Source organism: Pseudomonas sp. FG98 (assembly GCF_057808595.1).
Genome location: NZ_JBMDIJ010000058.1, coordinates 1 through 41,490, shown reverse-complemented (window position 1 = coordinate 41,490; position 41,490 = coordinate 1). Strand labels below are relative to the sequence as shown.

The following is a 41,490-nucleotide window of genomic DNA, read 5'->3' as shown; positions in this document are numbered from 1 at the left end:
GGTCCTTTGCCTGGCCCGGATCCAGCGGCCGACCAGGATCCTTGTGGGAGTCGGCATTGCCGACGATGAGGCCGGCAACTTCGACATCGATCTTGCTGGCCTCATCGCTGGCAACGCCAGCTCCCACAGGTCTTTTGCCTGACCCGGATCTTGCGGCCGACCGGGATCTGATTGCCAGCGATGAGGCCCTCGAAATCTAGCGCCTCATGCAGCGCTGATAACGCTCATCCACCCGCCTGGCAAACCACGCCGTGGTCAGTTGCCGGGTGATCTTCGGGCTTTCCAGCCTGATCCCCGGCAGCACCTCCCGCGCCACCCGCTTGCCGGCCATCTGGTCGGCCAGGGCGAACACCTGCTGGTACAGGCGGGTTTCCTCGAATTCATCACCATCGCCCTTCTCCAACTGACTGCGAATCGTCGGATTGCGCATGCCGAAACGCTCGCCAAGACGCCGCGCGGCTTTTTCCGTGCTCCCCGGCAGCAGCGAACCATGGGCGATCAGGTCGCCATCCAGGGCCAGTTCCACCCCGCTCACCCGGCTCAAGGCCGCCTGGAACGCCGCGTTGCGACTGGCGTACCAGCCTGCGTTGAAATCGGCGAAGCGGTATAGCGGGCTGGGGTAATCGGCCGGATAGCCGAGCAGATGGGCGATGCCGAAATACATGCCACCGCGCCGGGTGAAGACTTCCTGGCGCAGCGTGCCGTCATGCCGGTAGGGGTAGTCGCGGGCATTGGCCTCGGCAAAGTCGATGCTGACCTGCATCGGCCCGCCGGTGCGCACCGGGTTGAAACCGCCAAGCAGCGTGCGCCCCAGCGGCAGCAAGCCGGTCAGTTCGTCGTACAGCCCGCTCAGCTCCCGCTCGCTGCGCACGGCGGCCAGGCGCTGGTTCCAGGTCTTGCCGTTGCCCGAGCGGGTGTCCAGCGCGACGTCGACCAGGGCCTTGGGCACGAAGGCCTTGGCGGCACGGCGGTCGATTTCGTCGCGGGCGATACGGCCGAGGTTGGGCACCTTGGGGTCGGCGGTGAAGGTGGACTCCTGCTCGGTCACCGCCAGCACCGCGCAGAGATTCGACTGGCTAGGGTCGAGCTTCTGTGCGCTGAAGGCCGTTTCGATATCCCGCGCCCAGCCCTGGCGGTCGTTGACCGAGGCTGGCAGCAACGCGGCGATCCGCGCCCGCACCTGTTCCGGCGGCTCTGTCTGCACGCCACGCTGGCCCATGCAACCGGCCAGCAGGACCAGCGCCGCCAGCGCCAGCCAGCGGGCTTTCAGGGCTGCTCCCCGACCAGGAAGGTCTTGCTGATATGGCGGAATTTCTCGTGCCCGGCGCTGCGCATCAGCTCGAACAGGACCATCTCGCGGGTAACGATCTGTGCCCCGGCGCCCTGCATGCGTGCCAGGCCTGCAGCCTTGCTGTCGGGGCTGCGGCTGTCACAGGCATCGGCGACGACGAACACCTGCTTGCCGCCCTCCAGCAGCTCCAGCACGGTCTGCAGCACGCAGACATGGGTTTCCATGCCGCAGACGATCACCTGCTCGCGGGCCAGCAAGGACGCCGGCAGGCATTCACCGGCAACGCAGGAGAAATGCAGTTTTTCCACGACTTGCGCACCCGGCGCCGCCTCCAGCAACTCGGTCACGGTATGCCCGAGGCCCTTGGGGTATTGCTCGGAAATCACTGTCGGGAGGCCCAGTTCGGCAGTGGCGGCCAGCAGCCAGCGGGTCCGCGCCAGGGTACCGGCGGGGTCGCTGACCGCGCCGATCAGTTTTTCCTGAACATCGATGACCAGCAGCGTGGCACGGGAAGCGTCGATCAACATCGGGCAGAGCTCCTTGCAGTCGGAAATGCCTCCGACTATGCGGCGCCGGCCCGCTTATGGCAACGGCCGGCGCGGGCGCGAGGCGTCAGGAGAAGTGCATGACGTAGCTCACCGCCAGGTGATCGGACGGCCCCGGCGCATCCACCACCCCGGGCGCGATCGGCCCGGTGCTGCCGTTGACCAGGGCGTAGTCGAGCATGCGCTGCGGTGCGGTGGCCGGATGGGTAGCGCCGCTGGCCGGGAGGATGCGCGCCAGGTCCTCGGGCGAAACCCAGTTGCCCGAACCGCTGGCCGGTGGTCGCGGATCGCGGTTGAAATCGCCGAGGACCACGTACGGCGTGTCGGTGTGCCAGCTGATCTCGCGGATCATCCGCGGCGCGTTGTAGCCACCGCCGGACAAGGCGTGGAAGTTGTACACCGTCACCTCCTGCGGGTTCACCGCCGCCCCCGTGCCACGTCGGCGCAAGCGCACGCCCAGGGCCGGGCGGGCCAGCGGCAACATGCCGGACTGCGGTACGCCGTCGGCGATGACCCGCACATCCCGCACATCCAGCTGGGCGTCGGCGCGTATCACCACCGCCAGGTTGACCCGCAGCCGCTGCACATCGAGAAAGTACACCTGGTACGCCTCCGGGCGGGTGGCGCTGCCGGCCTGCCACAGGTACTGCTCGACTTCCTGATGGCTGCCGAACTGGTCGGGCACGTCCATCCGCACCACCAGCTCGGCGGAACTTGGCGGCGCCCCCGCTTCCTGGATCACCACCACATCATTGAGCCGGGCCAGTTGCAGCAGGCGGGTGCGCCATTTGCTTTCGGCAGTGGCCGCAGTGCCCTGCATGTTCCAGGTGGCCAGGCGCAGTTCCAGCCCCACCGCGCCGGGGCGCGTGCGACCGATCTCGATGCGACGCGCGCCGTCCTGGCTGCGGATGCGCGCGTGATAGTAGTCACGCAGCCCGCCCTGCAACTGGACAAGCCCCTGCCATGGCCCCTGGCTGGCCCCGACCACGAACTGCAGCAGGCGCAACGGGTCGCCGGTGTCCAGGTCCAGCGGACCGCGTTCCGCCTGCAGGCCGTTCATTATCAGCACGTAGTGCAGGCGGTACAGCACCAGCAGCACGGCGAACACATCGCCCTGCCGCCCCCGGGCGATCAGGGCAAGGACCTCGTCGCTGTTGTACAGGCGCCGCAGCAGCAGGGTCAGGCGCTGGGCGAAGCGACACTGCTGGGCCTGGTTGGCGCTGCGCATGTATTGCCGGGAAATGACATAGGCCAGGTAGGAAGCGGTCGGCTGGGCATGGTCGGGGGAGGAGCCGAGCAGTTCGAGGATATCCAGCAGGATGACCTCGGTTTCGTTGAAGAACACCTCGTCGTCCAGCCCCTCGACCAGGTGGGTATCGATGTAGCGGCGTATCGTGTTATCGATCGGCATGGGCAGCATCCACCAAGGGTTATGAGGGCATGCCGCGGTAGAGCACGTGCAGGATACCGTCCTGCACCGCTGCGCCGGGGCTGTTGGTCGCGCCCAGCGCGGTACTGGTTACCCGGGGCCCGAGCACATTGCCGTCGTAGCCGTACTGATGGATGTCGTAGTGGGCACCGGCCGCCGGCGTATCCGCGCTCGCCTGGGTGAACAGCAGTTTCAGCAGGCCGTTGTGCACCGCCACAGCCGGCGAGCTGGGGTAGTCGTCGCGAAACAGCAATTGCGCCCGCGACCACTGGCGCACGCCATCGAACTTGAGCAGGTAGAAGCCGCCGTCGGCATCCTTGTAGACCAGGTGAAGCAGGCGCTGGTAGGCGATCGCCACCGGACTCAAGTGGCTGCGCAGCGGGTGCGCGCCGTCGCTCTTGACCAGGGTGGATCGAGTCCACTCCTTGAGGTCGAGGGTCGAGCGTTGCCAGATATTCACCGGGTTGTCGTGGACGTGATGGAACAGGTGCAGGCGCCCGTCCAGAACAGCCACGGCCGGGGTCATCTCCAGGAAGATATCCAGGGTGCGGTTGAGCACGAACAGCCCGGAAGGCTCATCCAGGGTGAGCAGGAGGGTGCTGCCCAGGGTGCTGGCATAGATCACGTGCAACTGGTCCTTGAACGTGAAAATGCACGGCGCCCAGCGCGGGGTGATCTCGCTGACGCTGGTCGGCTCGCTCCACAGGCCGGCGTTGGAGGCCTTGCGGATCACCTTGACCGTGCCCAGCTCGCGCAGGCCGTCGACATACACGCAGTACAGGCTGCCCTTGAAATGCGCCACCCGGCAGCACTCTTCGGTAGCCGCGGACGTGGGGTAGGAATGATCGAGAATGCCGTGAGGGCTCGAGGTGGTCCAGATCTTCTTCATCGGGTGAACTCCGCTGCGCAAGGGGAGCGCTACTACAGCAGCGACGCCGATCAGCGTCTGTCGCCACGCTCGCTGCGAGGCATGGGAGAACAGCCACCGCCACGGGGAAAACCGCGCGCTGGCGCTGGCGGTTTTCCATTGGAGTCTTGTCGCGCCGTGCGCTGTCTACACTGAGCCCACCCCTCTCACGAGCCACCGCCCATGAAACGCCTGGCCCTGCTGCTGTGTACCGCTCTTTTCGGCCTGTCCGCCCTGGCTGCGCCGCGCGCGCCCATCCATTTCGGCGAGATCACCTGGGAAAGCGGAAGCTTCACCACCGAAGTGCTGCGCCTGATCGTCGAGCACGGCTACGGCTATCCCACCGACACCCTGCCCGGCAGCACGGTAAGCATGGAGGTAGCCCTGGCGCGCAACGATATCCAGGTGATCGGCGAGGAATGGGCCGGCCGCAGCCCGGCCTGGATCAAGGCGGAGCAGGCCGGCGAGGTGCTGGCCCTTGGCGATACGGTGAAGAACGCCGACGAAGGCTGGTACGTGCCGGAATTCGTGATCAAGGGCGACCCGGCGCGGGGCCTTGCGCCACTGGCACCGGAGCTGCGCTCGGTCAGCGACCTGCAGCGCTACGCCAAGGTCTTCGCCGACCCCGAGGCGCCGGGCAAGGGCCGTTTCCTCAACAGCCCCAGCGGCTGGACCTCGGAAACCGTGAACAGCCAGAAGCTCAAGGCCTATGGCCTGGACGGCCTGTACAACAATTTCCGCAGCGGCTCGGGTGCGGCCCTGGACGCGGAAGTGACCTCGTCGATCCGCCGCGGCAAGCCGGTACTGTTCTACTACTGGTCACCCACCCCGTTGATGGGCCGCTTCAAGCTGGTGCGCCTGGAAGAGCCAGCCTTCGATGCCCAGGCCTGGGCGACCCTGACCGACGCCAGCAACCCCGCACCCAAGGGCAGCCGCTCGTTGCCGGCGAAGCTGTCCATCGGCGTATCCAAGGCGTTCCATGAGCAGTATCCGGACCTGGTGAGCTTTTTCAGCAAGGTCGACCTGCCCATCGACACCCTCAACGCCGTGCTGGCGCGCATGAGCGAGGAGCGCCAGGACCCGGCCCTGGCGGCACGGGCGTTCCTCAAGGAGCACCCGCAGATCTGGCGCGACTGGCTGCCGGATGAGGTGCGCGCCAAGGTCACGACGTACCTGGCCGGGCACTGACTCAACCGGCAGCCGGGGTCAGGGCTGCGCCTGGCGCAAGCCTTCCTGGTGAGTCAGTTCCCTGACCAGGTTGGCTTCGTCCCGTTTGCGTTGTTCGATCAACGCCTGGATCCGCTCGCTGCTCTGCACCGGCGTGTCATCCGGATACAGGTCGACCAGGCCGAGCACCTTGCCCTCGAAGCGTTCACGGATGACCTGAAAGCGCTCGCCGTAGGCATCACGCAGATAGTCCAGCCAGAAATCGCGCTGCGCGGCATAGCCCAGCAGCCCCTGCCCGGCCTCGCCAACGCGAACCCGTGCCGCTGCGCTGTCCAGCTCGCCGGCATGCAGGTTGGCAGAGCCGGCATACAGCATCTGCTGCGGCGCCAGCGGCAGGTCCAGCTCGTTGGCCAGGTTCAGCCGATAGGCCAGGCGGACCTCCGCTTCATCGCGCCCCGCCGCCTCCACCCGGGCGATGTTGTCCAGTTCCTGCAAGCGGTAGAGGCGGCGCATCAGGCGATACAGGGTCGATCCACGCTGCGCGGCGTCCACCGCACGCAAGGCCTGATGGGTGAAGACCAACACTTCCATCTGGTTGAATTCGAGGCGGATACCGTCCGGACAGGTGTCGAACTCGCGCAACTGGCGCAACGGCTCCTCGGCCATGCCGTTGAGCACCAGGCGCAGCTCCGGGTCCTCGGCACTGGCGTCCAGTACCTGCCAGACCCGCTCGATCAGGTCGGGCCGGGTCAGGCCGTTGCGGTATTCGGCGGTATGCCGCAGGCGGCCGATCAGTCGCAGCAGGTCATCGGCATCGTCGCTCGCTTCGAGCTGGTGCCAGAGCTGACGGCGGGTGTCAGCGGCGGGGCCGGCGCGGTCGAGCCAGATATCCACGCGGATCAGCTCCGCTTCCGACGCACCACCGGAGCTGGCCCCGCCGGAACTGGACCAGTGGCTGCCACCCAGGCGATTGATATGCTCGGGCAAGTCGAGGCGAAAACTGTAGGGACGCGTCAGGCCCTCGGACAAGTGCGCGGACATCAGGGTTTCCTCGCTCAGCGGATTGCCTTCCAGGGCGATTTCGCAGGTACCGCTCAGGCTTTCGGCGTTTTCCAGCAGGTACGACGGCAGCGCAGAAAGGCGGTTGTGATTGAGGTTCAGGTGCTGGATGCGCTCCGGCAGCAAGGGATCGAGCCAGCTCGGCCAATGACCGATGTCCATGCGTTCCAGGGCCAGGCGACTGAACAGCAGGCGCCCGAAGGCCGAAACATCGCTGATCTCGCCCAGGCGGTTGCCGCTGAGATCCAGGGCGGCCAGGGCCGGCAGGCGCGCCAGCAGATCGATGCTGGCCTGGTCGACCAGCAGGTGCGCATCGACCACCGACAACTGCCGCAACTGGCCCAGATCTGCCAGCACCGGAGGCAAGCGATCGAGACGGAAGCCGCTGATACTCAGATGCTCCAGGCGTCCGAAGCGGCCGATCAAGCGCTCCAGCTGTTCCACGTTGCCTAGGGGCCGGATCAGTTCGAGGCGGTTGATGCGCTCGTAGAAAAACTCCGGCAAGGCATGGGGGAAATCCTCCAGACGGGTGTCCTCGAGCAACAGCGGTCGCGTGTTTGCTACCTCGCCCTGGCTCGTCCAGCTCTCCACCAGCGCGTTACCCAGCGAGCGGCGGGCGCTCAGCCGCTCCGCACTGACCTCCGAGGTACCGAGCCAACCGTCGATGGAGCCGGACAGCGCGTCGCGCTCGCGCATCATGGCCTGCACGGTGCTCTCCACTGCCGGCGGGATCTCCACGTCGAAGCGGAAACGCCGACCGCGCCAGGTACCGATACGAATGCCGATCAGCGCCTGCTGGGACAGCAGGTTGCCGCGCAGCGACACCCAGGTCGAGTGATCGGCGCTCGCCGGGTTGCGTTGCAGGTGTGGCGGCAGGCCGACCAGACGGTTGTCACGCAGCGATAGCGCATCGATACCCTCCAGCGCATCACTGTCCAGCCACTCCGGCCAGTGCTCCAGGCCAAGGCGATCGAGACCGAGAAAGTCCAGTTGCAGGCTTTCGCTGAGGCGCACCGGCAAGTGGCTCGGTCGATTGCCGCTCAGGTCCAGATGGCGCAGCTCGCTCAAGCGGCCCAGTTCGTCCAGCACCTCCTGGCCCAACGGCAGATGCAGGTTGAGCAGGCGCAGTTCGGCCAGGCGCGGATAGGCACCGACCACGACCCGTGGCAGGTCATGCACCGAGCGGTTCTCCAGGGCATCGATCTCCAGCGCGGTGACCCGGGGAAAGCGCCGTAGCATCTGCGCCAGCGGATCCTCCAGGCGCAATGCACCATCCTCGCCCGCAGTCATGGTTGCCGGCGGCAGCGACACCCCGGACAGCTCAAGCCCTTGCACACGCAGGCGGAAGAAATCGGGCAGTTCCCCGGGAAAGTCCTCCAGCGAAACCGCGAACAGGCGCAACGGCACCCCGGTGCGACCGATTTCCGGGAGCAGGTTGTCACGCCAGTGTTGCCACAGGGCCAGCTCGATCAATTGCCGATCGTTCGGTGCCGGCCCCTCGCCGGCGAGGCGTGGCGACATGTCGCCCAGCGGCAGCAGGTGTTGCAGTTGCTCGCGCTCGTCGAGCAGCAGCCCCAGGCGCAGGTCGATGGCTTCGTCGCCAAGATTGATGCCACGCAACTGCTGCAGCAGGTCGCGCGGGAACACATCCGGCAATTCCAGCAGGCGGATCTTGTCCAGCAGGGTGTTCTCCGCCGGCAGCGCCGCCAGTTGTCCGCGCCCGCTCAGCGGATAACCCGGCCGCCCGTTGGCCAGGCGCATGGGCGAGCGCGTGGCCGGGCGGACCGGCTGCATATGCAGGACCTTGCGCAACTCCGGCCGCGCCAGTGGACGGGCCAGGACCCGTTGACGCAAGCCCTGGCTGTCCTCGGCCACGCGCAAGCCGAGGGCGCTGCGTTGCGCCGAAGTCAGGGTCGCCAGTACCGCGCCGAACAGATCCACGGCATCGCCCTGGGGCTCCTCCGCCAGGCGATAGCCGTCGGCACTCTTGACCAGCACCCGTCGATGCACCGCCGGGGACGGGCCGATGCTATCGAGCAGCGGCCCGTCGGCGCGCAGGCCGCGGATCTCGATGCGGTACTGCTCGGCCCAGCCCGGCAGCCCGGCCAGGCTGTGCAGGATCAGCCGGGTACTGTCGTTGTTCGACAGCGGATCCAGGTACAGCCCTTCGTAGGCCCGCGCCAGGCGCACCGCCTGCAGATAGTGGCGGGCTTCCTCGGCAAGCCGCGGCGGCACCCGCTGCTGCTCCTCGAGCAGCGTCCGCTCCGCTGCACTGGCGTGCTCCAGCAGCTCCTCCGCCAGACGTCGGGGCAACCCGCCGAAGTCCCTTAGCAGCGGGACCAGGGCGGCCGCTGGCGGCGCCGGATCCTGGTAGAGCATGTCGAACAGGCGATTGAAGTGTTCAGGAGTCAGGGGCTCGCCTCGCGCCAGCAGCTCGCGGTGGATCCGATAGCGTTCCAGGCAGTCCATCAGCAAGGCTGGCGGGTGCTGTCCATCAGCCAGCGCCCGGCGCAGTTCGGCCTCGTGGCAGCCGCTGATCACCAGCAGCCGCTGTGCCTGGACTTCGTCAAGATCCCGGGCGGCTGCGCCCAAACGCTGGAACAATGCCACGCCTGCCCATTCCCGCGGCCGGTCCAGCTCATGCAGCCACACCCCCTCCCCCTGATAACGCAGGCCCGGCCGGTAGGCATCGGCCCGGCGAGGATGCTGGAGATAGTAGCCAGCCTCGGCGTCACCGCCCACCGCATGGATACGTCCGTCCAGGGGCAGCCAGCGCTTGCCCTGGTAGACGTAGAGACCTTGCGCATCGGGTTTCAGCTCGGCGGGCAGGAGCTGGTCGTGGGCGAATGGCTTGAGGTCCCGGGACCAGAAACGGATGCGGCCATCGGCCAGGCGCGCCGGATGCAGCAGGTCGGGCATTTCGCGCACTGCGATGCCCGGTGGCGCGCTTGCCGCGCCACCGAGGGCGGCAACCAGGGCGAGGTTCTCGACCACGTCGAACAGGTAGGTCCAGGCCTGCTCACGCTCATCCCGGGTCCATTCGCCAATGCCTTCGTAGACTTCGTGGGCCAACTGCGCGGCGCTGAACACCATCATCGCCGCGCCCACCACCGGCACCGCGAAGGCCAGGGTGTTCGCTATCAGCAGGGCATCCTGGGCGAAGTATTCGAGTTTCTCTTCGAGGCTCTTGTGATCCTCCTCGGCGGTCGGCACCGCGACAAACAAACCGTCGTCCTTGAGCCGCTCGAGCTTTCGCGCCAGCAGGCTGGCCTGCAACGGTCCCGCCAGCAGCGTCTCGTGGAAGGGCAGGCTGGCCTGGCGATCCAGCACTTCCTCGTACCAGCCACCGGGGTTCCAGACCTTGGGGTGAAAGGCCTGGCGCAGCTTGTCCAGGACCTCGGCGCGATGCCGCGCAGGAATGAAGCCCTGGAAGAAGGCCAGGTAGTCGTCCTGCAGCAACCGGTCGCGCAGGTGCCCGCACACCTCGATGAAGGAGTCGAACTCCTTGAGCGGTTGCTCGGGATCTCCCGGGATGTACAGCACCCGGCTGTCCGGCGCGCTGTCGACCGCACGCTCCCAGGCGAACACGACGATGCCGCTCAGTTCGACCTTCCACAGGCTCAGGCCGGCGCTTTCCAGGGCCACGCCGTCAAGGGTCGCCTGGCCCTCGCGCAGCAACGCCAGCATGGCCTGGTACAGCGGCTGGCCGATGTGCCCCTGCATGCGTGCCAGATGCAGGTGCAGCAGCAGCCCGGTCTGCTCGTGGCGTTCGAAAACCCGGCGGCGCTGCCGGGTAGACTCCCGGCCTGGCTCGTCACCTGCGGCGGCAGGATCGAAGTGCTGCTGGATCAACTCCTGGTAGCGGCGGCCGAGATCGAGCTGGCGACACAGCCCGGCGAAACGGTGCGGGGCGATCGCCAGGACCTCCCCTCCCCACAGCGGTTGTCCCGGGCTGGCCTTGAAGATCTGCGCCTTGGTCACCGGCAGGTCCATGCCCTCGGGCTCGCTTTCCCAGGCCTCGAAGTTCTGCAGGGCCACGCTCAGCAGTGGCCGGCAGGCCAGGCGGAAGGCCTTGAAGGTTTCCACTGCCCAGTCCCTCGATGCGCTGAGAAAGGAGTCGTCCGTGCGCATCCGTCGCGGATGGAACAACCAGGTCCGCCGTACATCCACCGCCTCGCCCAGATGGCTCTGCAGCAAGCTTATGAGCAAGGGCTCGGCAAAGCGCTCGGGATCGGGCAAGGCGCCCAGCCAGGCCTCGACCTGGGCTCCCAGGGCAACATGCTCGCGGTAATCGTCGTGCAGACGGGCGACCACTTCGGGCATCTCACGGGTCGCCGTGAGCACCCAGGGGAGTGCCGCCATGCCTTGTTCGTGGCCGACCCGGCGTGCTTCGCGGGTCGCCTCCAGCAGCCATTGCGGTGTGTGTTTGCTGATGGTGGCGTAGCCCTGCCGATGACGGCTCGCCGCCTCGTCCGTCGAAGTCGTGGAGCTTTCCGCTGTCGACATGTGAATCACCTGTTCTGGCTGATAAGGGCGCTCCAGCCTAGTCAGCGCAGGGGTGAGGTCGGGGGCACATAGATAACACCCCGCAGTTGCCCCTGCCGGCCTTGGCGCCGGCAAGGGCAAACCTGCCTACACGCCGGCCATCGCCTGCTCCAGGGTCAAGTGTTCGAGCAGGCTGCGCTCGTCGGCCTTGAACTTGTCCTCCAGGGCCCTGATACGGGGCGCCGACTGCTCCGCCGACTCATCGGGCCAGAGGTCGACGACCGCCAGCACCGACGCTTCATAGGCCTCCCTGAGTGCCTGGAAGCGCTCGCTGAAGGCCTCGCGCAGATAGGCACTCCAGAAGTCGCAATCGGCAGCGAAGCCGAGCAGGCCCTGTCCGCTTTCTTCCTGCTGCAAGCGCTGCAACGCCTGGTTCAGTTCGCCCGGGGCGATCTCCGCCTCGCTGCGGTAGAGCATGCTGCGCGGCGGTACCGGCAGTTCCAGTTGCTCGGCCCAGCGCAAGCGGTAGGCCAGGCGCACTTCCGCTTCGTCGCGAATGCCGGCGCGCTCGCGGGCAATGCGGTCGAGGGTCTGGGCACGGAACAGCCCGCGCATCAGGCGGAACAGCGTCGCGCCGCGATTCTCCGTGCCCACGTCGCGCAAGGCCTGGCGGGTATGCACCTGCAGCTCCATCTGGTTGAACTCCAGGCGAATCCCGTCAAGACAGGTGTCCTGGTAATGCAGTTGAATCAAGGGTTCCTCGGCCATGCCATTGAGGGTCAGGCGCAGGTCGGTGTCCTGGTCCGCCGCTGCCAGCACGGTCCAGACCCGCGTCACCAGCTCGGCGCGTCGGCTCGCCGTGCGGTAATCGGCGCTCTGGCGCAAACGCGAGACCAGCGCCAGCAGCGACCCGGCATCGCCGCGCGTGGCCATGCGCTGCCAGATCAGACGGTGCTGGGCATCCGCCTCGACATCCCCGGTCTGCCAATTGTCGAAAGGATCTTCGGGCGACTGGCTGGCCTCCTCCGGCGTGGTCTCCGAAGCCTCGGAGTCCGACGAGTGCGGCCGCGCCTCCATCGCCGCGATGTCTTCGGGCAAGGTCATGCTGAAGGAATAAGGACGGTTGGCATGCTGCGAGGTGAAGGCGCGGATCATGGTCTCGCGGCTCAGCGGGTTGTTGCGCAGCGAGATATCCGTCGCGCCGTTATCGACATAGTGGTTATCCAGAAGCATGCCGGGCAGTTCCGTGAGCCGATTGTCATCCAGGCCCAGCAGTTCGATGCCGTGGGGAATCAAGCTGTCGAGCCACGCCGGCCATACCGCTATGTGCATCTGCGCCAAACCGAGGTAATCGAGGAAGCGGCCCTGGAACTGAGAGACATCGGTGATTTCACCCAGGCGATTGCCATCGAGCTGCAACGACGTCAGCAACGGGATACGACCCAGGGCCTCCATGGCCGCCTGGTCGATGGTCATGCCCATGCGCACCAGCGCCACTTCGCGAAGATGAGCCAGACTCGCCAGGCTGGCGGGAACCTGCGTCAGGGCCGGACGCCCGGCCACCAGCGACAGCTCGGCGAGCAACGGGAAGCGCCCGAGGAAGTCTTCCAGGCTTGCCGTTGTCGCATCGAAACGGGTCATTTCCAGGCGCTGGACACGGGTCGCGAAGAACGCCGGCAACTGCTCGGGAAAATCCGCCAACACCACATCCTCGAGATGCAGCAGCGCCGTGCCGGAGAGGTACAGGTCCTCGCGCCAGAAATTCAGCAGCACCCTGGCCACCCTCTGCCGATAGCCGTGGCGCTCGGGCGTCAGCGGCGTGGTCGCGGTGCTGTCGTCGACCCACGCCTGCAAGGTCGCCTGCAACTGGCTGTGCTCCTCGACGAGCAGGCCCAGATCGGCTTCGACCGTGGCGGACAGGTTCAGGTCGAAGGCAAAGCGGCGGTGGACCTGTTCGGCGAGGCGCAGGTCGAGCAAGGCCTGGGTATTGAACTGGTTGCCCTGCAGCGCAACACGCATCGGCACGGCGAGCGGCTCGGCGTCGTCGAGGATATCCGGCGGCAGTTCGGCCAGGCAGTTGCCCACCAGCGATAGCTCGCCGATCCGGGCCAACGCCACGGTATCCAGCCACTGCGGCCACGCCGCCAGGCCCAGATATTCGAGGCCCAGGTAATCCAGGGTCAGGCCGTCCAGCGCGGGAATCGGCCAATCGAGCAGACGGCAGCCGCGCAGCTCCAGCCAGCGCAGGCGCGGCAACTGGGCCAGCGCACGCACATCCTGATAGCCGATCACCAGTCCGCCCAGTTCACGCACACCCACTTCGCGCAGGCCCAGCCCGCGCAGTTGCGGCCAGGTGCGGGCGATCATCTGCGGCAGTCCGATCTGCCACTCGCCGCTGAAGATATGCAACGCCGTGACATGCGTGAACCGCTCGGCCAGTGCCTGCAATTGCGGCTCGCGGATAAGGCGTTCGAAGGGCGCGCCGGCCCTCTGATTGACCTCGCTGAGCACCATCGAGACCACCCGCTGGCGGAAAAACTCCGGCAACTGCGCCGGCAGGTCCGCCAGGTGAACCCGCGCCAGATGCAACGGCGTTTCTGGCCGCCCGAGTTCGGGGAGCAGATTGCTGCGCCAGTGCTGCCACAAGGCAGCACCGATACGCTCGCGGCTGTGCTGGTGCGATTCGCCGAGGGTCTGGGTGGCCGAGTCCATGATCCAGCGATCCAGGGCTTCACCCAGTTGCAGCCTTTCGTCGAGCAGCCCGTCCAGGCGCGCAGCGATCGCCGTGCGCTCCAGGCCAGTCCGGTACAAGGCCTGGAGGACATCCTCGACATGCATATCGTCCAGCTCCAGCAGGCGCAGCTTGTCCAGCAACTCGTCCTCGGTGAAGAACGGCTGGCCTTGTCCGCTGAGGGGATAACCGATACGCCCGTCGGACAGACGCATGGGCGAACGGAATCCGGGCTTGAGCGCCGCCATGCCCAGCCATTGGCGCAACTGCTGACGGGGCGCCATGGGCTGTTCCTGCAGGGCCCGGCGCAGCGCGGCGGCATCTTCGAGGCCGAGTTGCGTGCGGGCTGCGGCCGGCAGCACGTCGAACAATGCCTGACAGAAGTCCTTGGGCAACTGGCCGCGCCAGACCAGAGCCAGTTCCTCGCCGCTTGCCGTGCCGATTGCGGTCAGCAGCGGCCCCTCCGGAGCAGCATCGTACAAGCCGATACGCAGACCCTCCGGCCAGCCTGGCAATGCCTCCAGGCCATGCAGCAGGACCCGGGCGCTGTCGAGGTTGGCCTCGACGTTCAGGTAAAGGCCTTCGCAGGCGCGGGCGATGCGTACCTGCTGCTGGTAGAGCCGGACCTCTTCGGCCAGGCGCAGCGGCACGCGCCCGCTGCCCAGCGCTTGAGCCTCCGCTGGCGTGGCCTCGGTGATGACTTCCTCGATGATCGCGTTAGGCAGGCTGGCGAACTGGCGCTGCACCACTTGCCCCGCCGCCGACAGCGGCGCCTGCATCCGCTCGTAGCCGAGGGCAAAGCCCTGCACCAGGGAAGGACCAGCAGGCTTCTCGCCCTCCTCGAAGGACAACTGCCGCAGCACATCCTCCAGGCTCAACCGGCGCAGGGTATCGCTCAACAGCGCCGGCGGCCGGCGGCTGTCCAGCAGGCTCTGGCGCAAATGCGCTTCGCTGACGCCGCTGATGCGCAGCGCACGCAGGGCCATGGCCTCGGAGATCTCCGCCTCAAAGGGGCCGAGGCGACTGAACAGCTGCATGCCGCGCCACTGCTCCGGTGTTTCCAGTTCGTGCCACCAGCCGCCATTGCCGTTGTGCCGGATCGATGGCTCGTAGGCGCCCGGCCGTGACGGGTGTTCGAGGACGTAGGCCGGCTGTTCGCCCAGCAGGGTGCGCACCGAGTAGTAACGCCCTTCCAGGCGCAACCAGTCGCGTCCCTCGTGGTGGTACAGGCCGTTGTCGCCCTGGCGCAGCCAGCTGGGCAGTTCGATGTCATAGGCGAAGGGCGTCAGGTCCGGTTTCCACAAGCGCACACTGCCGTCGCCCAGGGTCACCGGGCGCATGCTGCGCACCGCCACCGGCAGGTTGCCGGTAAAGCGCGCCTGGGCGCCGCCGACCACGCCAAGCGCAGCCATCAGCGCGAGGTTTTCCACAACGTCCATGAAGTAGTTCCAGGCTTGCTCGCGCTCGCCCTTGGCCAGGCTGTCGAAGCCCTCGTACACCTCGTAGCCGAGCAGCGCCGCATTGACCACCAGCATCACCTGGCCCAGCACCGGCACGGCGAACGCAGCGAAATTGAGGGCGTTGAAACCGATCTCGAGGAAGTAGCGCACCTTGTCCTCGACGGACTTGTGATCCTGCGTGGCGGTGGGAACCGCATGGAACAGGCTGTCATCCTTGAGCTGGGCAATCCTGCGGCGCAGCAGGGCGTCGAACAGCGACTCGCTGATGCGTGGCATGGCCAGGCGCAGGTCGGCCTGGGCGTCGAACTGCTCTTCATACCAGCCACCCGGATTCCACACCCGGGGATAGAGAATGCGCTGGATCCGGCGCATCAGCGTGGCGCGCTCGCGGGCCGGGATGAAGCCCATGAAGTAGGCGCGCCACGCCGGCTCCTTCAGGCGCAGCCGCAGCGAGTCCTGAAACACCGCCAGCGAATCGAACGCTTGCAAGGGCTGCTGCGGCTCCTCGGGCATGTACACCACCACGCGCTGGCCACGGGCAAACAGCACGATGCCCGACAGCTCCACCTCGCACAGGCTCAGGCTGCAGCCGCCGGAAGGGTCATGCTTTTCGCCGGCCTGCAGCAGGTCGTCGTATAGCGTCCGGTCGATCGTGCCCTGCAGGAAGGCCAGGTGTACGGTCAGGCGAAAACTCGATTGCTCGAACAGCTTGAAATGGGCCTGGCGGGCGCTGGCAGCGGCCTCGGCGCTTTCACCGCCGACGGGTGCCGGACGGAAGGCCGTGTCGATCAGTTGCTGGTAGCGACCGCCCAGATCCAGCGTGCGACATAGCAGGGCGAAGCGTTCCGGGAGCAGCGGCACGTCGTGGCTGGGATCGAGGATCTGCCCGGTGTCGCTGGTGAAGATCAGCGAGGTGCGGCGGCCATCCTGCATGCCACCCTCCTCGGCCTCGAACGCTTCGAAGTTCTGCAGGGCCGACAGCAGCAGCGACTGGGTGGCCATCTTCACGATCTGGAAGGCATTGGCTACCGGGTCGCCGCCATTGATCCGCGATTCATCGACACTCGCTCGCGCGGCATTGAACAGGAAGGTCCGGCGGACATCGAGGTCCAGGCCGAAGGTGTTTTTCAGCGCCTGGCGCAGCAGCGGTTCGGCAAAGGCTTCGGCGCTGGGCAATTGCTCGAGAAATTCCGACACGGCCTTGGCATGGGCCTGGTGACGCTGTTGCTCGGCCTGTAGCGCCTGGATCACCTCGGGGTACCTGGCGCTGCTGGCGGCCAGCCAGGGCAGCGCCGCTGGCAAGGCCGCGCGCAAGGCCTGGCGTTGCTCTGGCGTAGCCTGCAGCAGGTGCGGCGGCACGCGCTGGCTGACGGTCTGGTAGTGGATATCGGCTGTTTCGACTGCGGGGATAGCGGCCATGCTGGCGCCCTCTCGTCCTTGAATGGGGCGTTCAGGCTAATGAGCCGCGAGGGTGAAAAAAACGGGTCAGGGCTACCCGGTGCAAGCCCTGACCCGTACCTGGATGCGCCTCAGGGCCTGGCCAGCGACTGCTGGAAGGTCAGGCTTTCAAGCAGTGCCTGTTCATCGCCCTTGTACTTGTCCTCCAGCGCCTTGATCCGCGTTGCCATCTGCTCGGCGGCTTCTCCCGGGGACAGCTCGGTCGCCGCAAGCACCTCGGTTTCATAGGCATCCTTCAGCGTCTTGAAGCTCTCCGAGAAGGCGTCGCGCAAATACGCGACCCAGAAATCGCACTGCGCACCGAAGCGCCCCAGTGCCGGGCCGGCCTCCTCGCTCAACACCTTGTTCAACGCCCCGTTCAGCTCACCCTGGGACACATTGGCCACGCTGTGATACAGCATCGACCGTGGCGGCAGCGGCAACTCCAGTTGCGCCGCCCAACGCAAACGGTAGGCCAGGCGTACTTCCGCCTCGTCACGGGCCCTGACCTGATCGCGGGCCACCCGGTCCAGGGCGTTGACGCGGAACATCCCGCGCATCAGGCGAAACAGTGCCGGACCACGGTTGCTCTCGTCGATCTGGCGCAATGCCTGGCGGATGTAGACCTGCAACTCCATCTGGTTGAACTCCAGGCGGATACCGTCGGGGCAGGTCTCCTGGTTATGCAGTTGTTGCAGCGGCTCCTGGGCCATGCCGTTCAGCGCCTGGCGCAGTTCGACGTCCTGGTCTACCGCCAGCAGGACGTTCCAGACCCGCTCCACCAGCTCTGCGCGGCTGCCCAGGTTCCGGTAGTCGGCGCTGTGGCGCAGCCGCGCGATCAGTTCGAGCAGGGTCCCGGCATCGCCCGCCGCCAGCAACCGCTGATGCACCGCCAGGTTGCGCGCATCCTGCACGGCGTCGCCGGTGGTCCAGGGGTTGCCGACCTCCTCTTCCAGCCACTCGTCCTCCTCCGCCGAACCGCCCTCGGAATCCGAAGAGTGAGCCTCCGGCCACATCTCGAGGATGTCCTCGGGGAAGTCCATGGTGAAGCTGTAGGGGCGGTTGTAATGCTGGGAGGTATGCAGCTGGATCATGGTCTCCCTGGGCAGGGGATTGTTGTACAACGATATCTCCACTGCGCCGTCCGGTATGCGGTGGTTGTCGAGGAGATACTGCGGCAGCGCGGTCAGCTGGTTGTCGTCGAGGTTGAGCTGCTCGGTGCCGTTGGGCAGCATGGCGTCGAGCCATTCGGGCCAGGTGGAAATGCCCATCTGGGCCAGGCCGAGGAAACTCAGGTGACGCTGGTTGAAGCCGGACATATCGGTAATCGGGCCCAGGCGGTTGCCGTCGAGTTGCAGCGAGGCCAGGCGCGGAATCCGCGCCAGCACCGCCATGGCCGCCTGGTCGATGGTCAGTCCCATGCGCACCAGCGCCACTTCACGCAGTCCGGGCAGCTCGGTGAGGAACTCGGGCACGTTGGCCAGTACCGGCCGGCCATCCACCAGCGACAGCTCGATCAAGTGGGGGAACTGCCTGACGAAGCGCGACAGCGTGGCGCGGTTGCCGGCGAAACGGGTCAGGTCCAGGCGGGTCACCCGCTCGTGGAAGAACCTCGGCAGACGGCTGGGGAAATCACCCAGCGCCAGATCCTCCAGGCTCAGCATGGCCACGCCACCACCACGCAGGTCCTCGCGCCAGTAGGCCATCAGGATCTTGGCGATGCGCTGGCGATAAGCCGCGTGCTCCGCCCCTGGTACGGAAGATCCCTGCACCGGCTCCCGGGCCCAGACACGGAAGGCATCCTGCAACTGCCGGGCCTCGACGACACGACTGTCCAGTTCGGCCTCGATCGCCGGCGACGCGCCCAGGTCGAAGGTGAAGCGCCGGTGCAAGCGCTCGGCCAGATGGGCATCGAGCAGGGCCTGGTAGTGCAGGCGGTTGCCCAGCAGGATGATTTTGGTCGGGGTTTCCCCGGCCTCGGTGATATTCAGCAGGCTGGCCGGCACTTCGCTCAGGCGATTACCCAGCAACGACACCTCGCCGATACGCGCCAGCGCATCGTTGTGCAACCAGACGGGCCAGCTCTCCAGGCCGAGCCAGTCGAGGCCCAGGTACTCCAGGGTCATGCCGTCCAAAGCCGACTCGCCCATGTCCATGGTGTTCATCGCCCGCAGGTCGAGCCAGCGCAGTTCCGCCAGGCTAGCCAGGGTGCGCATGTCCTGGTGGGTGATGATCGTGCGCAACTCGCGCAGGCCCAACGCCCGCAGCCGCGGCCAGGCACGCACCAGCATCGGCGCTAGGCCGCGCCCCCACTCGCCACGGTGGATATCCAGCTTGCTCAGGTTGGGAAAGCGCCGCGCCAGTGCCTGCACGCGATGTTCATCGATGATCACCTGGTGCGGCGCTCCCTCCTGGTAGATCACGTCGTCCAGCAACAGCGAGTGCACCCGTTCGCGGAAGAACGCCGGCAACTGCTCGGGCAGGTCCGCCAGTTGCACCTGGAACAGGATCAAGCGCGACGCCGGCTGCCCCAGTTCGGGCAGGATGCTGCGCCGCCAGTGCTCCCACAGCGCCAGGCCAATGCGCTCGCGGCTGTGCTGGCGGCGCAGGCTGAGGTTTTCCCCGGCAGACTCCAGGGACCAGCGGTCCAGGCTTTGGCGCAGCGCCTGCATCTCGTCGAGCAGGCCATTCAGGCGCACATTGATCGCCGCCCGATCCAGGCCGCGGCGATAGAGGGCCGCCAGTACGTCTTCGACATGAACATCTTCCAGTTCGAGGATGCGCAGCTTGTCCAGCAGTTCGTCCTCGGTGAAGAAGGCCTGCCCATTGCCGCTGAGGGGCAGGCCGATGCGTCCGTCGGCGAGGCGCATGGGCGAGCGGAACGCCGGCTTGATCGCCGGCATGCCCAGCCACTCGCGCAGGCGCTGACGCGGGGCCAGGCGTTGCGCCTGCAGCTTGCGCCACAGGCTGGCGGCGTCGGCAAACTCGAGACGCTCGCGGTAGGCGCTGGGGATGTTGTCGAACAGCGCCTGGCAAAACTCCCCGGGCAACTGCCGATCCCAGATCACCCCGAGTTCCGGCTCCTCGCCTTCACCGATCCCCGCCAGCCGCGGTCCTTCGATCCAGCCGTCGTACAGGCCCATGCGCAATGACTTGGGCCAGTCCGGCAGGGTTTCGAGGGAGTGGAGCATCAGCCGCGCGCTGTCGAGGCTGATTTCGCGGTCCAGGTACAGGCCTTCGCAGGCCCGGGCAATGCGCACCTGCTGTTGGTAGAGGCGTGCTTCGTCAGCCAGGCGCAGGGGGATCCGGGTGGTTCGGGTCAGTTCATCGACCTCGGCCGCCGTGGCGGCGCCGACGATCTCTTCGACGATGACATTGGGCAAGCTGGCGAAGCTGCGTTGCAGCACCTGCCCTGGGCGCGACAGCGGCGCCTGTGCGGCCTGGTAGTCGGCGGCGAAGGTCTCGGGGCCGGAGGTACGTGCCAGGGCGAGGCGGCGCAGGGTATCGGTCAGCAGCGCCGGTGGGCGCTGGCGCTCGACCAGGGTCTGGCGCAATTCCGACTCGCGGATACCGCTGATGCGCAAGGCCTGTCGGGCCATATCCTCGGAAACGCTGGCTTCGAGCGGCCCTTGCCGGCGGAACAGTTCCTGGCCACGCCATTGCTCCGGGGTGTCCAGTTCGTGCAGCCAGCCGCCGTTGCCGTTGGGACGCACCGAGGGCTCATAGGCCCCGGCGCGGGTGGGATGCTCCAGACGATAGCCCTCCTCGCCGAGCAGGCTGCGCACCGAGTAGTGGTGACCGTCGAGGACCAGCCACTGGCGCCCCTGGAAGGCGTACAGGCCGTTGGCATCCGCCTGCAACCCGGCTGGCAGGCGGATTTCGTAGGCGAAAGGCGACAGGTCCGGCTTCCATAGACGCACGCTGCCATCCGCCAGGCTGACCGGGCGCATGCTGCGCACCGCCACGGGCAACTCCCCGGCGAAACGGTGTGCCGCAGCCCCCGCGGCGCCCAGCGCAGCGATGATCACCAGGTTTTCCGCGACATCCATGAAGTAGCCCCAGGCCTGCTCGCGCTCGCCCTTGGCCAGGCTGTCGAAGCCCTCGTAGGCCTCGTAGCCGAGCAGCGCCGCATTGACCGCCAGCATCACCTCGCCCAATCCCGGCACGACGAAGGCCGCTGCGTTGAGCAGGTTGAAACCGAGGCCGAGGAAGTAATCGATCTTGTCCTGGGTCGACTTGTGATCCTGCGCCGCCGTAGGCACCGCGTGAAACAGGCCATCATCCCTGAACACCTGCATGGCGCGCTGGAACAGCACGTTGAACAGCGGCGTGGCGAACGCCTGCTTGCTCAGGTGCAAGGCTGCGTTGGGGTCGAAGCGCTCGTCGTACCAGCCGCCCGGATTCCACACCTTGGGATAAAGGGTGCGCTGGATGCGCTGCAGCAGGTTCGCCTGCTCCCGGGCCGGGACGAAGCGCAGGAAGTAGCTGCGCCACGCGGGACGGGTCAGGCGCTCGCGCAGCGAGGCATGGAATGCCTGCAGGTGATCGAACACCTGCACGGGCTGTTCGGGTTCATCCGGCATGTAGACCACCAGACGGCCAGGACGGAAGAACAGCACGATGCCAGTCAGTTGCACCTCCCACAGGCTCAGCACGCTGCGCTCGAGATCACCACTGGCCCGGCCGTTCTTCGCTACTTCCAGCAGTTCTTCGTAGCAGGCCTGGTCGATGCACGATTGCAGACGGGCCAGGTGCAGGGCCAGGCGAAAATTCGATTGTTCGAGCAGTTTGAAGCGTGCCTGGCGATTGATCGCTGCGGCCTCTGCACTTTCTCCTGCGGCGGGTTCGGGCTGGAACAGTTGCTCGATCAGGCGCTGGTAACGGCCGCCCAGATCAAGGCTACGGCACAGCGCGGCAAAGCGTTCGGGCGCCAGGTCGAGGGTGCGGGTCGGTTGCGTGGCAAGCCCGCTATCGCTGACGAAGATGCTTGACGCACGGAGCTCGTCGCGCAGGCCGCCGTCCTGTGCCTCGAACGCCTCGAAGTTCTGCAGCGCACAAAGCAGCAGCGACTGGGTCCCGGCCTTTACCGCCTGGAAGGCCCTGACTGCGGGGTCGCTGGTAGTGATATGGGCTTCGGCAATGCGGGCGCGCACGGCGTTGAACAGAAATGTGTGGCGCACATCGAGGTCAAGGCCAAGGCTGTTCTTCAGGGCATCGCGCAGCAATGGCTCGGCAAAGGCCTCGGCGCTCGGCACCTCGGCGAGAAAACCGCTCACTGCGCGGGTATGGAACTGATGCCGGGCGTACTCGTCCTGAAGGGCCGCGAGCACCTCCGGCAAGTTGCTCCTGGCCGCCTCCAGCCAGGGCATCGGTGCCGGCAAGGCAGCGCGCAAGGCCTGGCGCTGCGGCGCCGGAGCGTCCAGGAAATGCCGAGGCACACGCTGGCTGACGGTCTGGTAGTGGATATCGGGTTCTGCGTTTTTTTCGACAGCGGGGATAGCGGCCATGGGCACGCCCTCTCGTCCTTGAATGGGGCGTTCAGGCTAATGAGGCCAGGCCGGGTTTTGAAAAGGGTTGGGGTTCCCGGTTGTCAGTCCGTGTGGAGCATCGCTGGCAAGCCAGCTCCCACAGGTTTTGTGTCAGGCCTGGACCATGCGACCGGCCCGGAACCCTGTGGGAGCCGGCTTGCCGGCGATGAGGCCAGCAGGAACAAGGATGTTGTCAGACCGGACGCCATCGCTGGCAAGCCAGCTCCCACAGTGACCGCGCCGGACGCAGATTCCATGCCCAGGAGCAACCCGATCAATCCCCAACCATGGAACGCTCCAGGGTCAGCCGTTCGAGCAGCACCCGCTCATCAAGCTTGAACTGCTCCTCCAGTGCCCGCACCCGCGCCGCCGATTGCTCGGGGGTGTCGTCGGGATAGGCATCGATGACCCCGAGCACCGCCGCCTCGTACCCGTCCTTGATCACCTTGAAGCGCTCGGCATAGGTCTCGCGCAGGTAAGCCACCCAGAAATCGCAATCCGCAGCGAAGCTCAGCAGCCCCGGCCCGGCTTCGTCCAGTTGCAACTGGGTGAAGGCCTGGTCCAGCTCACCCGGGGCGATGTCGGCCACCCGGCGGTACAGCATGCTGCGCGGTGGCAATGGCAGCTCCAGTTGCTCGGCCCAGCGCAGGCGGTAGGCCAGGCGCACTTCGGCCTCGTCACGCTGGCCGGCCCGTTCCCGGGCAATGCTGTCCAGGCGCTGCGAGCGAAACAGGCTGCGCATCAGGCGGAACAGCGCCGGCCCACGATTTTCCTCGGGGAGCGTGCGCAGGGCCCGACGGGTATTGACCAGCAGCTCCATCTGGTTGAACTCGAGCCGGATGCCATCGGCACAAGTGTCATGATCGTGGACCTGCTGCAACGGCTCCACCGCCATGCCATTCAGGGCCTGGCGCAGTTCGGCATCCTCGGCGGCAGCCTCGAGCACCACCCAGACCCGGTTCACCAGCTCAAGACGGGTACTCGCGGTACGGTAGTCGGCGCTATGGCGCAGGTACGCGACCAGCGCCATCAGCGAACTGGCCTCGGGATCGCTCGAGAGCCGGGCCCAGAGGCCTTCATGCCGGGCATCCTCCTCCACATCACCGGTTTCCCAGGTGACGGCCGGCTCTTCATCCGACATCAGGACCTCGTCGGTCTCCTCGGTGCCGTCGCTTTCGGAGTCCGAGGTGTGCTCCTCGCGCCCCATAGCGAGGATGTCCCTCGGCACATCCATGGTGAAGGTGTAGGGACGACCGAAATGCTGCGAGGTGTGGGCACGGATCAGCGTTTCCCGGGTCAGCGGATTGCCATGCAGCGAGATTTCCACCGCGCCGGTCTCGGAGCGGCGGTTTTCCAGGAGGAAATTCGGCAATTCGCTGAGCCGGTTATCGTCCAGCCCGAGCAGTTCCACACCATTGGGCAGCATCCGCTCCAGCCATGCCGGCCAGTGGGTGATGCCCATCCGCCCCAGTCCAAGGAAGCCGAGGAAGCGCTCGTCGAACATCGACACATCATTGATCTGGCCCAGCGCATTACCGTCCAGTTGCAGCGAAGACAGCGCCGGCATCCGGCCGAACGCTTCCATGGCTGCCTGGTCGATGGTCATGCCCATGCGCACCAGCGACAGGTCGCGCAGATGGACCAGACGGGTGAGAAACTCCGGCACCTGGGCCAACCCCGGCTGTCCGGTCGACAACGACAGTTCGAGCAATTGCGGGAACTGGCTGACGAAACGCTCCAGGGTCGGCAGTTGGGCATCGAAGCGGACCAGTTCCAGACGGCGAACCCGCGAGGCAAAGAACCCCGGCAGATTGCCCGGAAAATCGGCAAGGACCAGATCTTCCAGTTGCAGGCGCGCGGCCCCGGTAGTGCGCAGCGTGGTGCGCCAGTAATTCAGCAGCGCCGTGGTGATGCGCTGCCGATAGGCACTGTGCTCGGGCGCCAGGGGCATGGCCGCTTCGACCGGCTCGATCCACGCCTGCAAGGTTGCATGCAGCCTGACCCGCTCTTCCACGCGCTGGTTCAGCTCGTCATCGAGGGCCGGGGACAGGTCCAGGCCGAAGATATAGCGCCCGCGGAAGCGCTCGGAAAGGCGCATGTCGAGCAGCGCCTGGTAGGTGAAGTGATTGCCCTGCAAGGCAATGCGCATCGGCCTTCCCACGGGTATCGGGTCATCCAGGATCAGGCTCGGCATCTCGCTCAAGCGGTTGCCCACCATGGACAGCTCGCCGATCCGGTCCAATGCCAGGTTGTCCAGCCAGTGCGGCCAGACTTCAAGATCGAGCCAATCGAGGCCCAGGTAATCCAGGTGGAAGCCGTTGAGCGCGGTAATCGGCATGTTGTGCAAGCGGCTGCCGCGCAGTTCCAGCCAGCGCAGGCTGGGCAATTCAGTCAGCACATGGAGGTCCTGGTGACTGATCAGCCGGGCCTGCTCGCGCAGTCCGAGGGTGGTCAGCCGTGGCCAGGCGTCGGCGATCATCTGCGTCAGTCCCGCGCTCCATTCGCCGCTGCGGATATCCAGGGTGTTCAGGAGCGGAAACTCTTCGGCGAGCGCCTGCACCGCAGACTCGCCAATCAACCGCCCATACTGCGCACCTTCGCTGAGGATCACATCGTCCAGCAGCATCGCCCGGACCTGGTCGCGGAAGAAACCGGGCAGTTGCACCGGCAGGTCCGCCAACTGCACCTGGGACAACACCAGGGCCTGCCGCTCGCGCCCCAGCTCCGGGAACAGATTGCGCCGCCAGTGGTGCCACAGGGCGGCACCGATACGCTCGCGGCTGCGCTGGCGCGTCTCGCTGAGGTTTTCCCGGGAGGATTCCAGGTTCCAGTGATCCATCCGCGCGCGCAGTTGCAGCATCTCGTCGAGCAGCCGATCCAGACGGGCATTGATCGCCAGGCGATCCAGCCCGGCGCGGTAGAGCCCGCGCAGGACGTCCTCGACATACAGGTCGTCCAGTTCGAGCATACGCAGCTTGTCGAGCAACTCGTCCTCGGTGAAGAACGGGTTGCCGCGGCCACTGAGGGGATAGCCGAGGCGCCCGTCCGCTAGGCGCATGGGCGAGCGAAACGCGGGCTTGAGCGCCGGCATGCCGAGCCACTCGCGCAACTGGCGGCGCGTCGGCAACGGCTGCTCTTGCAGACTGCGCCAGAGCGCGGCGCCATCGTCCACCTTGAGTTGGGCCCGGGTCGCTGGCGCGAGGGCATCGAGCAGCGCCTGGCAAAAGGTACTGGGCGCCTGTCCGCGCCAGATCACCACGGCACCACCCTCGCCGCCCGCCAGCAGCCGTCCAGCGGACGAACCTTCGTACAAGCCGACCGCCTGCCCGGCCGGCCACTCGGGCAAGGCCTGCATCCCGTGCAGCAGCAGGCGCGCGCTGTCGAGGCCGGCAGCGCCTTCCAGGTACAGGCCTTCACAGGCGCGGGCGATGCGCACTTGCTGCAAATAGACCCGCGCCTCTTCGGCCAGGCGCTGCGGAACGCGGCCAGCCACGGCCATTTCGTCCAGTTCATGACTGTTCGCCGAGCCGAGGATTTCCTCGATGACCAGGTTCGGCAGACCGCCGAACTGACGCTTGAACCATTGTCCGGCGCCGGACAGGCGCGGCTGCTGATTGTCGTAGGCGGAGGCGAACGCCTCGCTCGATTCGCCGAGGCTTTCGGCCAGGGACAGGCGGCGCAGGGTGTCGGTCAGCAGTGCCGGCGGACGCCGGCTGTTGACCAGGGTATGGCGCAGCTCCGCCTCGCTGACACCACTGATACGCAGGGCGCGCAACGCCATGCTTTCGGAGATGGCCGCCTCGCGATGGCCCTGGCGCGCGAACAGCTGCATGCCACGCCATTGCTCGGGCGTGTCGGCTTCGTGCAGCCAGCCGCCATTGCCGTTGTGACGCACGCTCGGCTCGTAGGCCCATGGCCGCTCGGGGTGCTCCAGCACGTAGCCGTGCTCGCCGACCAGCAAGGTGCGCACCGAGTAGTAGCGCCCCTCCAGCTTCAGCCAGTCGCGTCCGCCATGGCTGTACAGGCCGTTGTCGCCGGGTTGCAGCCCGGCCGGCAGGTCGATGTCGTAGGCGAACGGCGCCAGGTCCGGCTTCCACAGGCGCACGCTGCCATCGCCAAGGGTCACCGGACGCATGCCGCGCACCGCCAGCGGCAGGTTGCCGGTGAAGCGCCGGGCTGCAGCACCCGCCGCGCCCATCGCCCCGATCAGCGCGAGGTTTTCCGCAACGTCGAGGAAATAGCCCCAGGCTTGTTCCCGCTCGTCACGGGCCAGGCTGTCGAAGCCTTCGTAGACCTCGTAGCCGAGCATCGCGGCATTGACCACCAGCATTACCTCGCCCAGCCCCGGCACCACGAAGGCGGCAAGGTTGAGCACGTTGAAGCCGACCCCGAGGAAATACTCGAGCTTGTCCTGCGCCGATTTGTGATCCTCCTCAGCGGTCGGCACCGCATGGAACAAGCCATCGTCCTTGAGCACCTGGATCCTGCGTTGCAACAGGGTCTCGAACAGCGGCGTGGAGAAGGCGCGCTTGCCTATTCGCAGCAGGGCATTGTCATTGGCTCGTTCCTCGTACCAGCCGCCCTCGTTCCAGACTTTCGGGTAGAGGGTGCGCTGGATGTGCTGCAGCAACCGCTCGCGCTGGCGCGCCGGAATGAATCGCTGGAAGTACTTGCGCCATGCCGGGTCCTGCAGGCGCTGGCGCAGCGAGCGGTGGAAGTCGCGCACGGAATGGAATTCCTCGAACGGCTGGCGCGGCTCGTCCGGCATGTACACCACCAGGCGCTCCAGCTCCGGCATATCGGCATGCTGGCGCAGGAACATGACGATGCCGTTCAGTTCCACATCCCACAGGCGCAGTACCGCCCGTTCGAGGGGCACTGCGGTCTTCTGGTTGTTGCCCAGCGCCAGCAGGTCCTGGTACATGTCCTCGCCAATCCACGACTGCAGCCAGGCCAGGTGCAGGTTGAGGCGAAAGCTCGACTGGTCGAACAGCTTGAACCAGGCCTGGCGATGGGCCGCTGCCGAGTCGACGCTTTCACCCGCCCCGGGCTGGGGCTTGAACGTCGCCTCGATCAGGCGCTGGTAGCGACCTCCAAGGTCCAGCTCGCGGCACAGGGCGGCGAACCGCTCGGGCACGAGGTCGATATCACGGCCGGGCTGCGCCGCCGATCCGCTCTCGCTGATGAACACCTGGGACGGCCTGCGCTCGTCCCGCAAGCCATCCGGCGCGGCCTCGAAGGCTTCGAAGTTCTGCAGGGCAGCCTGCAACAGCGACTGGGTCGCCACCTTCACGATCTGGAACGCCCACACCACCGGGTCACCCTCGCCGATATGCGCTTCTGCCGCCCTGGCGCGCACGGCGTTGAACAGAAAGGTGTGGCGCACATCCAGATCCATACCGAAGGTACTTTTCAGCGCCGCGCGCAACAGCGGCTCGGCGAAGGCCTCGGCATCGGGCAACTGCGCAAGAAAGCCCTGCACCGTCCGCCCCAGTTGCAGATGGCGCTGGTGCTCGTCGCGCAGGGTCTGCAGCGCATCGGGCAGGTTGACGCTGGCATCGGCCAGCCAGGGAATCCGTGTCGGCGCCGTGGCGCGCAGGGCCGCGCGTTCCTCCGCGCTGGCGTCCACCAGCCATTGCGGCACGCGCTGGCTGACGGTCTGGTAGTGCACATCCACTTCATCGGTGGCGGTCGTTGCTGCTTCCTGTATCTCGGCCATGCCGAATACCTCTCGTCCATGAATCGGGCATTCAGGCTAAAGGCGGGCTGGTCCATTAAAAATGGCAAATTACTCATCGAAAAAGCGCGATTTCGATCAGAACTTCAAACCTGAAAAAGTCCTATCTACCACCCCGCCGGGAAAATTCCGCGCCACCACGACCGCGGGTCGGCTGCTACGAACGGACGACGAATTGTCCCGGCGAATCTGCCGACAGGCGTTTCCGATCTGCACGGGATGTATTATCGTGAGCCCCTTGCGCGCGAAGCGCGGCCTGTACCGCACAGGCATTTGCCAAATCGATCGAGGGTGTCATGAGTAACGAAATCAACTGGGACAAGCTGGGCTTCGACTACATCAAGACCGACAAGCGCTACCTGTCCGTATGGCGCAACGGCGAGTGGGACGCGGGCACCCTGACCGAAGACAACGTCCTGCACATCAGCGAAGGCTCCACTGCCCTGCACTACGGCCAGCAATGCTTCGAAGGCCTCAAGGCCTATCGCTGCAAGGACGGCTCGATCAACCTGTTCCGCCCCGACCAGAACGCCGCGCGCATGGCCCGCAGCTGCGCCCGCCTGCTGATGCCGCAAGTACCGACCGAAGCCTTCGTCGAAGCCTGCAAGCAAGTGGTCAAGGCCAACGAGCGCTTCGTTCCGCCGTACGGCAAGGGAGCCCTGTACCTGCGTCCGTTCGTGATCGGCACGGGTGACAACATCGGCGTGCGCACCGCGCCGGAGTTCATCTTCTCGGTCTTCGCCATCCCTGTCGGCTCGTACTTCAAGGGCGGCATGACCCCGCACAACTTCATCATCTCCGACTTCGACCGCGCCGCACCGCAAGGCACCGGCGCCGCCAAGGTCGGCGGCAACTACGCGGCCAGCCTGATGCCAGGCTACGACGCCAAGAAAGCCGGCTTCGCCGACGCCATCTACCTCGACCCGCTGACCCACAGCAAGATCGAGGAAGTGGGTTCGGCCAACTTCTTCGGCATCACCGCCGACAACGAATTCATCACCCCGAAATCCGCTTCCGTGCTGCCGGGCATCACCCGCCTGTCGCTGATGGAACTGGCCGCCTCGCGCCTGGGCCTGACGGTCATCGAGGGCGACGTACTGATCGACGAGATCGGCAAGTTCAAGGAAGCCGGCGCCTGCGGCACCGCCGCGGTGATCACCCCGATCGGCGGCATCCAGTACAACGGCAAGCTGCACGTGTTCCACAGCGAAACCGAAGTCGGCCCGGTCACCAAGAAGCTCTACGCCGAACTGACCGGCATCCAGAGCGGTGACGTCGAGGCTCCGGCGGCTTTTTTGCAAGATGAATTTCCTTTAATCAGGGGCTTGCCTATTCTTTGGCACAATCCAGTTTCCACACGCCGCCCAGGTAAAAGCATGCCCCGCGTACTGACTATCGAAGACGATGCCGTCACCGGCCAGGAAATCGTCGCCGAACTTTCCAGCCACGGCCTCGAGGTCGATTGGGTCGACAACGGCCGCGAAGGCCTGGCCCGCGCCATCGCCGGCGGCTACGACCTGATCACCGTCGACCGCATGCTGCCCGAGGTCGATGGCCTGACCATCGTCACCACCCTGCGCAACCTGAAGATCGCCACGCCGATCCTGATGATCAGCGCCCTGTCGGATGTCGACGAACGGGTCCGCGGCCTGCGCGCCGGTGGCGACGACTACCTGACCAAGCCGTTCGCCTCGGACGAGATGGCCGCCCGGGTCGAGGTGCTGCTGCGCCGCAACAGCGTGCCGATGACCCAGACCCGCCTGACGGTCGCCGACCTCGAGCTGGACCTGATCAGCCACGAGGCACGCCGCGGCGAGCAATCCCTGAACCTGTTGCCGACCGAGTACAAGCTGCTGGAATTCCTCATGCGCCATTCCGGCCAGGTGATCACCCGGATGATGATTTTCGAGGAGGTCTGGGGCTATCACTTCGATCCGGGCACCAACCTGATCGATGTGCATATCGGCCGCCTGCGCAAGAAGATCGACGCGCCCGGCCAGACGCCGCTGATTCGCACCGTGCGAGGCTCCGGCTATGCCATTGCCGAACCCGCATAAAGGCTGGAGCTCGTCCACCAGCCGCCTGCTGGCGCTGTACAGTTTTCTCTTTGTGGCCTGGAGCAGCATCCTGATGGGGGTGCTGTACTTCGAGGTGTCCAGCTACCTGAACAAGCTCACCCGCCACTCGCTGCTGCAACGCCAGCACCTGTTTTCCCATATGAGCGGCAAGCAGCTGGACGATGCCTTGATCGCCAGCCAGGCCTTCGAGGACCGCAGTTTCGACGCCTACGGCCTGTTCGATGCGCAGTTCAATCCGCTGGGTGGGCAGATCCGCCAGATGCCGCCAGGGCTAGGCCTGGATGGACGTGTGCATGAGCTAAGCCGCTGCCTCGACGCCGACGATCCGCGCATGCCGGCGGACAGCTGCGATGGCGTGGCGCTGAAGGTCCCCGATGGTCGCTGGCTGGTGCTGGTACGGGACAACGGCTCGCTGTTCGTGGTCACCCGGATCATTCTCCATGCCCTGCTCTGGGGCCTGTCGCTGACCATCATTCCCGGGATCGCCGGTTGGTACTGGCTACGGCGCAGACCGCTGAAGCGCATCCGGGCGATCCAGGCCACTGCCGAGCAGATCGTCGCCGGCGACCTGACCCGGCGCCTGCCGCTGTCGCAGCGACGTGACGAACTGGACATGCTTGCCGCCATCGTCAACGCCATGCTCGACCGCATCGAGCGGCTGATGCATGAGGTCAAGGGCGTCTGCGACAACATTGCCCACGACCTGCGCACCCCGCTCACCCGCCTGCGCGCCCAGCTTTATCGCATTCGCCAGCAGGCCGGCGACGATGCGCCGCAGGCCGAGGCGATGGAACAGGCGATCGCCGAGACCGACACCCTGATGGCGCGTTTCCGCGGCCTGTTGCGTATCAGCGAACTGGAGGATCGCCAGCGTCGGGCGGGCTTCGTCGAGCTGGCACCCAGGGCGTTGCTCGAAGAGCTGCACGATTTCTACCTGCCACTGGCCGAAGACGGCGAAATAGCCCTGGGCCTGAACATGAGCGAGCCACTGCCCGCCCTGTTCGGCGACCATGAACTGCTGTTCGAAGCCCTGGCCAACCTGATGGGCAATGCCATCAAGTTCACTCCGGCGGGCGGCCGGGTGCGGATCAGCGCCCGCAGTGATGACGACGGGGTGCATATCGCGGTGGAAGACAGTGGACCGGGGATTCCGGCGGAGGAACGCGAGACGGTATTGAAGCGCTTCTATCGCAGCGAGGAAGGCCACAAGCATGCCGGGTTCGGGCTGGGACTATCGATCGTCGCGGCGATCGTCGACCTGCATGGGTTCGGGCTTGAGGTGGGGGAAAGCGAGCTGGGTGGGGCTCGTCTGGTGATGCACTGCCGGGGGCAGGTGTAAAAGGCTGATGGCCTCATCGCTGGCAATGCCAGCTCCCACAGGTACCGCGTACACCGCAGAACCTTGTGGGAGCCGGCGTTGCCGGCGATGAGGCCATCACTGGCAACACAAGACTTCAGTCAGCCAAGCGCCAGGTGGTCTCGCCCTTCTTGTCTTCCAGCACCACGCCCATGGCCGCGATCTGGTCGCGAATCCGGTCGGATTCGGCCCAGTTCTTCTCGGCCCGCGCCTGCAGGCGCGCCTGGATCAGCGCTTCGACTTCAGCCGCATCGACCTTGCCTTCGGCACCGGCACGGAGGAACTCATCGGCCTCCAGCTGCAGTACACCGAGCAGACCACCCAGCTCGCGCAGACGCCCGGCCAGGCCCGCTGCCGCTTGTGCATCGCTGTCGCGCAGGCGGTTGATCTCGCGTACCAGGTCGAACAGCACGGCACAGGCTTCCGGAGTACCGAAGTCGTCGTTCATCGCCGCGGCAAAGCGCTCGACGAATTCCTCGCCACCCTGCGGCGCCACCAGCGGCAGGCCACGCAAGGCGTGGTAGAAGCGCTCCAGCGCGCCTTTCGAATCGCGCAGGCTGTCTTCGGAGTAGTTGATGGCGCTGCGGTAGTGGCTGGATACCAGCAGGTAGCGCACCACCTCCGGGTGATACTTGTCGAGCACGTCGCGGATAGTGAAGAAGTTGTTCAGCGACTTCGACATCTTCTCGCCGTTGATACGGATCATCCCGCAGTGCATCCACGAATTGGCGTACTGCTTGCCGGTCGCGGCCTCGCTCTGGGCGATCTCGTTCTCGTGATGCGGGAACTCCAGGTCGCTACCGCCACCGTGGATGTCGAAGCTCTCGCCCAGGCAGCAGGTGGACATCACCGAGCACTCGATGTGCCAGCCCGGACGGCCTGGCCCCCACGGCGACTCCCAGCTCGGCTCGCCCGGCTTGACGCCTTTCCACAGGACGAAGTCCAGTGGGTCCTGCTTGGCCTCGTCGACCTCGATCCGCGCACCGATGCGCAGGTCTTCGATCTTCTTGCGCGACAGCTTGCCGTAGCCGACGAACTTGCCGACCCGGTAGTACACGTCGCCGTTGCCCGGTGCGTAGGCGTAGCCCTTGTCGATCAGGGTCTGGATCATCGCGTGCATGCCGGGGATATGGTCGGTGGCACGCGGTTCCAGGTCCGGCGGCAGGATGTTCAGGCGGCGCTCGTCCTCGTGCATCGCGTCGATCATCCGCGCGGTGAGGGCGTCGAAGGTCTCGCCGTTCTCGTTGGCCCGGTTGATGATCTTGTCATCGATGTCGGTGATGTTGCGCACGTAGGTCAGGTCGTAGCCGCTGTAACGCAGCCAGCGGGTGACCAGGTCGAAGGCGACCATGCTGCGGCCGTGGCCGAGGTGGCAGAAGTCGTACACGGTCATGCCGCACACGTACATGCGCACCTTGTTGCCTTCCAGCGGCTTGAATACTTCCTTGGTCTTGCTCAGCGTGTTGTAGATGGTAAGCACGAAATTTCCTCAGCTGCCCCAGGAGTCACGCAGGGACACGGTGCGGTTGAATACCGGTTGGCCTGGACGGGAATCTTTCAGGTCGGCGCAGAAGTAGCCTTCGCGTTCGAACTGGAAGCGGTCTTCAGGCTGGGCGTTGCCCAGCGACGGCTCGGCACGACAACCGGTGAGCACCTGCAGCGAATCAGGGTTGATGTTGTCGAGGAAGCTGCCGCCCTCTTCGGCCTTCTCCGGATTGGCGGCGCGGAACAGACGGTCGTACAGGCGCACTTCGCACTCGACGCTGCCCTCGGCCGGGACCCAGTGGATCACGCCCTTGACCTTGCGGCCTTCCGGGTTCTTGCCCAGGGTGTCCGGGTCGTACGAGCAGCGCAGCTCGACGATGTTGCCTTCGGCATCCTTGATCGCCTCGTCGGCACGGATCACGTAGCTGCCGCGCAGGCGTACTTCACCAGCCGGTTCCAGGCGCTTGTAGCCCTTCGGTGGCTCTTCCATGAAGTCGTCGCGATCGATGTACAGCTCGCGGGCGAACGGCAGGACGCGCACGCCCATGTCTTCCTTCGGATGGCGCGGCAGTTCGAGCTGCTCGACCTGGCCTTCCGGGTAGTTGGTGATGACCACCTTCAGCGGACGCAGCACGCACATGGCGCGCGGTGCGGTGCGGTCGAGGTCGTCACGGATGCTGAACTCGAGCATGGACATGTCGACCACGCCGTCGGAACGGTTGGTGCCGATCATTTCGCAGAAGTTGCGGATCGACGCCGGGGTGTAGCCGCGGCGGCGGAAGCCGGACAGGGTCGACATGCGCGGATCGTCCCAGCCGGTGACGTGCTGCTCGTCGACCAGTTGCTTGAGCTTGCGCTTGCTGGTGATGGTGTAGTTCAGGTTGAGGCGGCTGAACTCGTACTGGCGCGGTTTGCACGGCACCGGCAGGTTGTCGAGGAACCACTCGTACAGCGGACGATGGCCTTCGAACTCCAGGGTGCAGATCGAGTGGGTGATGCCCTCGATGGCGTCCGACTGACCGTGGGTGAAGTCGTAGTTCGGGTAGATGCACCACTTGTCACCGGTCTGGTGGTGGTGGGCATGGCGGATGCGGTAGAGGATCGGGTCGCGCAGGTTCATGTTCGGCGAAGCCATGTCGATCTTCGCCCGCAGGACGCGCTCGCCGTCCTTGAACTCGCCGGCTTTCATGCGTGCGAACAGGTCGAGGTTCTCTTCGACGCTACGCTCGCGGAACGGGCTGTTCTTGCCCGGCTCGGTCAGGTTGCCGCGGTACTCCTTGGCTTGTTCCGGGGTCAGGTCGCAGACGTAGGCGTTGCCCGACTTGATCAGGTCGACGGCCCAGGCGTGCAACTGGTCGAAGTATTCCGAGGCATAGCGCACCGGACCGGTCCACTCGAAGCCCAGCCACTTGACGTCTTCCTGGATGGCGTCGATGTACTCCTGGTCCTCTTTGGCCGGGTTGGTGTCATCGAAGCGCAGGTGGCAGGCACCGCCGAATTCCTTGGCCAGGCCGAAGTTCACGCAGATCGACTTGGCATGGCCGATATGCAGGTAACCGTTGGGCTCTGGGGGGAAACGGGTGACGATGCTGCTGTGCTTGCCCGCATCCAGGTCGGCCTGCACGATCGGGCGCAGGAAATTCACGGGAACGGCGGGCGCGCCTTTGGCGGCATTGGGAGCGGTGTCGGTGGGCTTGCTCATAGGATCCTTGGAAGTCCGGTCTGCGGCGCGGGTAGGCCGCGTGAAACAAAGCGCTTATCATAGCCGAAGCCGTCGCGCCGCCGACAGCACCGCACCGACAAACCGGCGCTAATATGCGTGGCGTACGGAAAAAAATCCCTGCGATAAACGTATCGCCGTTGCCGAAGCGGGCGTCAGGGTCAAATACGTGCGACGCACACCTTCTTTCCCACATGCCTTGAGAGAGCGAATTCCAGCATGGCCAAAGTCAAACTGAGCACCAACCACGGTGACATCGTCCTGCAACTGGACGCCGAAAAAGCCCCGCAGACCGTGGAAAACTTCGTCCAGTACGTCAAGGACGGCCACTACGACGGCACCATCTTCCACCGCGTGATCAAGGGTTTCATGATCCAGGGCGGCGGCTTCGACACCAACATGAGCCAGAAGAAGACCCGCGCCAGCATCCAGAACGAAGCTGACAACGGCCTGCCGAACAAGAAGTACTCGATCGCCATGGCCCGTACCATGGAGCCGCATTCGGCTTCGGCGCAATTCTTCATCAACGGCACCGACAACGGCTTCCTCAACCACAGCGGCAAGAACGTGCAGGGCTGGGGCTACGCGGTGTTCGGCGAAGTGACCGAAGGCCAGGAAGTGGTCGATGCCATCGAGAAGGTCGCCACCGGCTCCAAGGCTGGCCACCAGGACGTACCGAAGGACGACGTGATCATCGAGAAAGCCGAGATCATTGAGTGATACTGCTGATCTCCGATCTGCACCTGCAAGAAGAACGCCCGGACATTACCCGGGCGTTTCTTGATCTGCTGGCGACCCGCGCCCGGGATGCACAGGCCCTGTACATCCTCGGCGACTTCTTCGAAGCCTGGATCGGCGACGACGGCATGACGCCGTTCCAGCAGTCGATCTGCCGGGCCCTGCGCGAACTCAGCGACGGCGGCACCCGGGTGTTCCTGATGCACGGCAACCGCGACTTCCTTATCGGCCAGGCGTTCTGCAAGGCCGCCGGCTGCACCCTGCTCAAGGACCCGAGCGTGGTCGAGATGGGTGGCGAAGCGGTGCTGCTGATGCACGGCGACAGCCTGTGCACCCGCGACGAAGCCTATATGAAGCTGCGCCGCTACCTGCGCAATCCGCTGAGCCTGTGGATCCTCCGCCATCTGCCGCTGGCGACCCGGCGCAAGCTGGCGCGCAAGCTGCGCAGCGAAAGCAAGGCGCAGACGCGCATGAAGGCCAACGACATCATCGACGTCACCGCCGAGGAAGTCCCACGGCTGATGCAGCGCCATGGCGTTCGCACCCTGGTCCACGGCCACACCCACCGGCCGGCCATCCACAAGCTCAGCCTCGAAGACGGCAGTGCCGGGCGGCGCATCGTGCTGGGGGATTGGGACAAGCAAGGCTGGGCGTTGCAGGTGGATGAACAGGGTTTCCAGTTGAGCCCGTTCGAATTCGCCTGATTCCTGGCAGTACTCCCCTGCATAAGCATGCACTTCTCCTCTGCGGGAGATTCTCTGGTGGCCGGCAAGCAGATTGATGCTGTGGCTGCTGGCCTCATCGTCGGCAAGCCGACTCCCACAGGGTTCCGGGTCAGCCAAAGTATTTGTGCTCGGCGCGGTTCCTGTGGGAGCTGGCTTGCCAGCGATGACCGACCAGACGACATCATTGCCCTTGCCGGCATCCCTGTGACACTTCCGTGAATAGCCAATCACCTACATAACGAATGGTTTCTATCCGACAGACGCCAGCTTTGCCAATGATATCGTATGGCCATTATGTGAACTGGATCACAGATGAACAACACGAACATGGATGCCGGAAACCATTGAAATAGACGGGGCGTAGTCCGAAAAGCCAGACGAGTAGGAACTTTTATATGGAGATAAAACGCATGAGCTCTCAACAAGTTGGTGGCTGGACTCCTCTGCACGCACTCAGCCCTCAAGAGGAACAGATCTTCGCTGCGGCCACCGAGCGACTGATCGGCGCCGAATACCAACCACTGGAAGTCCGCTCCCAGGTCGTCAACGGCACCAACTACCAGTACGTGGCCAACCAGTCCATCCCGGGCTTCAGCGCTATCCGTCGCGTGCTCGTGGAGATCTACGCACCAATCAGCGGCGAACCGATCATCACCGGTATCAAGCCACTGCTGCTCGATTAAGTGACGCCGCCCCCGGACGCATGGATCGCGCGCCCGGGGGTTCCCGCCTTCCTCTCAATGCCCGCCCGAAGCCGGCCCCGCCTTCGCCGCAAACGGCGGTTTGGCCAGCCACACCAGCAAGATCAACCCCGCGAACACCCAGCCCATCAGCGTGAAGTAATCCACCGTCGACATCATGTACGCCTGGCTGCTGAGCATCTGCTCCAGTTGCCGGTACGACGCGCCCCCTGCCCCACCCAATTGATGCAGCGCCTCACGGGTCGCCGGATCGTAGGTGCTGATGCTTTCGCTGAGATAGGCGTGATGCTGGTCGGCCCGGCGAATCCAGATCCAGGTGGTCAGCGACGCCGCGAAGCTGCCGCCCAGGGTACGCAGGAAGGTCGCCAGCCCGGAGCCATCGGCAATCTGATGGGGCGGCAGGTCCGAGAGCAGGATGCTCAGGGTCGGCATGAAGAACAGCGCCACGCCAATGCCCATGAACAACTGCACCATCGCCACATGCTGGAAGTCCACCTCATGGGTGAAGCCGGCGCGCATGAAGCAGCTCAGGCCGATCGCCAGGAACGCCAGCCCGGCCAGCAGGCGCAGGTCGAAGCGGTGCGCGTACTTGCCGACGAAAGGCGACATCAACACCGGCAACAAGCCGATCGGCGCCACCGCCAGGCCGGCCCAGGTCGCCGTGTAGCCCATCTGCGTCTGCAGCCATTGCGGCAGGATCAGGTTGATGCCGAAGAAACCGGCATAACCGCCCACCAGTACGATGGTGCCGATGCGGAAGTTGCGGTGGACGAACAGCTTGAGGTTGACCACCGGGTGCTTGTCGGTCAGTTCCCAGATGATGAACACGGCGATGAACACCACCGAGATCAGGCTGCCGACGATGATGAAGTTCGATTCGAACCAGTCCAGGTCGTTGCCCTTGTCGAGGACGATCTGCAAGGCGCCGACACCGATGATCAGGCTGAGCAGACCGATATAGTCCATCGGCTGGCGACTGGTCTGTACCGGCCGGGTGCGCATCTGCTGGCGGACCACGGCGGCAGCGAACAGGCCGATCGGGATATTGATGAAGAAGATCCACGGCCAGCTGTAGCTGTCGGTGATCCAGCCACCGAGGATCGGCCCGGCAATCGGCGCCACCACCGTGACCATCGCCAATAGGGCCAGGGCCATCCCCCGTTTCGCCGGGGGATAGACGGCGATCAGCAGGGTCTGGGTCATCGGGTACAAGGGCCCGGCCACCACGCCTTGCAAGACCCGGAAGCCCACCAGCTCCGGCATCGACTGGGAAATCCCGCAGAGAAACGAGGCCAGCACGAACAGCAGGGTCGCCCAGATGAACAGCTTGACCTCGCCGAAGCGCCGGCTCAGCCAGCCGGTCAGCGGCAAGGCAATGGCGTTGCTCACCGCAAACGAGGTGATGACCCAGGTGCCCTGCTCCGAACTCACCCCGAGGTTGCCGGAAATGGTCGGCAGCGCCACGTTGGCAATGGTGGTGTCGAGCACCTGCATGAAGGTCGCCAGGGACAGGCCGACCGTGGTCAGCAGCAGGCTCGGCGGGGTGAACGAGGCCTGGTTGCTCATCGCTGTGCCGTCTTGTCGCTGGCGCTGTTGTCGTGGATCAGCCGGGCGATCAGGGTGTCGGCCTCGGCCAGTTGGCGGTCATACACCTGGGTGGCGAAACTGGCCTTCTGCGGTGGCTGCTGGGCCAGCACCGGACCGCTCTGGTCGTGCAGGTCGACGTCGACAATGGTCGACAGGCCGATGCGCAGCGGATGCTTGGCCAGTTGCTCGGGGTTGATATGCACCCGCACCGGCACACGCTGGACGATCTTGATCCAGTTACCGGTGGCGTTCTGTGCCGGCAGCAGGGCGAAGGCGCTGCCGGTACCGGCGCCGAGGCTGTCGATGGTGCCGCTGTATTTCACTTCGCTGCCGTAGAGGTCGGTGCTGATCTCCACCGGCTGGCCGATGCGCATGTTGCGCAGTTGGGTTTCCTTGAAGTTGGCGTCGATCCACAGTTGGTCGAGAGGGATCACCGCCATGGTCGCGGTACCGGGCTCCAGGCGCTGGCCCAATTGCACGGTGCGCTTGGCCACATAACCGGTGACCGGCGCCACCAGGGTGGTACGGGCGTTGCTCAGGTAGGCCTGGCGCAGCTCGGCGGCGGCGGCCTGGACTTCCGGATGGGACGAAACCACGGTGTCGTCCACCAGTGCGGTGGTGGTGTTGAGTTGCTGCTGGGCATTGCTCAGGGCGCTCTGCGCCGAGGCCAGGTCGTCACGGGCATGGGACAGCTCTTCCTGGGAAATCGCCCCGCCGGCAGCCAGGGTCTTGCGCCGGTTGTAGTTTTCCTGGGCCTTTTGCAGCTCGGCCTTGCGCGCCGCGACCTGGGCCTTCTGCCCGTCGACATTGCTGTACAGCCCGCGCACCTGGCGCACCGCCCGGGCCAGCTTGGCCTCGGCGGCCTGCAGGCCGACCTCGGCATCGCTCGGGTCGAAGCGGATCAGCTCCTGGCCAGCGTGCACCAGGTCGCCGTCGTCGGCGCCGATGCTGACCACGGTGCCGCTGACCAGCGGGGTGATTTCCACCACGTTGCCATTGACGTAGGCGTCGTCGGTGCTTTCGCTCCAGCGCCCGTACAGCTCGTGCCAGGCCCAGGTGCCGGCGCCGAGGGCGGCGACGATGAGCACCAGGCCGATCAGCCAGGTCTTGCGTTTGCGCTGGTTGTTGACGTCCTGCTCGTTGACGGCAGTGTCCGTTGGGTTAGCCATGACGAATACCTTGACGTTATGGGTGACGAGGCGCCGGCGACGGGTTCGCGGCGTGCTGTTGGGGTGCGGCGTCGGCCTGGAAGCCACCACCAAGGGCCTGCATCAGCAGGATCGAGCGGTCGATGCGCTCGGCGTTGAGCTGCGCCAGTTGACGCTGGGCCTGCAGCAATTGCTGCTCGATGCTCAGCACATCGAGGAAGTTGCCGATGCCGGCGCCGTAGCGCTGCATCACCGTGTCGTAGGACTGCTGGGCGATATCGGCGGCGCGCTGCTTGGCCGCGACCTGCTCGCCGAGGGCGTGCAACTGGTCGATGCTGTCGCTCACCTCTCCGAGGGCATTGACCAGGCTCTTGTTGTACTGGGCCACCGCCAGGTCGTAGTCGGCGTCGCGGGCGTCGAGATCGGCACGCAGGCGACCGCCGTCGAAGATCGGCAGCGAGATGGTCGGAGCGATATTGAAGAAGCGGCTTGGCGCCCCGAAGATCGCGTCCCCCAGCAGGGCCTGGGTGCCAGCAGCAGCGGTCAGGTTGAGGTTGGGGTAGAAGCGGGTCTTGCTGGCGTCGATGGACTTGCCCGCCGCCTCGACCCGCCAGCGCGCGGCCACCAGATCGGGGCGACGGCCGAGCAGTTCGGCGGGCAACACCGATGGCAGCGCCACCGCCCCCGGCTTGAGCACCGCCGGGCGGGCGATCTCGCGGGCGCGATCCGGGCCTTTGCCGAGCAGCACGGCCAGGGTGATCTGCGCGCTGCGCAGCTGTTTGGCGGCGTCGATCGCCTGTTCTTCCGAACTGGCGGCGAGGCTTTCGGTCTGCTGCAACTGATAGTCGCTGTCGATCCCGGCCTGCAGGCGGCGCTTGCCCAGGTCGAGCATTTGCCGGGTGCGCTTGAGGTCTTCCTGGGTCAGGTCGTTGACGATATAGGCCTGGCCGAGCTGGCTGTAGGCCCGGGCCACATCGGCGGCCAGGGTCAGGCTGGCGGCCTGGCGATCGACCTCGGCGGCACGGGCCTGGCCCAGGGCGGCCTCCCAGGCGTCACGCTGGCCGCCCCAGAGATCGAAGTTGTAGCTGAAGTCGAGGCTCAGGTTGCGCGAGGTCGAATAGCGCCCGCCCTGCCCCGATGGATCCTGGGTACGGTCCAGGCGCGCACGACTGACACTGGCATTGGCATCCAGGGTCGGCATGCGCTCGGCATCGGCGGCCAGGGCCGCAGCGCTGGCCTGGTGAGCGCGAGCGCTGGCGATCTGCATGTCCGGGCTGTCGCGCAGGGCTTCGCCGATCAGGCCGTCCAGTTGTGGATCGCCAAGGCTGCGCCACCAGTCGCTTTTCGGCCAGGCGGCCGGCGACAGGGTGACGCCAGCGAGGGTCTTGCCGGCTTGCAGTTCGGCGGCGGACAGGCGCTTGCCGGAGGTGGACAGACCTTCATAGCTGGCACATCCGGCCAGGCTCAAGGCCAGCGCCAGCAGGCTCAGGCTGGTACGCAAGGTGGTCTTGTTCATTTGTCGCCCACCCGCAACAGGGTCAAGGCATCGCCGGCATTGACCAGCACCTTGGTCAGGATCGCGGTGAGGGTGGCCAGTTCTGCGGGATCAAGGGTGCCGACCAGCTCGTTCATTGCCGCCGCGCCGATATGCGGCAGGCGGTCGGCCAGTTGGCGACCACCGTCGGTCAGGCCGACGCGGATCTGGCGACGGTCTTGCGGGCAGCGGCTGCGGGCGATCAGGTCTTTCTGCTCGAGGCGATCGAGCATGCGCGTCATCGAGCCGCTGTCCAGGCCAAGGTAGCGGCACAGGTCGGCCGGGGTATCGACGGCGAACTGGGCAATGATGATCAACACCTTGAACTGCGCGGCGGTGACGTCGTGATCCTGCAGATGGCTGTCGAGGATGCGGTCCTTGACCAGCGCGGCGCGACCGAGAAGCAGGCCGATGGTGCAGGTCTGGAAATTTTCCGGGGTGAAATGCTGCATGTGGGGAGAACCCTGCTTAGGCAGTAATGTAAGCAAATATGTCTGCTTAGGCAATCATTGTCCAGGCATTTATTAGCTTGCTTTCTATTTTGGCGATGAAAGGCTGAGTGGAAGAGTCAGGATCAGGAAGGCAACGCGGGCCTTGTGGGAGCGGGTTTACCGGGACGCCGGACCGCCGCGATGACGGTG

General features: G+C 65.7%; 20 protein-coding genes and 1 pseudogene. 7 read left to right on the top strand and 14 right to left on the bottom strand.

Features of this window, described 5'->3' with window-relative positions; all coding sequences use genetic code 11:
- Nucleotides 1-196 precede the first annotated feature (196 nt).
- The 4 genes from ACODSK_RS24465 to ACODSK_RS24450 all read right to left on the bottom strand — a co-directional run bounded on the left by ACODSK_RS24465 (nucleotide 197) and on the right by ACODSK_RS24450 (nucleotide 4,154).
- Nucleotides 197-1,219: a DUF1615 domain-containing protein gene (locus tag ACODSK_RS24465; RefSeq protein WP_489019667.1), complete on the bottom strand. Its 1,023-nt coding sequence runs from the start codon at nucleotides 1,217-1,219 to the stop codon at nucleotides 197-199.
- Between the two features lie 47 nt (nucleotides 1,220-1,266).
- Complete coding sequence (locus ACODSK_RS24460) at nucleotides 1,267-1,818, bottom strand: hydrolase (protein ID WP_489019666.1); 552 nt, start codon at nucleotides 1,816-1,818, stop codon at nucleotides 1,267-1,269.
- A gap of 85 nt (nucleotides 1,819-1,903) precedes the next feature.
- Nucleotides 1,904-3,247 (bottom strand): endonuclease/exonuclease/phosphatase family protein, encoded by a 1,344-nt coding sequence (locus ACODSK_RS24455; RefSeq protein WP_489019665.1) that lies wholly within the window; start codon nucleotides 3,245-3,247, stop codon nucleotides 1,904-1,906.
- Between the two features lie 19 nt (nucleotides 3,248-3,266).
- Nucleotides 3,267-4,154, bottom strand: coding sequence for a hypothetical protein (locus ACODSK_RS24450; RefSeq protein WP_489019664.1), 888 nt, complete (start codon nucleotides 4,152-4,154; stop codon nucleotides 3,267-3,269).
- Between the two features lie 201 nt (nucleotides 4,155-4,355).
- On the opposite strand from ACODSK_RS24450, the gene ACODSK_RS24445 reads away from it, so the two are divergent.
- On the top strand, nucleotides 4,356-5,360 hold the full coding sequence (locus ACODSK_RS24445) for an ABC transporter substrate-binding protein (protein WP_489019663.1): 1,005 nt from the start codon (nucleotides 4,356-4,358) through the stop codon (nucleotides 5,358-5,360).
- 18 nt (nucleotides 5,361-5,378) lie between these two features.
- Here the strand turns inward: ACODSK_RS24445 and ACODSK_RS24440 are convergent, their stop codons facing one another.
- The 4 genes from ACODSK_RS24440 to ACODSK_RS24425 all read right to left on the bottom strand — a co-directional run bounded on the left by ACODSK_RS24440 (nucleotide 5,379) and on the right by ACODSK_RS24425 (nucleotide 27,758).
- A complete protein-coding gene (locus ACODSK_RS24440; protein ID WP_489019662.1) occupies nucleotides 5,379-10,904 on the bottom strand; it encodes an NEL-type E3 ubiquitin ligase domain-containing protein in 5,526 nt (1,841 codons plus the stop codon).
- A 126-nt stretch (nucleotides 10,905-11,030) separates the two neighbouring features.
- Entirely contained in the window at nucleotides 11,031-16,493 is a 5,463-nt protein-coding gene (locus ACODSK_RS24435; RefSeq protein WP_489019661.1) for an NEL-type E3 ubiquitin ligase domain-containing protein, read from the bottom strand.
- A gap of 110 nt (nucleotides 16,494-16,603) precedes the next feature.
- Nucleotides 16,604-22,018 (bottom strand): NEL-type E3 ubiquitin ligase domain-containing protein, encoded by a 5,415-nt coding sequence (locus tag ACODSK_RS24430; protein ID WP_489019660.1) that lies wholly within the window; start codon nucleotides 22,016-22,018, stop codon nucleotides 16,604-16,606.
- A 295-nt stretch (nucleotides 22,019-22,313) separates the two neighbouring features.
- Nucleotides 22,314-27,758: an NEL-type E3 ubiquitin ligase domain-containing protein gene (locus ACODSK_RS24425; protein ID WP_489019659.1), complete on the bottom strand. Its 5,445-nt coding sequence runs from the start codon at nucleotides 27,756-27,758 to the stop codon at nucleotides 22,314-22,316.
- Between the two features lie 314 nt (nucleotides 27,759-28,072).
- On the opposite strand from ACODSK_RS24425, the pseudogene ACODSK_RS24420 reads away from it, so the two are divergent.
- The 3 genes and pseudogenes from ACODSK_RS24420 to ACODSK_RS24410 form a co-directional block, all read left to right on the top strand.
- Nucleotides 28,073-29,074, top strand: a pseudogene (locus tag ACODSK_RS24420) (branched-chain amino acid aminotransferase); the annotation flags it as partial.
- Nucleotides 29,075-29,152: 78 nt separating this feature from the next.
- Nucleotides 29,153-29,833: a response regulator transcription factor gene (locus ACODSK_RS24415; RefSeq protein ID WP_489019668.1), complete on the top strand. Its 681-nt coding sequence runs from the start codon at nucleotides 29,153-29,155 to the stop codon at nucleotides 29,831-29,833.
- Nucleotides 29,811-31,193 (top strand): sensor histidine kinase, encoded by a 1,383-nt coding sequence (locus ACODSK_RS24410; protein WP_489019658.1) that lies wholly within the window; start codon nucleotides 29,811-29,813, stop codon nucleotides 31,191-31,193. Before ACODSK_RS24415 ends, ACODSK_RS24410 begins: the two co-directional genes overlap by 23 nt.
- Before the next feature lie 115 nt (nucleotides 31,194-31,308).
- On the opposite strand, the gene cysS is transcribed toward ACODSK_RS24410, so the two are convergent.
- Nucleotides 31,309-32,691: a cysteine--tRNA ligase gene (gene cysS, locus ACODSK_RS24405; RefSeq protein ID WP_489019657.1), complete on the bottom strand. Its 1,383-nt coding sequence runs from the start codon at nucleotides 32,689-32,691 to the stop codon at nucleotides 31,309-31,311.
- Nucleotides 32,692-32,700: 9 nt separating this feature from the next.
- Entirely contained in the window at nucleotides 32,701-34,398 is a 1,698-nt protein-coding gene (locus ACODSK_RS24400; RefSeq protein WP_489019656.1) for a glutamine--tRNA ligase/YqeY domain fusion protein, read from the bottom strand.
- A gap of 237 nt (nucleotides 34,399-34,635) precedes the next feature.
- Here ACODSK_RS24400 and ACODSK_RS24395 point away from each other — a divergent pair, with 237 nt between their 5' ends.
- The 3 genes from ACODSK_RS24395 to ACODSK_RS24385 all read left to right on the top strand — a co-directional run bounded on the left by ACODSK_RS24395 (nucleotide 34,636) and on the right by ACODSK_RS24385 (nucleotide 36,562).
- Nucleotides 34,636-35,136: a peptidylprolyl isomerase gene (locus ACODSK_RS24395; RefSeq protein WP_489019655.1), complete on the top strand. Its 501-nt coding sequence runs from the start codon at nucleotides 34,636-34,638 to the stop codon at nucleotides 35,134-35,136.
- Nucleotides 35,133-35,858 (top strand): UDP-2,3-diacylglucosamine diphosphatase, encoded by a 726-nt coding sequence (locus ACODSK_RS24390; RefSeq protein ID WP_489019654.1) that lies wholly within the window; start codon nucleotides 35,133-35,135, stop codon nucleotides 35,856-35,858. The genes ACODSK_RS24395 and ACODSK_RS24390 overlap by 4 nt, the downstream gene beginning before the upstream one ends.
- Before the next feature lie 431 nt (nucleotides 35,859-36,289).
- Nucleotides 36,290-36,562, top strand: a complete 273-nt coding sequence (locus tag ACODSK_RS24385) for a hypothetical protein (protein WP_489019653.1) — start codon at nucleotides 36,290-36,292, stop codon at nucleotides 36,560-36,562.
- Nucleotides 36,563-36,616: 54 nt separating this feature from the next.
- Here ACODSK_RS24385 and ACODSK_RS24380 read toward each other — a convergent pair whose 3' ends face one another.
- From ACODSK_RS24380 to ACODSK_RS24365, 4 genes are read right to left on the bottom strand one after another with little or no spacing between them, the layout of a single operon-like run.
- Nucleotides 36,617-38,146, bottom strand: a complete 1,530-nt coding sequence (locus ACODSK_RS24380; protein WP_489019652.1) for a DHA2 family efflux MFS transporter permease subunit — start codon at nucleotides 38,144-38,146, stop codon at nucleotides 36,617-36,619.
- Complete coding sequence (locus ACODSK_RS24375; protein ID WP_489019651.1) at nucleotides 38,143-39,336, bottom strand: EmrA/EmrK family multidrug efflux transporter periplasmic adaptor subunit; 1,194 nt, start codon at nucleotides 39,334-39,336, stop codon at nucleotides 38,143-38,145. Before ACODSK_RS24375 ends, ACODSK_RS24380 begins: the two co-directional genes overlap by 4 nt.
- A gap of 16 nt (nucleotides 39,337-39,352) precedes the next feature.
- Entirely contained in the window at nucleotides 39,353-40,831 is a 1,479-nt protein-coding gene (locus ACODSK_RS24370; protein WP_489019650.1) for an efflux transporter outer membrane subunit, read from the bottom strand.
- Nucleotides 40,828-41,301: a MarR family winged helix-turn-helix transcriptional regulator gene (locus ACODSK_RS24365; protein WP_489019649.1), complete on the bottom strand. Its 474-nt coding sequence runs from the start codon at nucleotides 41,299-41,301 to the stop codon at nucleotides 40,828-40,830. The genes ACODSK_RS24370 and ACODSK_RS24365 overlap by 4 nt, the downstream gene beginning before the upstream one ends.
- Nucleotides 41,302-41,490 lie beyond the last annotated feature (189 nt).

Excerpts from the sequence above, each read along its gene's own strand:
- ACODSK_RS24465 (WP_489019667.1), bottom strand. The coding sequence starts at position 1,219 with ATGGGCCAGCGTGGCGTGCAGACAGAGCCGCCGGAACAGGTGCGGGCG.
- ACODSK_RS24460 (WP_489019666.1), bottom strand. The coding sequence starts at position 1,818 with ATGTTGATCGACGCTTCCCGTGCCACGCTGCTGGTCATCGATGTTCAG.
- ACODSK_RS24455 (WP_489019665.1), bottom strand. The coding sequence starts at position 3,247 with ATGCCGATCGATAACACGATACGCCGCTACATCGATACCCACCTGGTC.
- ACODSK_RS24450 (WP_489019664.1), bottom strand. The coding sequence starts at position 4,154 with ATGAAGAAGATCTGGACCACCTCGAGCCCTCACGGCATTCTCGATCAT.
- ACODSK_RS24445 (WP_489019663.1), top strand. The coding sequence starts at position 4,356 with ATGAAACGCCTGGCCCTGCTGCTGTGTACCGCTCTTTTCGGCCTGTCC.
- ACODSK_RS24440 (WP_489019662.1), bottom strand. The coding sequence starts at position 10,904 with ATGTCGACAGCGGAAAGCTCCACGACTTCGACGGACGAGGCGGCGAGC.
- ACODSK_RS24435 (WP_489019661.1), bottom strand. The coding sequence starts at position 16,493 with ATGGCCGCTATCCCCGCAGTCGAAACAGCCGATATCCACTACCAGACC.
- ACODSK_RS24430 (WP_489019660.1), bottom strand. The coding sequence starts at position 22,018 with ATGGCCGCTATCCCCGCTGTCGAAAAAAACGCAGAACCCGATATCCAC.
- ACODSK_RS24425 (WP_489019659.1), bottom strand. The coding sequence starts at position 27,758 with ATGGCCGAGATACAGGAAGCAGCAACGACCGCCACCGATGAAGTGGAT.
- ACODSK_RS24415 (WP_489019668.1), top strand. The coding sequence starts at position 29,153 with ATGCCCCGCGTACTGACTATCGAAGACGATGCCGTCACCGGCCAGGAA.
- ACODSK_RS24410 (WP_489019658.1), top strand. The coding sequence starts at position 29,811 with ATGCCATTGCCGAACCCGCATAAAGGCTGGAGCTCGTCCACCAGCCGC.
- ACODSK_RS24400 (WP_489019656.1), bottom strand. The coding sequence starts at position 34,398 with ATGAGCAAGCCCACCGACACCGCTCCCAATGCCGCCAAAGGCGCGCCC.
- ACODSK_RS24395 (WP_489019655.1), top strand. The coding sequence starts at position 34,636 with ATGGCCAAAGTCAAACTGAGCACCAACCACGGTGACATCGTCCTGCAA.
- ACODSK_RS24385 (WP_489019653.1), top strand. The coding sequence starts at position 36,290 with ATGAGCTCTCAACAAGTTGGTGGCTGGACTCCTCTGCACGCACTCAGC.
- ACODSK_RS24380 (WP_489019652.1), bottom strand. The coding sequence starts at position 38,146 with ATGAGCAACCAGGCCTCGTTCACCCCGCCGAGCCTGCTGCTGACCACG.
- ACODSK_RS24375 (WP_489019651.1), bottom strand. The coding sequence starts at position 39,336 with ATGGCTAACCCAACGGACACTGCCGTCAACGAGCAGGACGTCAACAAC.
- ACODSK_RS24370 (WP_489019650.1), bottom strand. The coding sequence starts at position 40,831 with ATGAACAAGACCACCTTGCGTACCAGCCTGAGCCTGCTGGCGCTGGCC.
- ACODSK_RS24365 (WP_489019649.1), bottom strand. The coding sequence starts at position 41,301 with ATGCAGCATTTCACCCCGGAAAATTTCCAGACCTGCACCATCGGCCTG.